The sequence below is a fragment of the Cupriavidus sp. TMH.W2 genome (assembly GCF_050847365.1).
Lineage (GTDB): Bacteria > Pseudomonadota > Gammaproteobacteria > Burkholderiales > Burkholderiaceae > Cupriavidus.
The window spans coordinates 169193-223826 of sequence record NZ_CP193792.1 but is presented as its reverse complement, the minus strand read 5'-3'; the positions used below and the strand labels follow the sequence as shown (position 1 = coordinate 223826).

The 54634-nt window shown below is 68.1% G+C and carries 56 protein-coding genes (2 of these 56 cut by a window edge); 13 read left to right on the top strand and 43 right to left on the bottom strand.

The window, feature by feature from the left end; genetic code table 11:
• On the bottom strand, nt 1-576 hold the 5' portion of the coding sequence (locus ACREYQ_RS01045) for a pyrimidine 5'-nucleotidase (RefSeq protein ID WP_432258971.1). Its footprint begins 375 nt before the window's first position; 576 of the gene's 951 nt are visible here — the first part of the coding sequence; its start codon is at nt 574-576; its stop codon lies beyond the left edge, outside the window.
• Nucleotides 577-648: 72 nt separating this feature from the next.
• Nucleotides 649-1566 carry an acetylglutamate kinase gene (gene argB, locus ACREYQ_RS01040; RefSeq protein ID WP_432258970.1) on the bottom strand — a complete coding sequence of 306 codons (918 nt, stop codon included), beginning with the start codon at nt 1564-1566 and terminating at the stop codon, nt 649-651.
• A gap of 364 nt (nt 1567-1930) precedes the next feature.
• Here argB and ACREYQ_RS01035 point away from each other — a divergent pair, with 364 nt between their 5' ends.
• Both ACREYQ_RS01035 and ACREYQ_RS01030 read left to right on the top strand, forming a co-directional pair.
• Nucleotides 1931-2161 carry a cysteine-rich CWC family protein gene (locus ACREYQ_RS01035; protein WP_432258969.1) on the top strand — a complete coding sequence of 77 codons (231 nt, stop codon included), beginning with the start codon at nt 1931-1933 and terminating at the stop codon, nt 2159-2161.
• Between the two features lie 135 nt (nt 2162-2296).
• Complete coding sequence (locus ACREYQ_RS01030) at nt 2297-3232, top strand: LysR family transcriptional regulator (RefSeq protein ID WP_432258968.1); 936 nt, start codon at nt 2297-2299, stop codon at nt 3230-3232.
• A 175-nt stretch (nt 3233-3407) separates the two neighbouring features.
• Here ACREYQ_RS01030 and ACREYQ_RS01025 read toward each other — a convergent pair whose 3' ends face one another.
• The gene (locus ACREYQ_RS01025; protein WP_432258967.1) at nt 3408-3890 is read right to left on the bottom strand and encodes a copper chaperone PCu(A)C; all 483 of its coding nucleotides are present in this window, start codon (nt 3888-3890) and stop codon (nt 3408-3410) included.
• Between the two features lie 175 nt (nt 3891-4065).
• On the opposite strand from ACREYQ_RS01025, the gene ACREYQ_RS01020 reads away from it, so the two are divergent.
• Both ACREYQ_RS01020 and ACREYQ_RS01015 read left to right on the top strand, forming a co-directional pair.
• Nucleotides 4066-5460 carry an ATP-binding protein gene (locus ACREYQ_RS01020; protein ID WP_432258966.1) on the top strand — a complete coding sequence of 465 codons (1395 nt, stop codon included), beginning with the start codon at nt 4066-4068 and terminating at the stop codon, nt 5458-5460.
• Nucleotides 5457-6068: a response regulator transcription factor gene (locus ACREYQ_RS01015; protein WP_432258965.1), complete on the top strand. Its 612-nt coding sequence runs from the start codon at nt 5457-5459 to the stop codon at nt 6066-6068. Before ACREYQ_RS01020 ends, ACREYQ_RS01015 begins: the two co-directional genes overlap by 4 nt.
• Before the next feature lie 24 nt (nt 6069-6092).
• Here the strand turns inward: ACREYQ_RS01015 and ACREYQ_RS01010 are convergent, their stop codons facing one another.
• The 5 genes from ACREYQ_RS01010 to ACREYQ_RS00990 form a co-directional block, all read right to left on the bottom strand.
• On the bottom strand, nt 6093-6386 hold the full coding sequence (locus ACREYQ_RS01010) for a hypothetical protein (protein WP_432258964.1): 294 nt from the start codon (nt 6384-6386) through the stop codon (nt 6093-6095).
• A 425-nt stretch (nt 6387-6811) separates the two neighbouring features.
• Entirely contained in the window at nt 6812-8143 is a 1332-nt protein-coding gene (gene hslU / locus ACREYQ_RS01005) for an ATP-dependent protease ATPase subunit HslU (RefSeq protein ID WP_432258963.1), read from the bottom strand.
• A 53-nt stretch (nt 8144-8196) separates the two neighbouring features.
• On the bottom strand, nt 8197-8733 hold the full coding sequence (gene hslV / locus ACREYQ_RS01000) for an ATP-dependent protease subunit HslV (protein WP_078194830.1): 537 nt from the start codon (nt 8731-8733) through the stop codon (nt 8197-8199).
• 229 nt (nt 8734-8962) lie between these two features.
• On the bottom strand, nt 8963-9949 hold the full coding sequence (locus ACREYQ_RS00995; protein WP_432258962.1) for a tripartite tricarboxylate transporter substrate-binding protein: 987 nt from the start codon (nt 9947-9949) through the stop codon (nt 8963-8965).
• Between the two features lie 289 nt (nt 9950-10238).
• Entirely contained in the window at nt 10239-11138 is a 900-nt protein-coding gene (locus tag ACREYQ_RS00990; RefSeq protein ID WP_432258961.1) for an alpha/beta fold hydrolase, read from the bottom strand.
• A gap of 109 nt (nt 11139-11247) precedes the next feature.
• Between ACREYQ_RS00990 and ACREYQ_RS00985 the strand changes: the two genes are divergently transcribed.
• The 6 genes from ACREYQ_RS00985 (at nt 11248) to ACREYQ_RS00960 (ending at nt 18264) form a co-directional block, all read left to right on the top strand.
• On the top strand, nt 11248-11784 hold the full coding sequence (locus ACREYQ_RS00985) for a Fur family transcriptional regulator (protein ID WP_432258960.1): 537 nt from the start codon (nt 11248-11250) through the stop codon (nt 11782-11784).
• Nucleotides 11785-11826: 42 nt separating this feature from the next.
• Nucleotides 11827-12900: a CobW family GTP-binding protein gene (locus ACREYQ_RS00980; protein ID WP_432258959.1), complete on the top strand. Its 1074-nt coding sequence runs from the start codon at nt 11827-11829 to the stop codon at nt 12898-12900.
• Nucleotides 12901-13560: 660 nt separating this feature from the next.
• Entirely contained in the window at nt 13561-13980 is a 420-nt protein-coding gene (gene dksA / locus ACREYQ_RS00975; RefSeq protein ID WP_432258958.1) for an RNA polymerase-binding protein DksA, read from the top strand.
• A gap of 249 nt (nt 13981-14229) precedes the next feature.
• Complete coding sequence (locus ACREYQ_RS00970) at nt 14230-15519, top strand: GTP-binding protein (protein ID WP_432258957.1); 1290 nt, start codon at nt 14230-14232, stop codon at nt 15517-15519.
• Entirely contained in the window at nt 15485-15910 is a 426-nt protein-coding gene (locus ACREYQ_RS00965) for a hypothetical protein (RefSeq protein ID WP_432258956.1), read from the top strand. The genes ACREYQ_RS00970 and ACREYQ_RS00965 overlap by 35 nt, the downstream gene beginning before the upstream one ends.
• Before the next feature lie 158 nt (nt 15911-16068).
• Nucleotides 16069-18264, top strand: coding sequence for a TonB-dependent receptor (locus ACREYQ_RS00960; protein ID WP_432258955.1), 2196 nt, complete (start codon nt 16069-16071; stop codon nt 18262-18264).
• Between the two features lie 202 nt (nt 18265-18466).
• Here ACREYQ_RS00960 and ACREYQ_RS00955 read toward each other — a convergent pair whose 3' ends face one another.
• The 26 genes from ACREYQ_RS00955 to ACREYQ_RS00830 form a co-directional block, all read right to left on the bottom strand.
• Nucleotides 18467-19396 (bottom strand): MBL fold metallo-hydrolase, encoded by a 930-nt coding sequence (locus ACREYQ_RS00955; protein WP_432258954.1) that lies wholly within the window; start codon nt 19394-19396, stop codon nt 18467-18469.
• A complete protein-coding gene (locus tag ACREYQ_RS00950) occupies nt 19393-19653 on the bottom strand; it encodes a DUF1289 domain-containing protein (RefSeq protein ID WP_010813277.1) in 261 nt (86 codons plus the stop codon). Before ACREYQ_RS00950 ends, ACREYQ_RS00955 begins: the two co-directional genes overlap by 4 nt.
• Nucleotides 19654-19663: 10 nt before the next feature.
• A complete protein-coding gene (locus ACREYQ_RS00945) occupies nt 19664-20092 on the bottom strand; it encodes a thioesterase family protein (protein WP_432258953.1) in 429 nt (142 codons plus the stop codon).
• Entirely contained in the window at nt 20089-20589 is a 501-nt protein-coding gene (locus ACREYQ_RS00940) for a YbaK/EbsC family protein (protein ID WP_432258952.1), read from the bottom strand. The genes ACREYQ_RS00945 and ACREYQ_RS00940 overlap by 4 nt, the downstream gene beginning before the upstream one ends.
• Nucleotides 20590-20630: 41 nt before the next feature.
• Nucleotides 20631-21566 carry a hydroxymethylglutaryl-CoA lyase gene (locus ACREYQ_RS00935; RefSeq protein WP_432258951.1) on the bottom strand — a complete coding sequence of 312 codons (936 nt, stop codon included), beginning with the start codon at nt 21564-21566 and terminating at the stop codon, nt 20631-20633.
• Nucleotides 21567-21603: 37 nt separating this feature from the next.
• Nucleotides 21604-22545, bottom strand: a complete 942-nt coding sequence (locus ACREYQ_RS00930; RefSeq protein WP_432258950.1) for a 2-hydroxyacid dehydrogenase — start codon at nt 22543-22545, stop codon at nt 21604-21606.
• 88 nt (nt 22546-22633) lie between these two features.
• Nucleotides 22634-24652 (bottom strand): acetyl/propionyl/methylcrotonyl-CoA carboxylase subunit alpha, encoded by a 2019-nt coding sequence (locus ACREYQ_RS00925; protein ID WP_432258949.1) that lies wholly within the window; start codon nt 24650-24652, stop codon nt 22634-22636.
• 72 nt (nt 24653-24724) lie between these two features.
• Entirely contained in the window at nt 24725-25747 is a 1023-nt protein-coding gene (gene bioB, locus ACREYQ_RS00920) for a biotin synthase BioB (protein ID WP_432258948.1), read from the bottom strand.
• Nucleotides 25748-25765: 18 nt separating this feature from the next.
• Nucleotides 25766-26503, bottom strand: coding sequence for a dethiobiotin synthase (gene bioD / locus ACREYQ_RS00915; RefSeq protein WP_432258947.1), 738 nt, complete (start codon nt 26501-26503; stop codon nt 25766-25768).
• The gene (gene bioF, locus ACREYQ_RS00910) at nt 26500-27714 is read right to left on the bottom strand and encodes an 8-amino-7-oxononanoate synthase (protein WP_432258946.1); all 1215 of its coding nucleotides are present in this window, start codon (nt 27712-27714) and stop codon (nt 26500-26502) included. Before bioF ends, bioD begins: the two co-directional genes overlap by 4 nt.
• On the bottom strand, nt 27704-29116 hold the full coding sequence (gene bioA, locus ACREYQ_RS00905) for an adenosylmethionine--8-amino-7-oxononanoate transaminase (RefSeq protein WP_432258945.1): 1413 nt from the start codon (nt 29114-29116) through the stop codon (nt 27704-27706). Before bioA ends, bioF begins: the two co-directional genes overlap by 11 nt.
• Before the next feature lie 411 nt (nt 29117-29527).
• A complete protein-coding gene (locus ACREYQ_RS00900) occupies nt 29528-30316 on the bottom strand; it encodes an enoyl-CoA hydratase/isomerase family protein (RefSeq protein WP_432258944.1) in 789 nt (262 codons plus the stop codon).
• A 47-nt stretch (nt 30317-30363) separates the two neighbouring features.
• Nucleotides 30364-31260: a dienelactone hydrolase family protein gene (locus ACREYQ_RS00895; RefSeq protein ID WP_432258943.1), complete on the bottom strand. Its 897-nt coding sequence runs from the start codon at nt 31258-31260 to the stop codon at nt 30364-30366.
• Nucleotides 31261-31291: 31 nt separating this feature from the next.
• Nucleotides 31292-32899, bottom strand: coding sequence for a carboxyl transferase domain-containing protein (locus ACREYQ_RS00890; RefSeq protein WP_432258942.1), 1608 nt, complete (start codon nt 32897-32899; stop codon nt 31292-31294).
• Between the two features lie 60 nt (nt 32900-32959).
• The gene (locus ACREYQ_RS00885) at nt 32960-33637 is read right to left on the bottom strand and encodes a glutathione S-transferase family protein (RefSeq protein ID WP_432258941.1); all 678 of its coding nucleotides are present in this window, start codon (nt 33635-33637) and stop codon (nt 32960-32962) included.
• The gene (locus tag ACREYQ_RS00880; RefSeq protein ID WP_432258940.1) at nt 33634-34071 is read right to left on the bottom strand and encodes a YchJ family protein; all 438 of its coding nucleotides are present in this window, start codon (nt 34069-34071) and stop codon (nt 33634-33636) included. The genes ACREYQ_RS00885 and ACREYQ_RS00880 overlap by 4 nt, the downstream gene beginning before the upstream one ends.
• Nucleotides 34068-34754, bottom strand: a complete 687-nt coding sequence (locus tag ACREYQ_RS00875; RefSeq protein WP_432258939.1) for an HAD family hydrolase — start codon at nt 34752-34754, stop codon at nt 34068-34070. Before ACREYQ_RS00875 ends, ACREYQ_RS00880 begins: the two co-directional genes overlap by 4 nt.
• Nucleotides 34751-35407: a 2-hydroxychromene-2-carboxylate isomerase gene (locus tag ACREYQ_RS00870; RefSeq protein WP_432258938.1), complete on the bottom strand. Its 657-nt coding sequence runs from the start codon at nt 35405-35407 to the stop codon at nt 34751-34753. The genes ACREYQ_RS00875 and ACREYQ_RS00870 overlap by 4 nt, the downstream gene beginning before the upstream one ends.
• A 110-nt stretch (nt 35408-35517) precedes the next feature.
• Nucleotides 35518-36648 carry an acyl-CoA dehydrogenase family protein gene (locus tag ACREYQ_RS00865; protein ID WP_432258937.1) on the bottom strand — a complete coding sequence of 377 codons (1131 nt, stop codon included), beginning with the start codon at nt 36646-36648 and terminating at the stop codon, nt 35518-35520.
• 32 nt (nt 36649-36680) lie between these two features.
• Nucleotides 36681-37361: an SDR family oxidoreductase gene (locus tag ACREYQ_RS00860; protein WP_432258936.1), complete on the bottom strand. Its 681-nt coding sequence runs from the start codon at nt 37359-37361 to the stop codon at nt 36681-36683.
• Between the two features lie 202 nt (nt 37362-37563).
• A complete protein-coding gene (locus tag ACREYQ_RS00855; RefSeq protein WP_432258935.1) occupies nt 37564-38742 on the bottom strand; it encodes an acetyl-CoA C-acetyltransferase in 1179 nt (392 codons plus the stop codon).
• Between the two features lie 162 nt (nt 38743-38904).
• Entirely contained in the window at nt 38905-39576 is a 672-nt protein-coding gene (gene can / locus ACREYQ_RS00850; RefSeq protein WP_432258934.1) for a carbonate dehydratase, read from the bottom strand.
• On the bottom strand, nt 39573-41396 hold the full coding sequence (aceK, locus tag ACREYQ_RS00845) for a bifunctional isocitrate dehydrogenase kinase/phosphatase (protein WP_432258933.1): 1824 nt from the start codon (nt 41394-41396) through the stop codon (nt 39573-39575). The genes can and aceK overlap by 4 nt, the downstream gene beginning before the upstream one ends.
• 195 nt (nt 41397-41591) lie before the next feature.
• Nucleotides 41592-42773, bottom strand: a complete 1182-nt coding sequence (locus ACREYQ_RS00840) for an isovaleryl-CoA dehydrogenase (RefSeq protein ID WP_432258932.1) — start codon at nt 42771-42773, stop codon at nt 41592-41594.
• Nucleotides 42774-42838: 65 nt separating this feature from the next.
• Nucleotides 42839-43315, bottom strand: coding sequence for a PaaI family thioesterase (locus ACREYQ_RS00835; RefSeq protein WP_432258931.1), 477 nt, complete (start codon nt 43313-43315; stop codon nt 42839-42841).
• A 128-nt stretch (nt 43316-43443) separates the two neighbouring features.
• Nucleotides 43444-43908: a MerR family transcriptional regulator gene (locus tag ACREYQ_RS00830; protein WP_432258930.1), complete on the bottom strand. Its 465-nt coding sequence runs from the start codon at nt 43906-43908 to the stop codon at nt 43444-43446.
• A gap of 206 nt (nt 43909-44114) precedes the next feature.
• On the opposite strand from ACREYQ_RS00830, the gene ACREYQ_RS00825 reads away from it, so the two are divergent.
• Nucleotides 44115-45191 carry an MBL fold metallo-hydrolase gene (locus ACREYQ_RS00825; protein WP_432258929.1) on the top strand — a complete coding sequence of 359 codons (1077 nt, stop codon included), beginning with the start codon at nt 44115-44117 and terminating at the stop codon, nt 45189-45191.
• A gap of 109 nt (nt 45192-45300) precedes the next feature.
• Here the strand turns inward: ACREYQ_RS00825 and ACREYQ_RS00820 are convergent, their stop codons facing one another.
• The 5 genes from ACREYQ_RS00820 to argS form a co-directional block, all read right to left on the bottom strand.
• A complete protein-coding gene (locus ACREYQ_RS00820) occupies nt 45301-46140 on the bottom strand; it encodes a helical backbone metal receptor (protein ID WP_432258928.1) in 840 nt (279 codons plus the stop codon).
• A gap of 2 nt (nt 46141-46142) precedes the next feature.
• The gene (locus ACREYQ_RS00815; protein ID WP_432258927.1) at nt 46143-46949 is read right to left on the bottom strand and encodes an SDR family oxidoreductase; all 807 of its coding nucleotides are present in this window, start codon (nt 46947-46949) and stop codon (nt 46143-46145) included.
• Nucleotides 46950-47192: 243 nt separating this feature from the next.
• Entirely contained in the window at nt 47193-47828 is a 636-nt protein-coding gene (locus ACREYQ_RS00810) for a thiol:disulfide interchange protein DsbA/DsbL (protein ID WP_432258926.1), read from the bottom strand.
• A 168-nt stretch (nt 47829-47996) separates the two neighbouring features.
• Complete coding sequence (locus tag ACREYQ_RS00805; protein WP_432258925.1) at nt 47997-48719, bottom strand: SPOR domain-containing protein; 723 nt, start codon at nt 48717-48719, stop codon at nt 47997-47999.
• Nucleotides 48720-48821: 102 nt separating this feature from the next.
• The gene (gene argS / locus ACREYQ_RS00800) at nt 48822-50618 is read right to left on the bottom strand and encodes an arginine--tRNA ligase (RefSeq protein WP_432258924.1); all 1797 of its coding nucleotides are present in this window, start codon (nt 50616-50618) and stop codon (nt 48822-48824) included.
• Between the two features lie 234 nt (nt 50619-50852).
• Between argS and ACREYQ_RS00795 the strand changes: the two genes are divergently transcribed.
• Nucleotides 50853-51176, top strand: coding sequence for a DUF1840 domain-containing protein (locus ACREYQ_RS00795; protein WP_432258923.1), 324 nt, complete (start codon nt 50853-50855; stop codon nt 51174-51176).
• Nucleotides 51177-51348: 172 nt separating this feature from the next.
• Here the strand turns inward: ACREYQ_RS00795 and ACREYQ_RS00790 are convergent, their stop codons facing one another.
• Nucleotides 51349-51777, bottom strand: a complete 429-nt coding sequence (locus tag ACREYQ_RS00790) for a DUF883 family protein (protein WP_432258922.1) — start codon at nt 51775-51777, stop codon at nt 51349-51351.
• Nucleotides 51778-51826: 49 nt separating this feature from the next.
• Nucleotides 51827-51994 carry a DUF1328 domain-containing protein gene (locus ACREYQ_RS00785; protein ID WP_010812883.1) on the bottom strand — a complete coding sequence of 56 codons (168 nt, stop codon included), beginning with the start codon at nt 51992-51994 and terminating at the stop codon, nt 51827-51829.
• 425 nt (nt 51995-52419) lie between these two features.
• On the opposite strand from ACREYQ_RS00785, the gene ACREYQ_RS00780 reads away from it, so the two are divergent.
• The gene (locus tag ACREYQ_RS00780; RefSeq protein ID WP_432258921.1) at nt 52420-53823 is read left to right on the top strand and encodes a sensor histidine kinase; all 1404 of its coding nucleotides are present in this window, start codon (nt 52420-52422) and stop codon (nt 53821-53823) included.
• A 15-nt stretch (nt 53824-53838) separates the two neighbouring features.
• Here the strand turns inward: ACREYQ_RS00780 and ACREYQ_RS00775 are convergent, their stop codons facing one another.
• Nucleotides 53839-54246: a response regulator gene (locus ACREYQ_RS00775; RefSeq protein WP_432258920.1), complete on the bottom strand. Its 408-nt coding sequence runs from the start codon at nt 54244-54246 to the stop codon at nt 53839-53841.
• A gap of 79 nt (nt 54247-54325) precedes the next feature.
• Nucleotides 54326-54634, bottom strand: the 3' end of a protein-coding gene (locus ACREYQ_RS00770) for a response regulator (protein WP_432258919.1). 324 nt of this gene lie beyond the right edge of the window; 309 of the gene's 633 nt are visible here — the last part of the coding sequence; its start codon lies beyond the right edge, outside the window — the gene reads right to left on this strand; the stop codon is at nt 54326-54328.

The window sequence follows — 54634 nt, the reverse complement described above, 5'->3', positions numbered from 1 at the left end:
CACCAGCACCGCGCGATGCGGCGCGACGCGCGCCTGCGCCAGCAGCCGGCGCAGCATGCGGCGGTCGGGCTTGGGCCGCAGGTGGCCATGCACCCACATCTGCTCGATCGCCACCACGCGCTCGAAGCAACGCCGGATGCCGGCGATCTCCAGCACCGCGCGCGCGTAGTCCTGCGGGGCGTTGGTGACCAGGATCTTGCGCCCGGGCAGGCGCCGCAGGTGCGCGGCAAGCCCGCGCCGCACCCGCACCATGTCGGCCAGCGCCGGGAATTCATGCGCGGCGCGCAGGAAGTCGGCCGGGTCCACGCCGTGGTGCCGGATCATGCCGAGCAGCGTGGCGCCATAGCGCTGCCAGTAGTCCACGCGCACGCGGCTGGCGCTGGCCTCGTCGCAGCCAAGCACGCGCGCCACGTAGGCGGTCATCAGCCGGTTGATCGCCGGGAAGATCGCGTGCGAGGCGTCGTGCAGCGTGTTGTCGAGATCGAACAGCCAGACGGTGCCGCCGGAGGTATTGCCAGCGGGGCGGCGGCAGAGGCGAGCGCGGACACGGCGCGGATGAGCAAGACTGGAAGGCACGCCGGGCAACTCGGAGAATGATGGGATGTGCCGGGGCGGCTGGCCTTGGCCGGCGCCGCCCCGGGGCTCCGCTCAGTGCGAGCGGATCATGGTGCCGAAGGCCTGCTCGGTCAGGATTTCCAGCAGCAGCGAATGCTCGATGCGGCCGTCGACGATGTGCACCGAATGCACGCCGCTCTTGGCCGCGTCCAGCGCCGACGAGATCTTCGGCAGCATGCCGCCCGAGATGGTGCCGTCGGCGAACAGCTCTTCGATCTCGCGCGCGGACAGGTCGGTGAGCAGGTTGCCCTTCTTGTCCATCACGCCCGGGATGTTGGTCATCATCACCAGCTTCTCGGCCTTCAGGATCTCGGCCATCTTGCCGGCGACCACGTCGGCGTTGATGTTGTAGGCCTGGCCGTCGTCGGAGAAGCCGATCGGCGAGATCACCGGGATGAAGGCGTCGTCCTGCAGCGCCTTGACCACCGCCGGGTTGATCGCCTCGATATCGCCGACGTAGCCGATATCGATAAAGGCGCCCGGGTTCTCGCGGTCGGGCATCTGCAGGCGCTTGGCGCGGATCAGGCCGCCGTCCTTGCCGGTCAGGCCCACGGCCTGGCCGCCGTACTGGTTGATCAGCATCACGATGTCCTGCTGGACTTCACCGCCCAGCACCCATTCGACCACTTCCATGGTCTCTTCGTCGGTGACGCGCATGCCCTGCACGAAGGTGCCGACCTTGCCGACTTTCTTCAGCGCCTCGTCGATCTGCGGGCCGCCGCCGTGCACCACCACCGGATTCATGCCGACCAGCTTCAGCAAGATCACGTCGCGCGCGAAGCCGTGCTTGAGCTTCTCTTCGGTCATGGCATTGCCGCCGTACTTGACCACGATGGTCTTGCCGTGGAACTTGCGGATATACGGCAGGGCCTCGGCGAGGATCTCGGCTTTCAGCGCGGGAGCAATGGCGGCCACCGTGGTTGCGGCAGGCCCGGGGTTGTCGGCGTTCATGGGGGACATCCGTGAGAATCAACAGGTATGATGGCTAATCGGCCGCGTAGCTGGCGGTAACCAACGGGGATCGCCCGAAAGTGCGCCATCCGGCCACGGCAGGCGCCGATTTTACAAGAAACCGCGCGGGGCGCGAGTCCGCCGGCCGAACCCGGCGCCGTGAATGGCCCGCGAGCGGCCTGCAAGCGCCCCACGGGGCACCAGGCAGCGGGCCGGCGTTCCGTCCGCGCAACAGCGCTGTCGCCTGAACCGTTTGGCTTGCACCCTGGCGCAGCAGTTCCCCAGTCCTGACCCTCATGCCTGACGCCAACCGCATGCCGCCGGCCCGAACCCCCGCCTTCCCGCCAGCACCCGGGAGCCGCCCATGAGCGACGCCTCGGCCGTGCTGACTGGCCAGGTGCGCCCGGTCGAGCATTGCAGCCACTGCGGCGCGGGCTTTGTCTGCGGCTACGTGGCAGGGCTGCCGGAATGCTGGTGCGCCAGCCAGCAGCTGCTGCCGGCGCGGCAGATCGTGCCGGGCCAGCACTGTCTGTGCCCCGCCTGCCTGGCGGCGCGCCGCCAAGCGGCTCAGGCCCCCGATGCCGCCGCTGGCTGAGGTGCCGCCGGCGCCGTCGCACTGCAGCTCGGTGCCTGACATAGCGCGTTCCATAGGGCAAGATGCGATGCCAACAGTTTGAAATATCGCAATGCGAATTTCCAATTCTGCTTTCGTACGTTTATTATTCGCCGAATGAATAGCCTACGCGGAATCGACCTCAACCTGCTGGTGGTGCTGGAAGCACTGCTGGCCGAGCGCCATATCTCCCGCGCCGCGCTGCGGCTGCACCTGAGCCAGCCGGCGGTCAGCCACGCGCTCGGGCGGCTGCGGCAGCTGCTCGACGATCCCATCCTGGTGCGGGGCAAGGGCGGCCTGGTGCTGAGCGCGCGTGCGCACGAGCTCTCCGGCCCGCTGGCCGAGGCGCTGGCGCAGGTGCGCATCCTGCTGGGGCCCGGCGGCTTCCAGCCGGCCACCGCGCGGCGCAGCTTCCGGCTGGCGATGTCCGACTACGGCGCGCTGGTGGTGCTGCCGCGGCTGCTGCGCGCGGTGCGCAAGGCCGCGCCCAATATCGACCTGGTGGTGTCGCAGGCCAGCCGCGAAGGCATGACCGCGCAGGTGGCCGACGGCGAGATCGACATGGCGCTGGGGGTGTTCACCCAACAGCCGGAAGACGTGAAGTCGGCCGAGCTGTTCCGCGAGGGCTATGCGTGCGCGGTGGATGCCGCCACCGTGCGCGACACCGGCCGGCTCGACCAGGTGGCCTACCTGGCGCGCTCGCACGTGCTGGTCGCCACGCACAGCGAGCGCATGGACGCGATCGACACCGCCGTGGCCAGGCTGGGGGGGCGGCGCAAGATCGCCTGCGTGGTGCCGCACTGGAGCGTGGCGCCGGCACTGATCGCGGGGACCAACCTGGTGCTGACCACGGCGCGGCGCAGCCTGGCCGCGCTGGCAGAAGATCCGCGCTACGCCGTGTTCGCGCCGCCGTTTGCGCTGGACGATTTCACCTTCAGCATGATCTGGCACGAGCGCACCGAGGCCGATCCCGCCCTCACCTGGCTGCGCGAGCGCGTGCTGGCCGCGGCGGCCAGTCAGGAATCGGAAGAACCGATCAGCTTGCGCGGCTGACGGCGCACCGCTGGTTTGGCCGGCGCCGGCGGCCGTGACTCACGCCGCGGCGCGGGGCTGGCAGGTGGCTTGCCGGCCCCCGCCTGGCCGCGAAAGACCAGCTTCTGCCGGGTACCGTGCTGCTTGTTGGCCATGATGTCGGATGGGATCCGCCCCGCGCTGGCGGCCAGACCGGTCAGTGCTTGTGGTCGCCGTGGCTGCCGCTGGCGGCAGCCGGCACCATGTCGCGCACTTCGGCCGTGACCTTCTGCTCGATCACCTTGCCGCCCTGCTCGATCTTCAGCGTGATGGGCACGGTGTCGCCCGCCTTGAGCTGCGACTTCAGGCCCATCAGCATCACGTGGTAGCCGCCCGGCTTCAGTTCGACGTCCTGCATCCCGGGCAGGTCCAGCGACTTGACCTGGCGCATGCGCATCACATTGCCTTCCATCTTCATCTCGTGCAGCTCGGCCGTGGCCACCGGCGACGACACGCCGACCAGCTTCGCGTTCTCGTGCGCATGCAGCACCATGAAGGCGCCGGAAGCGGTCTGGGTCGGCACCGTGCCGCGCACCCAGGCCTTGCTGACATCGACCTGGGCCAATGCGGCGCCGGATGCCAGCGCGGCGGCGAGGGCGATCGACGCGGCCAGCGTGGCCGAGCGGAATTTGGCTTGCATGAAAGGCTCTCCTGAAAGCAGACATTAGACCATGGCATGCCGGCCCGTGCATGCGCCTGGCATGGCTGCCGCGCAGCAGGCAGCCGACTAGTCTGGCAGGCCGAGCGGCGCCGCGCCAATGCGGCAAGGTGTCGCACGCACCGGTGCCCCGCGGCCGCATTGATACACTCGCGCCATGACCACCGCCGCCGCTGTGACCCGCTTGCCCGACCTCCCGTTCCTGTCGCCAATGCCGGCCGCCCCCTCCGCCCGCCATGGCCAGGTGACGCTGCGCCGGCTGTTCTGGCTGCGCTGGGCGCTGCTGGCCGGCCAGGCGCTGACGGTGCTGTGCTGCGAACCCATCGCCGGCATCCGCCTGCCTTACGGGCCGCTTCTGGTGGTGTTCGGGCTGCAGGCGCTGTTCAACCTGCTGACCGGCCTGCGCCTGCGCCAGCACACGCGGCGCAACAGCGCCCCCGCCGAGGCCGAACTGATGGGGCAGCTGCTGGTGGACCTGACGGCGCTCTCGGCCATCCTGTTCTACACCGGCGGCGCAACCAACCCGTTCGTCTCGTTCTACCTGCCGGGGCTCGCCATTGCCGCCGCCATCCTGCCGTGGCGCCAGGTGATTGCGCTGGCGCTGTATGCGCTGGCCTGCTACACGGTGCTGCTGATCGAATATGTGCCGCTGGACCTGCACAACCCGGACAACGCGGTGAACTACCACCTGGCCGGCATGTGGCTGAACTTTGTCGCCAGCGCGGTGATGATCGCGCTGTTCGTGGCGCGCCTGTCCGGCGTGCTGCGCCAGCGCGAGGCGCAGCTGAACCTGGCGCGCGAGCAGTTGTTGCGCGAAGCGCGCGTGGAAGACCTGAACGGCCAGGCGGCCGCGGTCGCGCATGAGATCGGCACGCCGCTGGCCACGCTGGCGGTCATCGCCGGCGAGCTGCGTGCCGATGCGTCCGAGCCAGGCCGCGGCGCCACCGCGATCCACGCCTACCTGCCCGACCTGCAGACCATGGAACAGCAGCTGGCGCTGTGCCGCTCAACGCTGGCGCGGCTGCGCGAAGACCCGGCCACGCTGGCGCCGCAGCGCATCGACGGCTGGCTGCCGGCCTTTGCCGAGCGCTGGCAGCTGCGCCACCCCAATGCCAGCCTGCAGGCCATCGCCACGCCGGGCGCCGGCGCGCAGGCGGTGGAAACCGCGCGCGTAGGCCAGATCCTGACCATCCTGCTGGACAACGCCGCGCGCAGCCAGCAGGCCGCCGGCCGCGGCACGCAGCCGCTGCAGCTGCAGATCGCCATGGCGCCGGGCAATGCCGCGCCGTGGCTGTCATTCCGCGTCGCCGATCTCGGCGACGGCATTCCCGAAGCGCTGCGCGGCCAGCTGGGCGAAACCCCGGTGGCCAGCCAGCACGGCGGCCAGGGCATCGGCCTGTACCTGGCGCAAAGCGCCGCCCGGCAGATGGGCGGCGAACTGGCCTGGCATGACCGCCCCGGCGGCGGCACCATCGCCGAGCTGCGCCTGCCCGCGCTCTCCACCTTTTCCGCATCCGCGGCCACCGCCGCCACCGCGCAATCCACCCCATGACCGACACCCATACCCCGGTACCCGAAGCCACCGCACCGGCTGGCACGCCCTTCCTGGTCATCGACGACGACGAAGTCTTTGCCGGCACGCTGGCGCGCGCGCTCACGCGCCGCGGCTATGCCGTGGAGGTGGCGCACGACTGCCGCAGCGCGCTCGCGCTGGCAGCGCGCACCGAGTTTGCCTACGTCACCCTGGACCTGCACCTGGAGCCGCCGCCGGAAGCCGGCAGCACCGCGCCCGCCGAATCGGGGCTGCAGCTGGTGTCGCCGCTGCGCCAGGCCCTGCCCGACGCGCGCATCCTGATCCTGACCGGCTATGCCAGCATTGCCACCGCGGTGGCGGCGGTCAAGCAAGGCGCGGACGAATACCTGGCCAAGCCGGCCAATGTCGATTCGATCCTGACCGCGCTGATGGCGGGCGTGTCTGAAGATGCGGCGCAGGCCGCGCTGGAAGAACCGGTGCCGCTGTCGGTGGCCCGGCTGGAATGGGAGCATATCCAGCGCGTGCTGGCCGAGCACGGCGGCAATATCTCGGCCACGGCGCGGGCGCTGAACATGCACCGGCGCACCTTGCAGCGCAAGCTGGGCAAGCGGCCGGTGTCGCGCTGAACCTTGCTGCCGGATGGCACCCGGTTACAGGCGCAGCTGCACGTAGTCCCAGTCCAGGCCCTCGGCACCGTCCGGCCCCGTGCCGTCTTCGGCGACGCGCATGGCATCGCCGGCATGGCGGTCCGCCAGCGTGACCAGCGCGCCCGAATCCAGCGCCAGCGCCGCCGCCGCGGCAGCAGCCGCGCCGATGGTGCCCGATTGCGCCGCTTCGGCGGCCGGGATGGCCGGGCGGATGCACAGGAACGCAGTCGCCGCGGCCAGCGCGGCCAGCAGGCCGCCCGTGGTGAGCACAACCCGGCGGGTCTTGTAGATGACCATCTGATTTCTCCTGCCAGTGAGTTGATGGGGATGCGGTGGCTCCCGCACCGGTCAATCGACCGTCAAGGTGCGCAAGGGTCGCATCGCCCGGCAGGGCTGCGCCAGCGCGCTTACCAATGCTTACGAGGGTTACCGGGGTGTGGCAGGTGGAAACGCACTGACATGAAAAAGGCGCACCGTGGTGCGCCCTCCTTCTGCATGCTGCTGGTTTGCGCCCCGCGTGCGGGAGAGGGGCCGGGGGTGAGGGCGGGCATGTGCCGAAGCCGCCGTGCTGGAAAAAACCGTTGGCCCCGCTTCTTGTGGTTCCTAGCTAAACCACCCCTCACCCCGGCCCTCTCCCCATGAGGGAAGAGGGAGAACACCTTGCTTAGGCTAGGTCGGGCGGCTTGGGTCCACCCAAAACCGCTCTGCTCTTCGCGCTGGCTTTACAACACGTAGCGCGACAGGTCCTCATTGCCGGCGAGGTCGCCCAGACGCTCGTCGACATACGCCGCATCGATCGTCACGGTCTCGCCCGACGATCGGGTGGCGTGGAAGGACAGGTCCTCCAGCAGCCGCTCCATCACCGTGTACAGGCGGCGCGCGCCGATGTTCTCGACCTTCTCGTTGACCGAGAAGGCGATCTCGGCCAGCCGGCGGATGCCGTCCGGCGCGAACACCAGGTTGACCGCTTCGGTGCTCAGCAGCGCCTGGTACTGCTTGGTCAGGCTGGCATCGGTCTGCGTCAGGATGGCCTCGAAGTCCTGCACGGACAGCGAATCCAGTTCAACCCGGATCGGGAAGCGGCCCTGCAGCTCGGGAATCAGGTCGCTCGGCTTGGACAGGTGGAACGCGCCCGAGGCAATGAACAGGATGTGGTCGGTCTTGATCATGCCGTACTTGGTGCTCACCGTGGTGCCTTCCACCAGCGGCAGCAGGTCGCGCTGCACGCCCTGGCGCGAGACCTCGCCGCCGCCGATTTCGCTGCGGCTGGCGATCTTGTCGATCTCGTCCAGGAACACGATGCCGTTCTGCTCGACATTGGCGATGGCCTTGTGCTTGAGCTCCTCGTCGTTGACGAGCTTGGCGGCCTCTTCGTCGATCAGCAGCTTGAAGGCTTCCCTGACCTTCATCTTGCGGCGCGCCTTCTTGCCCTGGCCCAGCCCGGCAAACATGGTGCGGATCTGCTCGGTCATGTCTTCCATGCCCGGCGGGCCCATGATGTCCATGCTCGGCATGCCGGCGGAGAGTTCCAGCTCGATGTCCTTGTCGTCGAGCTGGCCTTCGCGCAGCTTCTTGCGGAACACCTGGCGGGTATTGGAATCCTTCTCTTCCGGCTGCGAGAATCCGATATCGCGCGGCGGCGGCAGCAGCACGTCGAGCAGGCGGTCCTCGGCCGCGTCTTCGGCCTTGGTGCGCACCTTCTTCATCTCGGATTCGCGCGTCTGCTTGATCGCCATCTCGGCCAGGTCGCGCACGATGGTGTCGACGTCGCGGCCGACGTAGCCCACCTCGGTGAACTTGGTGGCTTCGATCTTGATGAAGGGCGCGTCGGCCAGCTTGGCCAGGCGGCGCGCGATCTCGGTCTTGCCGACGCCGGTCGGGCCGATCATCAGGATGTTCTTGGGGGTGATTTCCTGGCGCAGGGGCTCGGCCACCTGCTGGCGGCGCCAGCGGTTGCGCAGCGCCACCGCCACGGCTTTCTTGGCCTTGTTCTGGCCGATGATGTGCTTGTCGAGCTCGGAAACGATTTCCGACGGGGTCATGGTGTGCGACATGGTATCCGTTCAGTGGGGGCGGCAGGCTTGCAGGCCGGAGGGCCGGCCTTCGCCTATTCCAGCGTCTCGATGACGAAGTTGGTGTTGGTGTAGATGCAGAGCTCGCCGGCGATGCCCAGCGACTTCTCGACCACGTCCCTGGGCGCCAGGTCGGTGTTCTCGATCAGCGCCTTGGCGGCCGACTGCGCGTATGCGCCGCCCGAGCCAATCGCGGCGATGCCGCCCTCGGGGTCGAGCACGTCGCCGTTGCCGGTGAGGACCAGCGTGGTGTCGCGGTCGGCGATGATCAGCATGGCCTCCAGCCGGCGCAGCGCGCGGTCCGAACGCCAGTCCTTGGCGAGGTCCACCGCGGCGCGGGTGAGATTGCCCTGGTGCTTTTCCAGCTTGGCTTCGAAGCGGTCCAGCAGCGAGAAGGCGTCGGCCGTGCTGCCGGCAAACCCTACCAGCACCTTGCCGTTGTAGATGCGGCGCACCTTGCGCGCGGTGCCCTTCATCACGATATTGCCGAGCGTGACCTGGCCATCACCGCCCAGTGCGACCTGGTTGCCGCGGCGGACGCTGACGATGGTAGTGCCGTGATACTGTTCCATGGTGGCTTCCGTGAATATGTCAGGACCGTAGTTGGCGACGCCCCCGGCCGGTTTCAAGGCCTCTCGCGTGCACCGCGAAGCGCCGCCCGGTCTGACCCAATATAGGACGCCTGCCGGCAGGCTGCCGGACGCCCCGCCGGAAAACAAGAAGGGCCATGCGCTGCCGCATGGCCCTTGTCCGCAACGCGCGGGCCTGCGGCCTGCGCGCCTCATGCATCACCCCAATGGATCAGTCGGCGTACACGCCGGCCTTCTTGATCACCGGGGTCCACTTGTTGATCTCGGCGCTCAGGTAGGTGCGCAGCGAATCCGGCGTGGCGCGCTGCGCCGGCACGGCCTCGGCGCCCAGCTCGGCCATCTTGGCGCGGAAGGTCGGGTCGGCGACGGCCTTCTGCAGCGCGGCGGACAGCTTGTCGATCACCGGCTTGGGCGTGCCCTTGGGCGCGTACATGGCGTGCCAGACCTTGACTTCCACGCCCGGCATGCCCTGCTCAGCCGCGGTCGGGACATCCTTGAACGCTTCCACGCGGCGCGCCTGCATGGCCGCGTACGACTTGACCGAGCTGGCCTTGAGATGGCCGGCGAGGTTGGTGGTCTGGTCACACAACAGGTTGACCTGCCCGCCCAGGATATCGGTCAGTGCCGGCGCGGCACCCTTGTACGGCACGGTGGTCAGCTCGGTCTGGATCGCGCTCTGGAACAGCAGGCCGCACAGGTGCGAGGCCGAGCCGATGCCGGCATTGGCCAGGGACAGCTTGCTGGCGTTGGCCTTGATGTACGGCAGCAGGTCCTTGAAGTTGTTCGGCGGCAGCTGCTTGTTGCCGACCAGGATCATCGGCACGTCGGCGATTTCGCCGACCATCTCGAAGTCCTTGAGCGGATCGAAGCCCAGGTTGCGGTACAGCGCCGGCGCCGTGGCCATGCCGATATGGTGGATCAGGATGGTGTAGCCGTCATTCTTGGACTGAGCCACCTTCTTGGCGCCGATGGTGCCGCCGGCGCCGCCCAGGTTTTCGATCACGATGGTCGTGCCCAGATGCTTGGACATGATCGCGGTCAGTTCGCGCGCGACCTTGTCGGTGGGGCCGCCCGCCGCGAACGGCACCACGGCCGAGACCGGCTTGCCGCCCGGATAGTCCTGGGCATACGCGCCCGCCGCCACGGCCATCGCGCTGACTGCCAGCGCGGCCGCAACCATCTTTGCCACTCGTTTCATGCTTTCTTCTCCTGGTTCCCTGTGATACCCGTCTGCAATGCGTTGCCGCCGGCCCGGCCCCCGCTGGTGCGGGGGCGCTTCTGGCGCGGTCTTTCTGGCCGCGCTCCCGGACCATGCCGGCCGGCTCCGCTTCCCCTGCCGTAAACGGCAAGGAAGGGGGTTGATGTTAGCAATACCAGACAATATGCAGGTATAGGGGCTAACCCGCCTGCAATCAGCCGCATAGGGCGGGAAAGCGTGGAGATATGGCAGAGATCGGCTACAAAGGGATGCGTTTGTGAGCCGCGGCTTAGCGGAAGAAACCGAGCATTTCCTCGAGCAGCGCTTCGGCGGCCTCTTCCGGAATGTAGTGCCCGCAGGGCAGCGCGCGGCCGCTGACCTCGGCGGCCACCTCCTGCCACAGCACCAGCGGCTCGAAGCAGCGCGCCACCACGCCGTGCTCGCCCCACAGCACGCGCAGCGGCAGCGCCAGCCTGCGCCCGGCCTCGCGGTCGGCGCGGTCGTGCTCCAGGTCGATGGTGGCGGCGGCGCGGTAGTCCTCGCACATGGCGTGCACGCGGGCCGGGTCGCGCATCGCCGCCGTGTAGGCCGCCATGGCGTCCGGGGCGAACGGTGTCAGGCCCGCGTGGCGCAGGCCCATCAGTTTCTGAATGTAGAAATCGGGCTCGGCATTGATCAGCGTCTCGGGAAACGGCGCCGGCTGGATCAGGAAGAACCAGTGCCAGTAGGCGGCGGCAAAGGCCATGCTGGTGCGCTCGTACATCGCCAGCGTGGGCGCGATGTCCAGCAGCATGGCGCGGCTGACCGCCTCCGGATGGTCCATGCACAGCCGGTGCGAGACGCGTGCGCCGCGGTCGTGCCCGCACAGCGCGAACTGCTTGAAGCCGAAGGCCGCCATCAGCGCCACCTGGTCCTGTGCCATGGCGCGCTTGCTGTAGTGCTCATGACCGGCATTGCCGGGCGGCGCCGAACTGCTGCCGTAGCCGCGCAGGTCGGTGGCGATCACAGTGAAGTGGTCGGCCAGCACCGGCGCCACCCGGTGCCAGATCAGGTGGCTCTGCGGGTGGCCGTGCAACAGCAGCAGCGGCGGCCCCGAACCGCCGCGCACGCCGGCGATCTCGACCTCGCCGACGTGCTGCCGGAAGGGCTCGAAATTCGGGAACAGCAGCGCGCTGGCGTCGTTCAGCATGGGTAGTCTCCGCTTTTGGGGTGGTCCTGTGCCGATCATAGGCGCAAACTGCCGCCCCGGCTGACGCAACTGAATTGCATCAACCGTAGGCCTATGGTTAAATCCGGCCATGACCCGTCCCAGTCCGGACCGGCCGGCCACGGCGCCGGAACCGGCAATCCCGACCCCGGCGGCCCTGGCGGCCGCCCATGAACGCCTGCGCCATTTGGGCGCGCGCGTGACCCAGCCGCGGCTGTGCATCCTGGCCTGCCTGATCGGCAGCGACGAGGCCCTGACCCACCAGGCCGTGATCGACCGCCTGCCCGAAGCGGGCGAGACCATCGACCGCGTCACCGTCTACCGCGTGCTGGACTGGCTGGTGGACCAGGGCGTGGCGCAGAAGCGCGCCGGCAACGACCGCGTATTCCGCTTCAGCCTGGTCGAGCATGAGGCCGCGCGCGCGCAGGAGCACCGCCAGCACAGCCATTTCCACTGCACGCGCTGCGACCGCACCTTCTGCCTGGACGACGCCAGCGCCCCGGTGCAGCCGGCCGCGCCGCGCGTGCCCAGCGGCTTTGCCATCGAACATGTCGAACTGACCGTGAACGGCGTCTGCGCCGAGTGCGGCCAGCGTACGCCCGCCGCGCCCGGCGGCGCTTCGCACTGAACGGCTCACTGATCAGCTTTCTCTCATACCCGGAGAACAACAATGTCCAAACTGATTCCGGTCACGATCCTGACCGGCTTCCTCGGCAGCGGCAAGACCACCCTGCTCAAGCGCATCCTGAACGAGCAGCACGGCATGAAGATCGCCGTCATCGAAAACGAGTTCGGCGAAGAGAACATCGACAACGAGATCCTGGTGCAGGACGGCCGCGAGCAGATCGTGCAGATGAGCAACGGCTGCATCTGCTGCACCATCCGCGGCGACCTGGTGCAGGCCCTGTCCACGCTGCTGACGCGCCGCGACGCCGGCGAGATCGGTTTTGACCGCGTGGTGATCGAGACCACCGGCGTGGCCAACCCGGGCCCGGTGGCGCAGACCTTCTTCATGGACGAGGAAATCGCCTCGCGCTACCTGCTCGACGCGGTAATCACGCTGGTCGATGCCAAGCACGCGCACCTGCAACTGGACCAGCAGGAAGAGGCGCAGCGCCAGGTGGGCTTTGCCGACGCCATCTTCATCACGAAGTCCGACCTGGTGACCGAAGCCGACGTGGCCGAGTTGCGCCACCGGCTGCTGCACATGAACCCGCGCGCGCCGATCCGCCTGGTCAACTTCGGCGAGGCGCCGATCGACACCATCTTCGACCTGCGCGGCTTCAACCTGAACGCCAAGCTGGAGATCGACCCGGAATTCCTGCGCGTCGACGAGCATGAGCACGATCATGACCATGAGCACGGCGAGCACTGCGGCGATGACTGCGGCCATGACCATGACCACGGCCATGGCCACGCGCACGACCATCACCATCACCACAACCATACCGACCGCATCGCGTCGTTCGTCTTCCGCAGCGACAAGCCCTTCCACTACGGCAAGCTGGAGGAATTCCTGTCCGGCATCCTGGCCGTGTATGGGGAAAAACTGTTGCGCTACAAGGGCGTACTATATATGGAGGGTGTGGACCGCAAAGTGGTGTTCCAGGGGGTCCACCAGCTGATGGGCAGCGATATCGGCGCCAAGTGGGATGACGAGACCCCGGGCACGCGCATGGTGTTCATCGGCGTGGACCTGCCCCGCGACGCCATCCTCAAGGGCCTGGAAAACTGCCTGGCCTGAGTGCGCCAGCCGCCCCATGGGCGGCGCCCCTCCAGACACCGCCTTGCGGCCGTCCCCCGTTCGGGGTACCGGGGAAATACCGAAGCGCCAGCCGGTTTTCCCCATATCTCGGAAAAATTTGTTCAAGTACAATAGGCCGGATTTGATACCGGTGGCGCACCTTTTTCCCGCTGCCAGTATCGCGTCCACTGAGCCAGATGGAATACGCACCCGCTGTGCTGTGCCTCGGGCGCGATTCACCTGGTTCAGTGGACTTGCAGGGCGGCGGTCGTCGTCAGCATGAGGCAGGCCGCCGGCAGGTGCGGTCGCAGTGCTTCGTGCGGAGACCGCCTGTTCCGCTTGGGGTGCCCCGACGCGCGCCGTCAATGACTGACGCGAGAGAGAGGTGTCCCCATGACAGCCGCAACGAAGACGAAAGAAAGCCGCAGCAAGACAGGTAGTGCCGCGGCAGAGACGCTCAAGGCGCAGCCTGTGAAGGCCGCGCCCGCTCCCCGCGGCAGTACGGCGAACGCCGAAGCGGGCGCAGCGAAGGGAGGCCCGCGAAGCAGCAAGACTGCAGCCAGCCAGAGTGAAACAACCGAGGCGCGCAAGCGCGCGGACAGCGCACCCGAGCGGACCCAGACGCCGCCGGCCGCATCAACAAGAGAATCAGCAGCAACCATGAGCAGCAACAAACTTCTGACTGAAGCTGAAATCCTGAAGATGAGCGACAAGGATTACATGAACGAAGCGCAGCTCGCCTTCTTCAAGCTCCGCCTTGAGCAGCTGCGCGACGATATCCTTAAGAACGCTGACCAGACCACGGAACACCTGCGCGAAACGGTCATCGTGCCGGATCCGGCCGACCGCGCCACCATCGAGGAAGAGCATGCGCTGGAACTGCGCACGCGCGACCGCGAGCGCAAGCTGCTGAAGAAGGTGGAGCAGTCGCTGCAGCGCATCGAGTCCGGCGACTACGGCTGGTGCGAGGAAACCGGCGAGCCGATCGGCGTGCCGCGCCTGCTGGCCCGTCCCACGGCCACGCTGTCGCTGGAAGCCCAGCAACGCCGCGAACTGCGCCAGAAGCTGTTCGGCGACTGAAGCGCCGGCGCGGCAGGCGTGACGTGACGGCCCGGGTACCCGGGCCGTTTGCTTTTGTGGGCGGGCGCGCCGCAGCAGGCCGCGCACGCTTTGTCGTGCCGCTGCCACGGCCTACCATTGAGACTCGTCCGGTTGTTGCCGACCCGGCCTTTCTGGTAAATTCGCAACTTTGTTGCAACAACGGGCCGCTGCCCCAGGGCGCGCCGTGCTGTGACCCCCTTAGCGTCTTAACCTTCCTGCTTTCCTGCCATGGCTGATCGCCTGCCCGTCACCGTGTTGTCCGGCTTCCCCGGCGCCGGCAAGACCACGCTGCTGAACCACCTGCTCGCGCATGGCGCCGGCGGCCGTGTCGGCGTGCTGGTCTGCGGCGCGCAGGATGGACAAACGCTGGCGCCGCTGCCGCCCGGCTGCGAGGCCACGGTGCTGCCGTCGGCCGAGGCGCTGCTCGCCGAAACCGCCCGGCTTGCCGCCGAAGGCCGCTTCGACGCCCTGCTGGTGGAAGCCGACGGCCTGGACGAGCCGCTGGCCATTGCCGAAGCTTTCCTGTTCGAGGCCGAGCACGGCGCCGGGCCCGAGGCGGCAGCGCAGGCAGACACACTGGTGACGGTGATCGATGCCGCCACCTTCCTGCACGACCTCAACGAGGCCGAGTTCCTGGCCGACCGCGGCCTGGCGCAGGGCCCGGACGATGACCGCACCGTGGCCGAAGTGCTGGTGGCGCAGGTCGAATGCTGCGACGTGATCGTGCTGAACAAGGCCGACCTCGCCAGCGCCGCCGACCTGGCGCGCCTGCGCGCCGTGCTGCAGGCGCTGAACCCGCGCGCCGATATCGTCGAGGCCAGCTTCGGCAAGGTGCCGCCCGAGCGCGTGCAGGGCACCGGCCGTTTCGACTTTGAAGCCGCTGCTGACGCGCCGGGCTGGCTTGCCGCGTTGCGCGGCGAAGTGCCGGCCGTGAGCGCCGACAGCGCCAGCGGCGTCTCCATGCTGGTCTACCGCCGCCGCCGCCCGTTCCACCCGCAGCGCTTCGCCGACCTGATCCATACCGAATGGCTGCGCGAGCATGGCAGCGTGCTGCGCTCCAGGGGCCTGTTCTGGCTGGCCAGCCGCATGGACACCGCGGGCGACTGGAACCAGTCGGGCGGCGTGTGCCGCCATGGCGGCGCCGGCGCGTGGTGGGCCGCGCTGGATCCGGCCGAATGGCCGGCCGACACCGCCGAGCGCGCCGAAGTGGAAGCCGATATGCAGATCGGCGGTGCCCCCGCGCCCTTCGGCGACCGCCGCCAGGAACTGGTGCTGACCGGCCTGGACCTGAACCAGGCAGCGCTGCAGGCCCGGCTCGACGCCTGCCTGCTGACCGATGCCGAGATGTCCGCGGGCGCGGCAGCCTGGGCCACCTATGCGGACCCCTTCCCCGGCTGGGTCGACGAATTCGACGACGACCACGATCATGCCCATGGCCACGACCATGGCGATGACTGTGGCTGCGGCGACCCCGGGCACGATCATGGCAACCACGGCCGCCATCCGCATGCGCACTGACTGGTTCGCCCGCCTGCGCGCGCACGGCCCGGGCCTCTGGTCCGCGCTGTGGCTGGCGCTGTGCCTGCTGCTGGCGCAGCATGCCGGGCTGACCCACCGCATCGTGCACGGCGGCCTGCTCGCGCCGGTAGCCTCCATGACAACGGCCGACGCCGCCTCGGCCAGCGACACCGACCCGCACCCGCTGGCGCAAAAGCTCAGCGGCCACTCGTGCGTGCTGTTCGACGGCGCCACCATTGCCGACACCCTGTGCGGCAAGCTGCCGTTGCCGCAGCTTGCCTTCGGCAAACCGGTCAAGCCGGCCAACCTGGCCTGGCGCTGGCCCGACCTGCCCGCTACCCACCCCTTCCAGTCGCGCGCGCCGCCGGCGCCGGCCATCGCCCTCGCCTGATCCGGGACGCGGCCCTCGCCGCGCCCCCGGCCTTACCAATTCCGAGCTGAACGCCTGCCCATTCCGGCTGCGCGGCCACGCCCATCGCGGGTGGCCGGCGCCGTGCCAGGCAGTGCCGTGCCAGCCGGGCCGATTGCGATTGCCTCGCTCCGCGCGCCATGTCGAAGAACCAGAAACACCGTTACACCGCACCCACCAGCGCACCGCGCCTGACCCCGCTGGCGGCCCTTGCCGCTTCCCTCACCGCCGCCATGGCGACAGCCTTGGTGGCGCCCGCCGCGCTGGCACAGACCGCCACGGCGCCTGCCACCGATACCGCACCCGCCGCGGCCACCGCCACACCGCCAGCCCCCGCCACGCTGCGCGAAGTCGTCGTCACCGCCAACCCGCTGGGCAGCGATCTCAATGACATGGTGGCGCCGGTATCCACCCTGGGCGGCGACGCCCTGGCCGTGCGCCAGGGCAGCACGCTGGGCGACACGCTCGACAAGCTGCCCGGAGTCTCGTCCAGCTATTTCGGCCCCAATGCCAACCGGCCGGTGATCCGCGGCCTGGACGGCGACCGCATCAAGGTGCTGCAGAACGGCGGCACCACGGTCGACGCCTCCACGCTGTCCTATGACCACGCCGTGCCGGTGGACCCGCTGGTGGCCGAGCGCATCGAGGTGGTGCGCGGCCCGGCGGCGCTGATGTACGGCGGCAACGCCATTGGCGGCGTGGTCAATGTGATCGACAACCGCATTCCCAAGGAGCCGATCGAAGGCATCGGCGGCGCAGTCGATGCCAGCGCCACCGCGGGCGGCGACCAGGCGCGCAACGCCAGCGCGCTGATCGAGGCCGGCAATGGCAGGTTCGCCGTGCATGCCGACGCCTTCGCGCGCAAGACCAGCGACCTGCGCATCCCCGGCTTTGCGCGCAGCGACCGCCTGCGCGCGGCCGAGCCGCTGCCCGCGGGCGAGAGCGAGGCCTATGGCCGCCTGCCCAACACCAGCGCACAGCAGGAAGGCGGCTCGATGGGTGGCTCCTACACCTGGGCCGACGGCTTTGTCGGCGCCAACTACAGCGCCTACCGCAACGAGTACGGCACGCCCGCCGAGGACGACGTGCGGCTGAAGATGCGCCAGGACCGCTTTGCCCTGGAAGGCGAAGCGCGCAACCTCGCCGGCACCACCGGCGGCTGGTTTGAATCGGTCAAGGGCAAGTTCAGCTACACCGACTACGAGCACCGGGAGATCGCGGACGGCGAGACCGGCACGGTCTTCAAGAACCGGGGCTGGGATGCGCGCGTCGAAGCCAGGCACGCGAAGATCGGCAACATGACCGGCGTGATCGGCACGCAGTTCGGCCATACCGACTTCTCGGCGCTGGGCGACGAAGCATTCGTGCCCAGCACCAACACCGACAATGCCGCGCTGTTCGTGTTCGAGGAACTGCCGCTGACGGCCTCGGGCGACCTCAAGCTGAACCTGGGCGGGCGCCTGGACCACAGCAGCGTCAAGGCCAGCGCCAACGGCAACGACCGTTTCACCGACGCCAGCCGCAGCTTCAACGCCACCAGCGCCTCGGCGGGCCTGCTCTACAAGGTCAACCCGCTGTGGTCGCTGACCAGCAACCTGTCGTACACCGAACGCGCGCCGACCTTCTACGAGCTGTATGCCAACGGCCCCCACGTGGCCACCGGCGCCTGGGAGCTGGGCGACCCCAACGCCAACAAGGAACGGGCCACCTCGATCGACCTGGGCATGCGCTTCAAGTCCGGTGCGCACAGCGCCGGCGTGTCGGGCTACTACAGCCGCTTTGCCAATTACCTGGCGCTGAACGCGACCGGCCGCGCGCGCGACGACGCGGGCGACGTGGTCGCCGCGGGCAGCCCGGGTGCGCTGCCGGAATTCCAGTACCTGGGCGTGCCGGCCACGCTGTACGGCTTCGAGGCGGAAGGCAAGACGCGGCTGCTGCAGAAAATGCTGACCACCAGCGACACGCTTGACTTCGAGGCGCGCGCCGATTACGTGCGCGGCGAGAACCGCAATACCGGCGAACCGCTGCCGCGCCTCGCGCCGCTGCGGCTGGGCGGCGCCCTGGTGTATGGTGCCGGCCCGTGGGGCGCGCGCGTCGACGTGACCTACGCCGCGAAACAGACCCGCGTGCCAAGCAACGACACGCCGACCGACGCCTATACGCTGCTGAGCCTGGCGCTGACCTACAAGTTCAAGGTGGCGGGCACGCAGACGCTGGTGTACCTGCGCGGCGACAACCTGACCAACCAGGATGCACGCAATGCAGCGTCGATCCTGCGGGATATCGCGCCGCTGGCCGGACGCAGCGTGAAGGTGGGGTTCAGGACGTCGTTCTGAGGGATACAAAGCGGCAACGCATGATGACCTCTGGCGTCATTTGCCGCCAACTGGGTGCCCCCTCTCCCGCTTGCGGGAGAGGGTTGGGGTGAGGGCGGGCGCGTCGACGAAGTCAGGCTTGTCGGTATGCCACCCCCTGCCCTCACCCCCTGCCCCTCTCCCGCACGCGGGAGAGGGGAGCAAACCGGCGGGGCACTAGCACTCAATCCCGGTTCACCACCCACTCCCCCTCCACCGCCAGCGCCTTCACTCCCGCCAGCGCGCGCACGGTCTGCGCGCAGATCTCGGCCATCGCCTGCCCCGGCATGAAGCGCTCGCGCATGCGCACCATCAGCGGCGCGGCCTCCATCCATGCCACCAGCGCCTCCTGCGTCATGCGCTGCTGTTCCAGCAGCTTGAATTTCACCAGCACCTTGACCGCATGGCTGGCATTGCGTGCGGGATCGGCGCTCAGGTAGCCCAGGCGCCCTCGCGCGCGTTCGAGCGCCGCCGCCACGTCGGTGAACATCCGGCCGTGGCCGGGAATCACCAGCCGCACGTCCAGTTGCGCGATGCGCTCCAGCACCGCCGCCTGCTCGGCAAAGCCGCTTTCGCCGTCGAGCTCGGGGAAGATCACGCCAAAGCCGTTCTCCCACAGCGCGTCGCCGGAAATCAGGATGCGCCCGGCCGGGGCGAACAGCATCACCGCGTGCGGGTCATGGCCGGGGGCGGCCACCACTTGCCAGTCCATGCCGCCCAGGCGCAGCGTGTCGCCGTCGTTCAGCACGCTGTCGAAGGTGAAACGGTCGCACTCCTGGCCGGTGGCCTTGTAGCTGAGCGCCTCCGTATCCCACGCGGCAACGGCTGCGGCCTCGGCCGCGGGGATCGCGGTGCGCGGCTGCCAGCGCGCCTGCAGCGCGGCGTTGCCGCCGCAGTGGTCGGAGTGCAGATGGGTATTGATCACGCGCGCGAGCGGCCGGCCCTGCAGGGCCGCCGCCACCAGCGTTACCGTCTGCGGCGCGTGGGTGACGTAGCCGGTGTCGACCAGCGCCGTATCGTCGCCATCGGCAAACAGGATATTGTTGGCCGACAGCCAGCCGCGCTCGAACACGCGCATGGTGGCCGGCAACCGCGGGACCGGTGGTTCGCTCAAGGGGATGCCTCCTCGCCCGCGAGCCAAGCGGCGCGCTGCGGCAGTTGCGCCCACACGTGGCGCTTGTCTTCGTCGCTGGCCGAGGACCAGCCGGCGATTTCGTCGATCGTGCGCAGGCAACCTGCGCAGTAGCCGCTGAACGGGTCCATGTGGCAAATGTTGCGGCACGGCGAAGGCACAGGCGACGCGCGCAGCGCGAGGTCGGCTTGCGCCGCCAGTTCAGCCGCGGAAGGGACGGGCGTGGGCATGGTGGCCATCGGACAGCGCTCAGCCTGCCGCGCGCGCGGCCTTGGCCGCCACCTTCTCATTGAAGCGGCCGGCGTCGATCAGGTGGCGCTCGTGCACGCCCTCGGAGATCTTGTCCTCGCCGTCCCATGCGCTCAGCTGGAAGCGCAGGCGGCGCCCGTCCACCTCGACCAGTTCGCCCCTGACCGTCACCGTCATGCCCGGCGGCGTCGGCGCGAGGTGCGAAAAGCTGACCAGCGTGCCAAGCGACTGCTCGCGCGGCCAGTCCAGGTGTTCGCGCAGCATCTGCAGGCAGGCGCACTCCATGATGCCGACCAGATAGCCGGTGGCCAGCACGTCGGGCATCTCGGGGCAGCCCGGGATATCGTCGTACAGGCGCGGCACCGTGGCCTTGGGCGGCACCGTGTACTGCCAGCTGAAGGTCAGGCCGGGGCGCAGGTCCGGGCTCATGCTGCCGATCCTGCCGCGACGTCGGCCACTTCCGCGCCGGTCATCTGCTGCAGCTGGTGCGGCGTCAGGTTGAACACGGCATGCGGATGGCCGGCGGCAGCCCACAGGCTCTCGTACTGGAACAGGTCCTGGTCCAGCAGCATCACCGGCGCCACCGCATGGCCGATCGGGCACACGCCGCCGATGGCATAGCCGGTCTTCTCGCGCACGAAGCGCGCATCGGCCTTGCCCAACGCGCCCACGCGCGCGGCCACCTTGGACTCGTCTACACGGTTGCTGCCGCTGGCGATCACCAGCACCGGCGCATCGTCGGCCACGCGCCGGAAGATAATGGACTTGGCGATCTCCGCCACGCTGCAGCCCAGCCCCGCCGCGGCCTCGGCCGAGGTCTTGCCGGTGGCCGGCAGCATCACCACGGGCCGGTCGTGGCCGAGTCCGGCCAGCAGGTCCGCCACGCGCTGCGCGGATTCGGGCAGCGCTTCGTCCTTCACCGTCATGCGTTTTTCTCCTTGTTCCGTGGCCCGCGCCTGGTACGCACTCACGCACAGGCAGGCGCCGCATCGCTGGCGGCCGCCCATTTGGTCAGCAGGGCCTTGCCCACGCGCGAGCTGTTGGCACGGCCAAGCGCCTGCGAGATGTAGTCGCCGGTGCGCACCACCGCCTCCAGGTCGATCCCGGTGTGGATGCCCATGCCGTGCAGCATGTACAGCACGTCTTCGGTCGCCACGTTGCCGGTCGCGCCCTTGGCGTACGGGCAACCGCCCAGCCCCGCCACCGACGCATGGAAGATCGAGACGCCCACTTCCAGGCTGGCCAGGATATTGGACAGCGCCTGCCCGTAGGTATCGTGGAAATGGCCCGACAGGCGGTCCAGCGCAAATTCCGCCGCCGCGGCGCGCATCACTTCCTGCACACGCACGGGGGTGCCCACGCCGATGGTGTCGGCGATATCGATCTCGTCGCAACCCAGCTCGCGCATGCGCCGTACCACGTCGACCACCGCATGCACCGGCACCTCGCCCTGGTACGGGCAGCCCAGCGCGCACGAGATGCTGCCGCGCAGGCGCACACCCTTTTCCCTGGCGGCGGCGGCCACCGGCGCAAAGCGCGCGATCGATTCGGCGATCGAGCAATTGATGTTCTTCTGCGAAAACGCCTCGCTGGCCGCGCCGAAGATCACCACCTCGTCGGCACCAGCGTCGATCGCGCCTTCGAATCCCTTCATGTTCGGCGTCAGCGCCGAGTACAGCGTACCCGCGCGGCGCTGGATGCGCGCCATCACCTCGGCGCCATCGGCCATCTGCGGCACCCACTTGGGCGACACGAACGACGCGGCCTCGATATTGACGAAACCGGCATCGGTGAGCTGGTTGATCAGCGCCACCTTGACCTCGGTCGGCACCATCGCCTTCTCGTTCTGCAGGCCGTCGCGCGGGCCGACTTCAACGATCTTCACGTAGTTCGGCATGGTCATGGCTGTCTCCTGTGTTGGTTCGTTCCGGTCGGGGCGCTCAGTAGCCCCGCTGCACATCGACCACGCCCGCGATCGGCTGGCCCGCGCGCAACGCACGGATCTTGCCGGCGATCTGCGTGATGCTGTCCTCGCGCAGCGTGAGCGCCGAGATATGCGGCGTGATGGTGATGCGCGGCTCCTGCCAGAACGGGTGTTCGGCGGGCAACGGCTCAGTGCGGAATACGTCGAGCGTGGCGCCGCCGACCTGCCCCGACTGCACCGCGGCAAGCAGGTCTTCCTCGACCAGGTGCTGCCCGCGCGCGACATTGATCACATACGCGCCCCGCGCCAGCCGCGCGAACAGCCCGGCGTTGAGGATGTTCTCGGTCTGCGGCGTCAGCGGCAGCACATTGACCAGCACGCGCAGGCCGTCGAGGAACGGCGCCTGCCCGGCATCGCCATAAAAGCCGCTCACGCCCTCGATCACCCGCGCGGTGCGGCTCCAGCCACGCACCGGGAAGCCAAAGCCCGCCAGCGTGCGGGCGATATGCGTGCCGAGCGTGCCCACCCCCATCACGCCGACGGTGAAGTCGGCGCGGCGATGCGGCTTGAGGAACTTCCAGTTGCCCGCGCGCTGCTGGGCCTCGTAGGCATCGAGCTTGCGGAAATAGCGCAGCACCGCATGGGCGACGTACTCCGCCATCTGCGCGGCCATGCCGGCATCGTCCAGCCGCACGATCGGCACGCCTGCAGGCAAGGCATCCGGCGCCTCATCGCGCAGGCGCAGGATGCCGTCGACCCCGGCGCCCAGGTTGAAGACCGCCTTCAGGTCGGACCGGCCACGCAGCATCTCCACGGGCGGGCGCCAGACCACGGCGTAATCGGCCGGTTCGCCACGGCTGTCCTCCCACGTCGCGCACCGGGCTTCGGGCAGTGCCTCGGCGAAGCCTGCGATCCAGGGATCGTAGCGGCCATCGGGGACGTACAACTGCAACTTCATTTTGTCTCCAGGGGAATTCTGGTGGGGTGAAAAGGGTATTTTGGCAGAGCCGCACACCGACCGCATGGCGACAAGCCAAAACCCGCCCCTACTTCCCCTCGAACGCCAGAAGCTGCGCCCCCTCCGCCACCTGCTCCCCAACCCCGAAAAGCACCTCACTCACCACACCATCCACCGGCGCACTGATGGTGTGCTCCATCTTCATCGCCTCCATCACCAGCAACGGCGTCCCGCGCGTGACCGCGCAGCCAGCCTCGACCATCACCGCAATCACCTTCCCGGGCATTGGCGCAGTCAGCTTGCCGCCCTCGCTTTCGGCCTCGCCGGCATGCGCGAGCGGATCGAGCCACGCCAGGCTCACATGCCGCCCGGCATAGAAGACGTGAAAGCTTTCGCCATCCGCATGCACCTGCCCATGCGCGCGCCGCGTGCCGAGGTTGATACGGATATCGTCGGCCTGGCAGGTACAGGCAAAAGGCGTGGCCTGGTCCGCATAGATCAGCGTGCTGCCGCGTTCGTTGGTGTTCAACGTCACGTCGAGCACGTGATCGCCATAGCCGAACCGCAGCGTACGCGACACGCCGCCATTCAGCCGCCACGCCCCGCCATGGGTCCACGGCGAATGCTGGTCGGCGGCGTCGATGCGGCGCTCGCGCGTCTCGCGGTCCAGCAGCGCCGCCACCGCCAGCGCGATGATCTCCATGCCGACCGGCGCCGGCGGCGGGAACAGGACCTTCTCGTTGCGCTCGATCAGGCCGGTGTCAAGATCCGCCGTGCGGAAGGCTTCAGACGACACCAGTCGCTGCAGGAAGGCCACGTTGGTCGACAGCCCAACCACGTGGTAGGCCGCCAATGCCTGACGCATGCGCGCGAGCGCCTCGTCGCGATCCTTGCCCCACACGATCAGCTTGGCGATCATCGGGTCGTAGAACGGGCTGATGGTGTCGCCCTCGCGCACGCCGGCGTCGATGCGGATGCCGGCGGGGCCATGCGCATCGCCGCCACGCATGAACTGCACCGCCGGGGGCGTGCGCAGGAAGCGCAGCGTGCCGGTGGACGGCAGGAACTGCTTGTCGGGGTTCTCGGCGTAGATACGCGCTTCCAGCGCATGGCCGTCGATGCGCAATTGCTCCTGCGCGAGCGGCAGCGCTTCACCGGCGGCGACGCGCAGCTGCCATTCGACCAGGTCCTGCCCGGTGATCATCTCTGTGACCGGATGCTCAACCTGCAGGCGCGTGTTCATCTCCATGAAATAGAACGAACCGTCCTGGTTGGCGATGAACTCGACCGTGCCTGCACCGACATAGCCCACCGCCTTGGCGGCGGCGACGGCCGCTTCGCCCATGGCGCGGCGGCGCTCGTCCGTCATGCCCGGCGCCGGGGCTTCTTCCAGCACCTTCTGGTGGCGCCGCTGCACCGAGCAGTCGCGCTCGAACAGGTAGACGCAGTTGCCGTGGGTATCGGCGAACACCTGGATCTCGATATGGCGCGGGCGCGTCAGGTACTTCTCCACCAGCACCTTGTCGTCGCCGAAGCTGGCCGACGCCTCGCGCTTGACCGAGGCCAGCGCGGCCTCGAAGCCATCGCCCGACTCGACCACGCGCATGCCCTTGCCGCCGCCGCCCGCGCTGGCCTTGAGCAGCACCGGATAGCCAATGCGGTCGGCCTCGCGGCGCAGCAGCGCCGGATCCTGGTCCTCGCCGTGGTAGCCCGGCACCAGCGGCACCGCGGCCTTCTCCATCAACTGCTTGGCCGCGCTCTTGCTGCCCATCGCGTGGATGGCCGACGCGGGCGGGCCGATGAAGACCAGCCCCGCCGCGGCGCAGGCCTCGGCAAAGGCTTCGTTCTCGGACAGGAAGCCGTAGCCCGGGTGGATGGCCTGGGCGCCGGTCTCCTTCGCCATCTCGATGATGTGGTCGGCGCGCAGGTAGCTGTCGCGCGCGGCCGCGCCGCCGATATGCACGGCCTCGTCGCAGAAGGCGACGTGCCGCGCCTCGGCGTCGGCATCCGAATACACCCCGACGGTGCGGATGCCGAGCCGGCGGCAGGTGGCGGCCACGCGGCAGGCGATCTCGCCACGGTTTGCGATCAGGATCTTGCTGAACATCGCTCCCTCCTTGTTATCCCTGTTATCGGGATCTTACGGCGGCGAGCTGTCCAACGGGTCATTTCCGCATCGTTATCCCGCGTAACCCTCTGCGCGGATGTCGAGACGGGCCAGCAGGGCGCGATCGCGGTCGGCCTGCGGGTTGCCGGTGGTCAGCAGCTTTTCGCCGTAGAAAATGGAATTGGCGCCAGCCATGAAGCACAGCGCCTGCAACGCTTCGTCCATGGCCTCGCGGCCGGCGGACAGGCGCACCATGGCGCGCGGCATGGTGATGCGTGCCACGGCGATGGTGCGGACGAACTCGAACGGGTCCAGCGCCTCGGTGCCCGCCAGCGGCGTGCCCTCGACCTGCACCAGGTTGTTGATGGGCACCGACTCCGGATACGGGTCCATATTGGCGAGCTGCGCGATCAGGCCGGCGCGCGCTTCGCGCGATTCGCCCATGCCCACGATGCCGCCGCAACAGACGTTGATGCCGGCGTCGCGCACATGGCCGATGGTGTCCAGCCGGTCCTGGTAGGTGCGCGTGGTGATGATCTTGCCGTAGAACTCGGGCGAGGTATCCAGGTTGTGGTTGTAGTAGTCCAGCCCGGCATCCTTCAACTGTTGCGCCTGCTCGGCCTTGAGCATGCCCAGCGTGACGCAGGTCTCCAGGCCCATGGCCTTCACTTCGCGCACCATGTCCATCACCGGCTCCAGGTGGCGGTCCTTGGGGCTGCGCCAGGCGGCGCCCATGCAGAAGCGCGTGGCGCCGTTGGCCTTGGCCGCGCGCGCGGCGTCCAGCACTTCGTCCAGCGCCATCAGCTTCTCGGCTTTCACGCCGGCGTCGTGGTGCGCGCTCTGCGGGCAGTAGCCGCAATCCTCTTCGCAGCCGCCGGTCTTGATCGACAGCAGCGTGGACAGCTGCACGGTGTTGGCGTCGAAGTTCTCGCGGTGCACCTGCTGCGCGCGGAACAGCAGGTCGTTGAACGGCAGCGCGAACAGCGCGGCGACGTCATCGACGCGCCAGGCGGCATCCTCGGGCAGGGCATGCTGGCGCGCGGTCTGGCGCAGCGATTCGGCGGAGATGGTGGTAACGGTGTGAGCTTGGGTCATGATCAGTGGGATTCTGGTTCAGGCAGCAAGGCCGGCGGCCTCGGCCTGGTATTGGGTGGTGGCGGCGAACAGCGGCGCCAGGTCGAGCCGGTCCGCGGCGGCGGCAGGCGCCAGTTGCCAGGGCAATTCGCCCAGGCAAGGCGCGTCCAGCGACGCGTGCAGCGTGGCGATGTTCTCGTCGGCCAGCAGCATGTCCGGGTCGACCCGGTTGGCGATCCAGCCGGCCAGCGGCAGGCCGCGCGCGCGGATGGCTTCGGCGGTCAGCACGGCGTGGTTCAGGCAGCCAAGCCGGATGCCGACCACCATCACCACCGGCACCGCCAGCATCACCGCGAGGTCGGCGGTGTTCCAGCGCACGGCGCCGGCGTCCAGCGGCACGTTGAAGCCGCCCACGCCCTCCACCACCACGGCATCGGCCTGGCGGCGCAGCGCGTCGAAGGCCATGCGGATCGGCGCGCGCGTGATGCGCACGCCCTCGTGCGCGGCGGCCAGGTGCGGCGAGCACGGCGTGCGCAGCAGGAACGGGCAGGTCTGCCCCAGCGGCACCGCCACCGAGCTGGCGGCGCGCAGCTGCGCCACGTCGTCGTTGTGCCAGTGGCCGTCGCGCCACTCACTGCCGCTGGCCACGGGCTTCATGCCCGCGGTGCGGCAGCCGGCGGCATGGAGCGCGTGCAGCAGCGTGGCGCTGGCGTGGGTCTTGCCGATGCCGGTATCGGTGCCGGTGACAAAGCAGGCGAAAGGCTGGCGCGTGCTCATGCGGCCTCCTGCTGCGCCACCGCGGCGCTCAGTGCATCCAGCAGGCGCCGCACATCCGCCTCGGTGTGCGACGCCGACAGCGTGATGCGCAGCCGCGCGGTGCCCTCGGGCACGGTCGGCGGCCGGATCGCGCCGACGCGGATGCCATCCGCCTCCAGCGCGGCCGACAGCGCCAGCGACGCGCCGTTGTCGCCGACGATCAGCGGCTGGATCGCGGTCTCGCTGTCGCCCAGCGTCCAGCCCGCCGTCGTGGCGAGCCGGGCCAGCCCCTTGCGCAGCATGGCGATGCAGCGCGCCAGTTGCGCGCGGCGCTGCCGGCCCTCCTCGCCTTCGATGATGGCCAGGCTGGCCAGCAGCGCATGCGCGACCGCCGGCGGCGCGGCCGTGGTGTAGATATAGGGCCGCGCAGTGTTGACCAGGTGTTCGATGATGGTCTCGTGCGCGGCAACGAAGGCGCCCGCCACACCCGCGGCCTTGCCGAGCGTGCCGATATAGATGAAGCGCTCGGACGACAGGCCCAGCGCCTCGAGCGCGCCGTGGCCCTGCTCGCCCAGCACGCCGAAGCCGTGCGCATCATCGACGATGATCCACGCGTCATGGCGCTCGGCCAGTTCCAGCAGCTTGCGCAGCGGCGCGACATCGCCGTCCATGCTGAACACGCTGTCGGTCACGATCAGCTTGCGTTCGCTGGTGCTGGACGCCAGCAGCGCTTCCAGCGCGGCGGCATCGCAATGCGGGTAGCGCTGCACGTCGGCGCGCGCCAGCCGGGCGCCATCGATCAGCGAGGCATGGTTGAGCGATTCGCAGAACAGCGTCGCGCCCGCCGTGCCCAGCGCGGTCAGCACCGCCATGTTGGCCATGTAGCCGGTGCAGAAATACAGCGTGCGCGCCTGCGGGATATGGGGCGCGAGCCAGCGCGCCAGCTCGGTCTCCAGCTGCGCGTGCGCGAGCGAATGGCCGCTGACGAGGTGCGAGGCACCGCTGCCCGCGCCGTAGCGCTGCGCGCCTTCCACCAGCGCGGCGATCACGTCCGGGTGGCTGGCCAGCCCCATGTAGTCGTTGCTGCAGAAGGTCAGGAGCGATTCCGGCCCGGACCCGTCCTCGCCGACGGCCTGGTGTGGCGCGCAGGCGGTGTGCGCGATGCGGCGGCGGCGCGTCAGGGCCAGCGCGTGGCGCTGTTCGGCGGCCTGCTTCAGTTGTTCAAGCAGCATGGCGTACCTCCCCGCTCGTGTTCATATCGGTAGTCACATCGTCGAGCGTGGCCAGCAATTGCTCGCCCAGCCAGCGCGCCTGTGCGGCATCGAAGATATAGGGCGGCATCACATACAGCGTATTGCCGATCGGGCGCACCAGCAGCTCGCGCTCGCGCGCGGCGTGGTGGAAGCGCGCGGCAAAGTCGGCGCCGGCAACGTCATCGCGCACATCCGCGGCCCAGATCAGCCCGCGCTGGCGCACCTGCCCCAGGCGCGCGTCAGCGGCCAGCGCTGCCATGCCGTCGGCGAGCCAGTGCGCGCGCTCGCGGTTGCGCGCGAGCACGTCGTCCTGCGCGAACAGGTCCAGCGTGGCCAGCGCGGCGCGGCAGGCCAGCGGGTTGCCGGTGTACGAATGCGAATGCAGGAAGCTGCGCGCCAGTTCGTCGGCGACGAAGGCGCCCTGGATTTCCGGGCGCGACAGCACCAGCGACAGCGGCAGGTAGCCGCCGCTGATGCCCTTGGACAGGCACAGGAAGTCGGGCCACAGGTGCGCAGGCAACGGGGCTTCGTCGCCGCGCGACTGCTCCCACGCGAAGAAGGTGCCGGTGCGCCCGCAACCGACCGCGATCTCGTCGGCGATCAGGTGGACGCGGTAGCGGTCGCACAGTGCGCGCGCGCCGTCGAGATACGACGGGTCATGCATCGCCATGCCGGCGGCGCCCTGCACCAGCGGCTCGACGATCAGCGCGGCGATCTGGCCGGCGCGCTCGCGCAGCAGCGTTTCCAGCTCGGCCAGGGCGCGGGCAGCCACGTCCGCAGCGGATTCGCCGGGCGCGGCCTGGCGTGCGTCCGGCGACATCACCACATGCGCGCGGCGGATCAGCGGATCGTAGGCATCGCGGAAGACTTCCACATCGGTCACCGCCAGCGCGCCCACGGTCTCGCCGTGGTAGCCGTGGCGCAGGCAGACGAACTCGCGCTTGGCCGGCAGGCCGGTGTTGCGCCAGTAATGGAAGCTCATCTTCAGCGCGATCTCGACCGCCGAGGCGCCGTCCGAGGCGTAGAAGACATTGCCGAGCGCGCCGCCGGTCAGCGCCGACAGGCGCTCGGCCAGCTCCACCGCCGGGGCGTGGGTGCAGCCGGCGAGCATCACGTGCTCAAGCGTCTCCAGCTGCTTTGCCAGCGCGGCGTTGATGCGCGGATTGGCATGGCCGAACAGGTTGACCCACCACGAGCTGGTGGCGTCGAAATAGCGGCGGCCGCCGGCATCGTGCAGCCACGGGCCAACGCCTCGCACAATCGCCAGCGGCACCGCATCGTCGTCGGGACGCAGGCGCGTGCAGGGGTGCCAGACGGCGTTGCGGCTGCGTTGGCCAAGTGCCGGCGCGCCGCTGCCTGGGGAAAGGGACAGGTGATCCAAGATAGCCCTCCTTTGTTGACCGTCCGCGCGGGCGCCGCTGCCGGCGAGGCCGGGCAGTGCGATGGTGGCGGACAGGTTTGGGAGGGTCATGTTAGGAAGGTATCTTCCAGGATGGCAATGACGGTGGGATTTCCAGGTTACCGGCGTATTAGCGTAACTTGGCGGACGTTATCGGGATGAAGCCTTGTTCTTGTCGCTAGCGTGCTGCGATCTCCACGCAAAGTCTTTTTTCCGTGCGGTGTGCTGCCCCATGCTGCTGCGGAGCTCCCTCTCCCGCGTGCGGGAGAGGGCTGGGGTGAGGGCCGGAGCATCAACGAAGTGAAGCGTGTCAGTCTGCCAGTGCCTGCCCTCACCCCCGGCCCCTCTCCCGCGCGCGGGAGAGGGGAGAAAACCAGCGGCGAGCCAGAGACATCAAGCCGGCCGCCACGACGGCGAGCGCTTCTCCAGGAACGACTTCACCCCTTCACGCCCCTCGTCCGACGCCCGGATCTTCGCAATCCGGTCCGCGGTATCGGCCAGCAGATCGTTGTCGATCACGCGCCCCGAGATGTCCTGCACCAACCGCTTGCTCTCTCGCACGGCATTCGGGCTGTTGGCCACCAGCGCGGTCGCCAGTTCGGCGACCTTGGCGTCCAGGGCTTCGGCCGGCACCACCGTGTGCACAAAGCCCAGCCGCAGCGCCTCGGCCGCGTCGAAGCGTTCGGCGGTGATGAAGTAGCGGCGCGCGGCCTGCTCGCCCATCGCGCGGATCACATACGGGCTGATGGTGGCGGGCAGCAGGCCCAGGCGCGCTTCCGACAGGCAGAAGTGCGCGTGCTCGGCGGCCACCGCGATATCGCAGGCGGCCACCAGGCCCATGCCGCCGGCGTAGGTGTCGCCCTGGATGCGCGCAATCACCGGGCGCGGGCACGACCAGATGGTGTGCAGCATCTGCGCCAGCGTCAGCGCATCGGCGCGGTTCTGGTCGTCGGAGTAGCCGGCCATCTTCTTCATCCAGTTCAGGTCGGCGCCGGCGCAGAAGGCCGGGCCGTTGCCGGCCAGCACGATGGCGCGCACCTCGTCCATGTCGCCGAGCGCGCGGAAGGCGCCGGTCAGCTCGGCAATCACGGTCTCGTTGAAGGCGTTGCGCACATCGGGCCGGTTCAGCGTGACGGTGGCAACGTGGCTGGCGATATTGACGGTCAGGGCAGTGAAATCCATGGTTCGCTCCGTTGGCGGATAGTTGTGTGGTGCGGTTCAGGTGTCGCTCAGGTGCCAGTGTCGAATGGAAGCCCCAGCGCGCGGAAGAAATTGCCGACCTCCGGCAGCCACACCGGGATGCCTTCGCGCGCGCTGAACAGGCGGTGCGAGTCCGCGCCGAACTCGCCCACGTCGATCAGCCTGGCTTTGGCGGCGGGGCCGGTGGCGCGCGCCTTGAAGGCGTTGAACATGCGGCCCGGCAACGGCACCGGCCAGTAGCTGTCGTTGTCGCCGTAGACCCACAGCGACGGGTAGCGCGCCAGGCTGCCGTAGTTGCCGAAGGCATCGACCAGGCGCTCTTCCCAGTCCGGGCAGTTCAGGTTGCGCAGCCCGCCGGCAAAGTTAACCACGCCCCGTACCCCCGGATAGCCGATGGTGCTGAAGGCCATCGTGGTCAGCCCGCCATGCGACTGGCCGATCACGACAATGCGCTCCATGTCCACATAGGGCAGCGTGGCCATGAAGTCGAGCGTGGCGACGACATCGTCGGCCTGCATCATGCCGTTGGTCTCGATGTCGCAACTGCCGCCCACGTAGGCGCCGCCCGAGCGCGCAAAGCCCTGCCGCATCGGCAGCACCACCACGTAGCCGCGGCGCAGGAATTCCACGCTCTGCGCCGGAAAGCGCGCGCGCCCCTGCATGCCGGGCCGGCCCGGGGCCTTGCCGTGGTTGATCACCACCAGCGGAAACGGCCCTTCGCCGGCCGGCTTGAATACGGTGGCCTCCAGGTCGATGCGCGACGGGATCGCCGCCTTGGGCAGCATCACCACCTGCTCCTGGAAGCGCAAGCGCGGCGCCGCGTGGCCGTTGCCGTTCGCCGTCTGCGCATGCCCGCACAGCGGCGCCAGCATGGCTAGCGCCGTGACCAGGGCGAGGCTGCGAAGCAGGCGGGCGGCGCTGCGCATGGGGTGGAAGGCAGTAATGGCGTGGCCGGGATTACATGCGGAACACGCCGAACTTCATGTCGTCGATCGGCGCATTGAGGCTGGCCGACAAGCCCAGCCCCAGCACCGTGCGCGTCTGGGCCGGGTCGATCACGCCGTCGTCCCACAAGCGCGCGCTGGCGTAGTACGGATGCCCCTGGTGCTCATACTGGTCGCGGATCGGCTGCTTGAAGGCTTCTTCCTCCTCCGCACTCCACTTGCCGCCCTTGCCCTCGATACCATCCCGGCGCACCGTGGCCAGCACGCTCGCGGCCTGCTCGCCGCCCATCACCGAGATGCGCGCGTTCGGCCACATCCACAGAAAGCGCGGCGAATACGCGCGCCCGCACATGCCGTAGTTGCCCGCGCCGAACGAGCCGCCGATGATCACCGTGAACTTGGGCACCTGCGCCGTGGCCACCGCGGTCACCATCTTGGCGCCGTTGCGGGCGATGCCTTCGTTCTCGTACTTGCGGCCCACCATGAAGCCGGTGATGTTCTGCAGGAACACCAGCGGGATCTTGCGCTGGCAGCACAGCTCGATGAAGTGCGCGCCCTTGAGCGCGGACTCCGAGAACAGGATGCCGTTGTTGGCAATGATGCCGACCGGGTAGCCCCAGATGCGCGCGAAGCCGCACACCAGCGTGGTGCCGTAGCGCGCCTTGAACTCGTCGAACTCGGAGCCGTCGACGATGCGCGCGATCACCTCGCGCACGTCGTAGGGCTTGCGCGTGTCGGTGGGGATCACGCCGTACAGCTCCTGCACCGGGTACAGCGGTTCCACCGGCTCGTGCAGGCGGATCTGGTCCGGCTTGCGGCGGTTCAGGTGCTGCACGATATTGCGCGCCAGGCTCAGCGCATGGTGGTCGTTCTGCGCGAAGTAGTCGGCCACGCCGGACAGGCGGGTATGCACGTCGGCGCCGCCCAGGTCCTCGGCGCTGACTTCCTCGCCGGTAGCGGCCTTCACCAGCGGCGGGCCGCCCAGGAAGATGGTGCCCTGGTTCTTGACGATGATGGACTCGTCGCTCATCGCCGGCACATAGGCGCCGCCCGCGGTGCAGGAGCCCATCACCACCGCGATCTGCGGGATGCCCTGCCTGGACAGGTTGGCCTGGTTGTAGAAGATGCGGCCGAAGTGGTCGCGGTCGGGGAACACGTCGTCCTGGTTGGGCAGGTTGGCGCCGCCGGAATCCACCAGGTAGATGCACGGCAGGTTGTTCTGCTCGGCGATCTCCTGCGCGCGCACATGCTTCTTCACCGTCAGCGGGTAGTAGGTGCCGCCCTTGACGGTGGCGTCGTTGCAGACGATCACGCATTCCTGGCCGGCCACGCGGCCGATGCCGGTGATGATGCCGGCGCCGGGCGCGGCATTGTCGTACATGTCGTACGCGGCCAGCTGCGACAGCTCCAGGAACGGCGTGCCCGGATCGAGCAGTTGCTGCACGCGCTCGCGCGGCAGCAGCTTGCCGCGCGACAGGTGCTTGTTGCGCGCGTCTTCGCCGCCGCCTTCGGCCAGCTTCGCGATCCTGGCCTTGAGGTCGGTCACCAGGGCCTGCATCGCCTCGGCGTTGGCCTTGAAGGATTCCGAGCGGGCATTGAGTTTGGTTTCCAGCGTAGGCATCTCGGTCTTCCTGCTAGATTTTGTTGGTGCCGCCTTATGCCGTCCCGCCTGCGGCAGAGCTCAGCCTGCTGCCTTCGGCAACGGATGCCCGGGCATCAGGTCATAGGGATGCTTCCATCCCGGCAATGCGCGCATACGCTCGGTCCAGGCGTGGATATGCGGATACTCCTTGCGCCAGTGCACGCCGATCTCGTCATCGAAAAAGACGTAGCCCGCCAGCGAGAAGTCCGCGATGGTGGTGCGCTCGCCCAGCAGGAAGCCGCGCCCGGCCAGGTGCGTATTGAGCACGTTCCACGCGCCTTCGCAGCGCGCGCGGAAGAACTCCAGCACGGCCGGGTCCGGCGCCTTGGCAAAGTTGCGCATGAAGCGGTAGGTGGCGGTGTACGAGGTGAACTTGTGGTTGTCGAACAGCAGCCAGCGCAGCACCTCGGCGCGCTCGGCCTCGTCGCGCGCGCCGTAGGCATCGAGGCGCGTGGCCAGGGTTTCCAGGATGGCGCCGGACTGCGACAGGCGCTGGCCGGCGAATTCCAGCACCGGCACCTCGCCCATCACATTGATGGCGCGGTACTCGGGCGTGCGGGTCTCGCCGTTGAAGAAATCGACAAAGCGCGGCTGCCACAACTGCTGGCCGCGCTGCACGCCGACGGTTTCCAGCAGCAGCGCCACCTTGTAGGCATTGCCGGACTGGGCAAAGCAATACAGCAGGTATTCAGGCAATTTCCGCTTCTCGACGCTCATGGTGCCTCCCCGATCATGTCACCATCCACATAAAGCCAGCGCGGCGCCTCACCGGGCGCTCGCGCTTCGCAGACAAAGCGGCTGCGCTCATGCAGACGCCAGGCACGCCCGCCCACCTTGTAGCGCGCCACGAATTCCACTTCGGCATGCGTGTCGTCCTGCTGCGCATGCGCCTTGACCGTCAGCCCCAGCCAGCGCGTGGCGGTGTCGGGCACCAGGTCGGCCGGGCAGGTGGACGCATGCCAGGTCTGCCGCAGCCATTCCATGTCGTTCAGCACATAGGCGCTGTAGCGCGAGCGCATCAGCGCCTCGGCGTTGGGCGGCAGCGCCTCGCCGCGGTGAAAGCGGCCGCAGCAGGCAGCATAGTCCGCATTGCCGCAGGGGCACGGCACGGGACCGGCCTTGGGCAGGCGGCGTGCCGCCTTCGCCGTCATCTCACCAGCTCCGGCAGGTCGCGCATATCGGTGAAGATGGTGTGCGCACCGGCCTCGCGCAGCAGCGCGGCATCGTTGCGCTCGGCGTAGCCGAACACGGTCATGCCGGCGGCCACGCCCGCGGTCACGCCGGTCGGGCTGTCCTCCACCACGGCGCAGCGCGCGGGCTCGACGCCCATGGTGCGCGCGGCCAGCAGGTACACATCGGGCGCGGGCTTGCTGCGCGCCACTTCGGTGGCCGAGAAGATATGCTCGCGCTCATCCTGCTGGAACAGTTCCACCAGCCCGGTCTTGGTCAGCTGCAGCTTGACCTTGATACGGTCCGCGCCCGAAGCCACGCACACCGGCATGCCGGTCGCGGCGACCGCGCGGATCGCCTCGCGCACGTGCGCCACCGCCGCGACTTCCTCTTCCAGCACCGCGTTGCGGCGTGCCAGCCAGGTCGACAGCCAGTTCTCGGGCAGCGGCGCGCCGCGCATGCGCGCGATCATGTCCAGCTCCTCGCGCACGGCGCGTCCCAGGAACAGGCGCGTGGAGTCTTCCAGAGAGATCTCGATGCCGAGCTCGTTCAGCATCTGGTTGAGCACGCGGTTGACGATGGGCTCGCTGTCGACGAGCACGCCGTCGCAGTCAAAGATCACGCAATCGAATCGGCCGGAATGGCCACGGGTTACTGCAGTCATGCGGGTTTCTTTTCCTTGGTGTCCGGGTTGGGCACGGCCCGGAGTTCAGTCTGGCGGCGGCCCTTCAGGTGGGCCTCGACCTGGTCGAAGCGGTCGAAGCCCCAGAACGGCTCGCCGTCGACGATGACAAAGGGCGAGCCGAACACGCCCTTGGCCATCGCCACGTCGATCTCGGCCTTGAGCTGGTCCTTGATCTGGTAGCTGGTGGCGCCGGCATCCAGCGCCTGCACGTCGACGCCCAGCGGCTCGGCCAGCTTGATGATCTCGGCCGGCTCGGCAATATTGATGTCGTCGACGAACAGTGCGCGGTACACCGACCTGGCAAAGGCCGCGGCAATGTCGTCGCCATGATGGTTCTGCAGCCACAGCATGGCGCGCGCGGCGTGCGTGGTGGGCAGCGGGAAATGCGTGGGGCGCTTGTATTCGATGCCGTGGAAGCGCGCGGTGCGCTCGAAGTCGCGCCACGAGTAGTCGCCCTTGAGCGGCAGCTGCGGCAGCGGCGAGGCGCCGGTGGTCTTGAACACCACGCCCAGCAGGATGGGATGCCAGGCAACGATGCGCCCGTACTTCTGCGCCAGGTCGTCGATGCGGGTGCTGGCAAAGTAGCCGTACGGCGAAGAGAAATCAAAGTAGAAGTCGATCGCTGCGGTCATGTCGGGGCCCTATTCTTGTGGTTGCAGGTCCGGTTTCAGGAAGGCGTGACGCCTGCGCGGCACGCCCCTCATCGTACGCGTGAATGGCGCTTCCAGGCCAGTAGGCTGACCTAGGCCAGCGCGCGCGCAATCAGGATCTTCTGGATGTCGCTGGTGCCCTCGTAGATCTGGCAGACGCGCACGTCGCGGTAGATGCGCTCCACCGGGAAGTCCCTGACGTAGCCGTAGCCGCCGAACACCTGGATCGCGTCCGAGCACACCCGCTCGGCCATCTCGCTGGCAAAGAGCTTGGCCATCGCCGCTTCCTTCAGGCACGGGCGGCCGGCGTCGCGCAGCGCGGCGGCGTGCCACACCATCTGGCGCGCCACGTCGATGCGGGTGGCCATCTCGGCCAGGCGGAACTGCACCGCCTGGTGCTGGAACAGCGGCTGACCGAAACTCTCGCGTTCCCTGGCATACGCCAGCGCCGCCTCGAACGCGGCGCGCGCCATGCCGATGCTCTGCGAGGCAATGCCGATGCGCCCGCCTTCCAGCCCCGACAGCGCCATCTTGTAGCCGCCGCCCTCGTCGCCCAGCAGGTTGGCCGCCGGCACGCGGCAGTCCTCGAACAGGATCTGCGCGGTGTCCGACGAGTGCTGGCCGAGCTTGTCCTCCAGCCGCGCCACCACGTAGCCGGGGGTCGAGGTCGGCACGATGAAGGCGCTGATGCCGCGCTTGCCGGCGGCCTTGTCGGTCACCGCCAGCACGATCGCCACGTCGGCGTTCTGGCCGCTGGTGATGAACTGCTTGACCCCGTTCAGCACATAGTGGTCGCCGTCGCGTACCGCGCTGGTGCGCAGCGCCGACGCGTCCGAGCCCACGTGCGGCTCGGTCAGGCAGAACGCGCCCAGCATCTCGCCGCGCGCCAGCGGCACCAGCCACTGCTGCTTCTGCGCCTCGCTGGCGAACGACATCAGCATGCTGCACACCGGGCAGTTGTTGACGCTGATGACGGTGGAGGTGCCGCCATCGCCGGCCGCGATCTCTTCCAGGATCAGCGCCAGCGACAGGTAGTCGAGACCTGCGCCGCCGTATTCCTCTGGCACCGCCACGCCATAGGCGCCCAGCCCGGCCAGTTCGCGGTGCACGTCCTTGGGGAAGGTCTTGTCGCGGTCCCACTGCGCAGCCTGCGGCGCGATCACTTCCTGCGCGAACTGGCGCACGGCGTCGCGGATCATTTCCTGTTCGGGAGTCAGCAGCATGTCGGTTCGGTGATGAGGTGTGCGGGCGTGCCCTACCAGGGGATGGGCGTGCCGTCGTAGTTGTGGAAGGTGCCGTTGTCGCGCCGCTTGACGCTGGCCAGCACCTGGCGCATGCCCTTGACGCTCTGCTGCACGGTCAGGTCGGCCTCCTGGCCACCCATGTCGGTCTTGACCCAGCCCGGGTGCAGCGCGATGCAGGTGGCGTGGCGCGCGTCGAGCGAGACCGCGCGCAGCGCCGCGTTGGCGCCGGCCTTGCTGACGCGGTACAGCCAGCTGGCGTTGTGCTCCATCGCGGTGATGCTGCCCATGCGCGAGGACAGCACCGCCAGCACGCCGCCGTGGCCGGACTGGCCGGCTTCGACGTAGGGCAGCAGCAGCGGCAGCGCCATCATCGGGCCCAGCACGTTGACATGCATCACCTGGTCGAACTCCTGCGGCGTGACCGGCTGCGCGCCTTCGGTGCGGGGGCCGAGCACGCCGGCGTTGTAGATCGCCACATCGAGGGCTTCGCCATCGAGCTTCCAGCCCAGGCCCGCGACCGCGCCGGCATCGGACAGGTCGGCCTGGTGGGCTTCCGCGCCCAGTGCCTGCAGCGCGCCCACGCCTTCGGGCGTGCGCGCCGCCGCGATGACGCGCCAGCCGTCGGCACGGTACTGGCGCACGAATTCAAGGCCGATGCCGCGCGAGGCACCGAGGATCAGGACGGTTGGCAAGGCTGTGCTCCTTTGTCTGGCTGGCCGGCGCACGAAACGGCTCGCCCGGCCACGGGTTCAGCAAACTGCCTCTGTCTTGCTCCCTCTCCCGCTTGCGGGAGAGGGTGGGGGTGAGGGTGGGCGTTGGCTCAGAGTGCGGCTTGCGGTATGCCACGGCCTGCCCTCACCCCCTGCCCCTCTCCCGCAAGCGGGAGAGAAGGTCTTACAGGATCTCGATCCCCACCGCAGTCGCCTCGCCACCGCCAATGCACAGGCTGGCCACGCCACGCTTGCCGCCGGTCTTGCGCAGCGCGCCGATCAGCGTGGTCATGATGCGCGCGCCCGAGGCGCCGATCGGGTGGCCCAGCGCGCAGGCGCCGCCGTGGATGTTGACCTTGCCGCGCGGGATCTTGAGGTCGTGCATGGCCGCCATCGGCACCACGGCGAAGGCCTCGTTGATCTCGAACAGGTCGACGCTGTCGGTGGTCCAGTCCAGCTTGCGGTAAAGCTTGGCGATGGCCTCGACCGGCGCGGTGGTGAACCAGCCCGGCGCCTGCGCGTGGGTGGTGTGGCCCAGCATGCGCGCGATCGGCTGCAGGCCCAGCTGCTTTGCGGTAGAGGCGCGCATCATCACCAGCGCCGAGGCGCCATCGTTGATCGACGACGACGAGGCGGCGGTGATGGTGCCGTCCTTGGCGAAGGCGGGCTTGAGCGACGGGATCTTGTCGAGCTTGATGCGGCGCGGGCCTTCGTCCGTGTCGATCACGGTGTCGCCACCCTTGCCGGACACGGTCACCGGCGCGATTTCCCAGCGGAAGTCGCCGTTCTCGGTGGCCTGCTGGGCGCGGCGCACGCTTTCCATCGCGAATGCGTCCTGCTGCTCGCGGGTGAAGCCGTACTTGGCGGCGCAGTCCTCGCCGAAGGTGCCCATGGCGCGGCCCTTGTCATACGCGTCTTCCAGGCCGTCCAGCATCATGTGGTCGTAGACCATGCCGTGGCCGATGCGGTAGCCGCCGCGGCCCTTCGGGATCAGGTACGGCGCGTTGGTCATGCTTTCCATGCCGCCGGCGATAGCGATATCGAACGAGCCTGCGATCAGACCGTCATAAACGGTCATGGCCGCGCGCATGCCCGAGCCGCACATCTTGTTGACGGTGGTGCAGCCCACGCCCAGCGGCAGGCCCGCGCCCAGCGCGGCCTGGCGCGCCGGGGCCTGGCCCTGGCCGGCGGGCAGCACGCAGCCGAACACCACTTCTTCCACCTGCTCGGGCTTCAGGCCGGCGCGCTCGACGGCGGCGCGGATGGCCACTGCGCCCAGCTGCGGCGCGGTGACGCTGGCAAATTCGCCCTGGAACGCAGCCATCGGCGTGCGGGCGGCTGAAACGATGACGATCTCTTCCATGTCGGGTCTCCTGGATCGGTGTATGTGCGATACAGCTTTTTCGCTTCTCGAATCTCTGGTCAATCACAATCCACTACGTCATTCCCGCGAAGGCGGGAATCCAGCGTCTTTTAAGCCGCCGGGTCCCCGCTTTCGCAGGGACGACGAAGCTTTAGCGCCATCTCAGCGGATCGACGCCTGCGGCGGATCGCCGTACTGGCGGTAGGCCGCGGCCAGCTGTTCGTGCAGTTCGTCGTTGTTGCTGGCGGCCATGCCCAGGTCGCGCAGCAGGCCGTCGGACACGCCGTAGATCCAGCCATGCACGGTGACGGCCTGGCCGCGCGACCACGCGTCCTGGAGCACGGTGGTCTGGCAGACATTGCTGACCTGCTCGATCACATTGAGCTCGCACAGCCGGGTATGGGCGTCCTCCTCGCGCAGGATGGTGCCGAGATAGGCCTCATGCTTGTCGGCCACATCGCGCACATGGCGCAGCCAGTTGTCGGCCAGGCCGATACGCTCGCGCTTGAGCGCCACCTTGACGCCGCCGCAGCCGTAGTGGCCCACCACGGTGATATGGCGCACCTTGAGCACCTCCACCGCGAACTGGATCACCGACAGCGCGTTCAGGTCGCTGTGCGCGATCACGTTGGCGATATTGCGGTGGACAAACACCTCGCCCGGCGCCAGCCCCAGGATCTGGTTGGCCGGCACGCGCGAATCGGAGCAGCCGATCCACAGGTACTCCGGCGCCTGCTGGTTGGCCAGGCGGGTGAAGAAGGCGGGATCTTCCGCGTTGACGCGATCCACCCAGTCGCGGTTGTTGCGGAACAGTTGGGCAATGGCGTCATTCATGCGACTCTCCTTGCAGGGCCGGTGTCAGGCAGCTCGGCGGCAGGGCCGTAGCGGTTGATGAATCGCTCTGTAGGGTGATAGGCAAAGAAGTCATGGACATGTCCGGCCAGCAGCCGGTCCTTGTGGCTCTGCCACATGGCAGGGTCGAAAAAATCTGCATGGTGGCGCAGGAACGCCGCGCGCACGCGCGGGTCGCCCAGCAGGAAGGTGCGGTAGGTTTCGGGAAAGATATCGTGCGGACGCACCGTGTACCAGACCTCGCCCGACATCTCCTCTTGCTCGTTGCGCGGCTGCGGCACGTGGCGGATATTGCAGTCGGTCAGGTACTCGATCTCGTCGTAGTCGTAGAACACCACGCGCCCGTGGCGCGTGACGCCGAAGTTCTTGTACAGCATGTCGCCCGGGAAGATGTTCGCGGCAATCAGTTCCTTGATTGCGTTGCCGTATTCCATCACGCCGTGCTCGACCTGCGCGTCGGAGCCCTCGGTCAGGTAGATGTTCAGCGGCGTCATGCGGCGCTCGATATAGACATGGCGCACCACGATCTCTTCGCCGCCATCTTTGCCGCGCTGATATTCGATCATCGATGGCGCGTGCTGCTCGAACTCGCGCACCAGCGCCTCGTCGAAGCGCGACAGCGGGAAGGCCACGTCGGAATACTCCAGCGTATCGGCCATGCGGCCCACGCGGTCGTGCTGCTTGACCAGCTGGTACTTGGACTTGACCAGCTCGCGGGTGGTTTCCTTGGGCGCCGGGAAAACATCGCGGATGACCTTGAACACGTACGGGTACGACGGCAGCGTGAACACCAGCATCACCAGCCCGCGGATGCCGGGCGCGACAATGAACTTGTCCGACGAATGCTGCAGGTGGTGCAGGAAATCGCGGTAGAACAGGTTCTTGCCCTGCTTCTGCAAACCCAGCGAGGTATAGATCTCCGCGCGCGGCTTGCGCGGCATGATGTCGCGCAGGAAAGTCACGTAGGCCGACGGGATCTCCATGTCGACCATGAAGTAGGAGTGCGTGAACGAGAACAGGATCAGCAGCTGTTCCTTCTTCAGCAGCACCGTGTCCAGCGCCAGCTTGCCGCCGGGGCCGTGCAGGATCGGGATGGCCAGCGGGAAGGTGCGGTCGCCGTTCACGATGCGGCCGATGATGAAGGCCGCCTTGTTGCGGAAGAACAGCGACGACAGCGTATGGATCTGGAAATTCGGCGCGATGCGCAGGTCGCCGAAATGCTCGCTGACCGCGCGCACCACATAGCCGATGTCGCGCGGCAGGTCCTCGAACGGGCGCTCCAGCTGGAAGTTGTGCACGATGCGCTCGAAGCACGCTGCCATGCCCTCGCGGCTGCCCGGGTAGTAGGCGCGGAAGGTCGGGCGCGTGGGCGACTCCTCGTTCTCGATGTATTCGGTCGAGATCGCCGGGCGCACGAAGATGAAATCGTTGTTGAAGTACGAGCGGTGCAGGATGCGCGTGCAGACCGAGTTGAAGAAGGTCTCGGCCAGCTCGGGCTGGTGGTGGTTGGTCAGCAGGCCGATGTAATGCAGCTTGATCTGCTGCCAGATCTCGTCCTCGATGTTCTCGGCGTCGTACTCGTCTTCCAGGATCACGCTCGATTCACGCACGCGCTCGTTGTAGAACGCAATGCGGTCGCGCTGGATCTGCTGCAGCCCGTGCCAGTCGCCGGCCTCGAACTTCAGCTTGGCCTGGTGGCTGACCTCGCGGAACAGGCGGTAGTGCTTGTCGAACCCGTCGAGCATCGTTCTCGCCACATCGAAGGCAATCTGCGAGGAGAGCAGTTTGGGGAAGTGGGACATGGGTCGACGGGGGCCGGGGGCAGTGCGAAAGGTTTTGCGACAGGTATTGAGATTGTAATGGGGTTCGGAGGCGCGCTACGGCTGAAGATCCCATCGTCATTCCCGCGAAGGCGGGAATCCAGCGTCTTTGAAGTCGCTGGGTCCCCGCTTTCGCGGGGACGACGGTCTTTTTCGCGACACCCTCCTGCGTGCGGATTACATGGTTTCTGCGAACAGTTCGCGGCCGATCAGCATGCGGCGGATCTCCGAGGTGCCGGCGCCGATTTCATACAGCTTGGCGTCGCGCCACAGGCGGCCGGCCGGGTATTCGTTGATATAGCCGTTGCCGCCCAGGATCTGCACGGTCTCGCCCGCCATCCAGGTGGCCTTCTCGGCGGTGTACAGGATCACTGCGGCGCAGTCCTTGCGCACCTGGCGCACGTGGTCGCTGCCGAGCGCGTCCAGGTTCTTGCCGACCGTGTACAGGTAGCTGCGCGCGGCCTGCAGCGTGGTGTACATATCGGCCACCTTGCCCTGGATCAGCTGGAATTCGCCGATGCTCTGGCCGAACTGCTTGCGGTCGTGGATATACGGGGTGACCACGTCCATGCACGCCTGCATGATGCCGACCGGGCCGCCGGACAGCACCGCGCGCTCATAGTCCAGCCCGCTCATCAGCACCCTGGCGCCGCCGCTCTCGGCGCCCAGGATGTTCTCGGCCGGCACTTCCACGTCCTGGAACACCAGCTCGCCGGTGTGCGAGCCGCGCATGCCCAGCTTGTCCAGCTTCTGCGCCACCGAGAAGCCCTTCATGCCCTTCTCGACGATAAAGGCGGTCATGCCGCGCGCGCCCAGTTCCGGCTCGGTCTTGGCGTAGACCACCAGCACGTCGCAGTCCGGGCCGTTGGTGATCCACATCTTGGTGCCATTGAGCACGTAGCGGTCGCCCTTGAACTCGGCGCGCAGCTTCATGCTGACCACGTCCGAGCCGGCATTGGGCTCGCTCATCGCCAGCGCGCCGATCCATTCGCCCGAGACCAGCTTGGGCAGGTATTTAGCCTTCTGCGCGGCGGTGCCGTTGCGGTGGATCTGGTTCACGCACAGGTTGGAGTGGGCGCCGTAGGACAGGCCGACCGACGCCGACGCGCGGCTGATTTCCTCCATCGCGATCATGTGCGCGAGGTAGCCCATGTTGGCGCCGCCGTATTCCTCGGCCACCGTGATGCCGAGCACGCCCAGGTCGCCCATCTTCTTCCAGGCGTCCATCGGGAACTGGTCGGTGCGGTCGATCTCGCCGGCGCGCGGGGCCAGTTCGGCCTGGGCCCAGTCGCGCACGGCGCCGCGCAGCATCTCGATGTCTTCGCCCAGATCGAATTTCAGGCCTGGCAGTTCGGTCATGATGGTCTCCTGTAGAAATCGGTGTGTGTGTCGGGTTTCCGGACGGATTGCCCGGATCAATCGGTTCAGACGTGGCCCAGAGTCTTGACCACGCACAGCGTCATCAGCATGGTGGCCACCTGCTTGCGGCGGCCGTCCTGCTCGACATAGACATCGCCCTGCGCCACGATCAGCGTGCGCCCGGGCTTGAGCACCCGCCCCACCGCCACCAGGCGTTCGCCCTGGGCGGGCGACAGCAGGTTGATCTTGTACTCGGCGGTCAGGCCCGCCTCATCCTCGCCCACCAGCGTCAGCGCGGCATAGCCGCAGGCGCTGTCGGCCAGCGCGCCCACCACGCCGCCGTGGAAGAAGCCGTGCTGCTGGGTCACGCCCTCGGACCACGGCATCGCCAGTTCGACCTCGCCGCGGTCCACCCGCCGCAGGGTCGCGCCGAAGGTGGTCATCAGCCCCTGGCGCGAGAAACTGGCGGCGATGGCGTCGGCGCGCGCGGCGGACAGCGATTCCGGTTCAGCGGGTACGGCACTGGCGCTGGATGAAGTCATGGCAGGATTCCGGATGAAGTGCTTGGATTACCGGGCAGCGCACAAGCGTGGTGGGCTGTCCGGCTATTCTATTTACGTTTACGTAAACGTCAATCCCGGGCGGCACGGATGCCAGTGGAAGTGGCGCTTCAGGCGGCGGTTGTCCGGGCCGGCGCATCGCCGCCTTCCGAGTCCGCTGGCGGCTTGCCGGTCTGCGCCGCCAGCAGGGCCTTGCACTGGCGCTCATGCTGGTCGATCTCGGCCAGTTGCGCCTGCAGGTCTTCCATTTGCCGTTCGAGCGCGCTCCGGTGCGCCGCCAGCGAGTGCAGGAAGCGCTCCAGTTGCGGGGCGGTGTCGCGCGGCGACTCATAGAGGTCAAGGATCTCGCGGATCTCATTGAGAGTAAGCCCCAACCTCTTGCCGCGCAGCGTCAGCTTCAGGCGGGTCCGCTCGCGGCCGTTGTAGACGCGCTTGCGCCCGCCCGGCCCTTCACGCTCCGGCGACAGCAGGCCCTGGTCCTCATAGAAGCGGATGGCCCGCGGCGTGACGTCGAATTCACGCGCAAGGTCGGTGATGGTGTAAGTGGCGGAAGCCGCCGCTGGCGTCGCTGACATAGCCTGCCCAAAGAAAGTGAACGGTCGTTCGTTGCGAAGTCAAGTTTTCGCTTAAGATGGAAACGAGCCGTATGATTGACGTTTACGTTAGCGTCAACCACGACGGCTGGCAACCGGTGCTTTCACGCTCCTGCTCTTGCAGACCGGCGTGGCGGCAGAATGAGAAAGCCCGCGCTCCGCGCCAGGCTTCGACCACGAGACTCCTCATGAACGCACTCGAACACCAGCTCCAATACCCGTTCGGCGATACCATGCCCGAGCCCGGCGCAAAGCAGGAAGTCGCCCCCGGCGTCTACTGGCTGCGCATGCCGCTGCCGTTCGCGCTCGACCATATCAACCTGTGGCTGCTGCGCGACCGCCTGGACGGCCGCGACGGCTGGACCATCATCGACTGCGGCATCACCAACGATGTCATCAAGGGCCACTGGGAAACCATCTTCGCCAATGAGCTGGAAGGCCTGCCGGTGCTGCGCGTGCTGGTCACGCACAGTCACCCCGACCACGTCGGCCTGGCGCACTGGCTGTGCAAGCGCTTCGGCGTGCGGCTGTGGATGAGCCTGGGCGACTATATGAGCGCGCGCGTGATGGGCAGCGGCACCGGCGCCGGCTCCAGCGCGGGCGGCGAAGCCGCCGCCGCGCACTTCGCGCTGCATGGGCTGACCGATGCCGACAGCCAGGAAAAGCTGCGCGCGCGCAAGACCTATTACCCGTCGCTGGTGCCGGACCTGCCGGCGCAGTATCGCCGCATGATGGAGGGCGACACGGTGCGCATCGGCACCGATGCGGCCACTTCCGGCTGGCGCGTGATCACCGGCTTCGGCCATTCGCCCGAGCACGTGGCGCTGTACAACGAAGCCACCAACGTGCTGATCTCCGGGGACATGGTGCTGCCGCGCATCTCGACCAATGTCAGCGTGTTCGACATGGAGCCCGAGGGCAATTCGCTGCAGCTTTACCTGGATTCGCTTGGCAAGTACGAGCCGCTGCCGCAGGACGTGCTGATCCTGCCCTCGCACGGCCGCCCCTTCCGCAACCTGCATACCCGCATCATGCAGCTGCGCGAGCACCATGTCGACCGCCTCGCCGAAACGCTCGAAGCCTGCCGCGAGAAGGCCTGCAGCGCGCACGACATCGTCAGCGTGATCTTCAGGCGCCAGTTCGACATCCACCAGATGACCTTCGCCATGGGCGAGTCGCTGGCCCACCTGCACTGCCTGTGGCACCGCGGCGAGCTGGTGCGCGAAACCGGCGACGACGGCGTGATCCGCTTCCGCGCGGCCTGAGTGCCAACGTCATTCCCGCGTAGGCGGGAATCCAGCGTCTTTAAAGCCACTGGGTCCCCGCCTACGCGGGGACGACGGTTAGCCAGCGCCGTCGTGAATTTTGCAAACGTCAATAGTGGTGCGCGGCCGCCAGCGCCGCCAGGTAGCGCACCCCGTCGACGGCGCGGCTGCCGTACCACGACAGCATCTCGCCGTCGACCAGCAGCACCGGCTTGCCGAGCTGGCGCTCGAGCGCATCGGCGTGGTCCTCGGTGAAGCGGTAGGGCTCGGTCGACAGCAGCACCAGGTCGAGCTCGCGCACCAGCGCATCGCTCCAGCGGAAGCTGGGATAGCGCTCGCCTGGCGCGTTCCGGCGGCTGCAATCGCCACCTGCGCAGGCCTGCAATGCAGTGCTTCCGTCGGGCCAGGTCTGCCAGTTGGCCAGCGCCAGCATGCGGCTGATATAGGTGTCGCGCGACACCGTCATCCACGGGTCCTGCCAGATCGCATACAGCACGCGGCGTGCCGGCCAGGGCCGCATGCGGATCGCGTCCAGCTGCACCTGCACCGCCGTGCACAGCGCCTCGGCCTCGGCATGGCAGCCGAAGATCCCGCCCAGCAACCGGTACAGCCCGAAATTGTCTTCCGGCGTGCACGGATGGGTGACGATCACATTGGGCACGAAGGCGCGGATTTCCTCCACGGTCTCGCGCCGGTTCTCGTCGATATTGACCACCACGTGCGTGGGCGCGAGTTCGCGCAGCCGCGCCACGTTCACGTCCTTGGTGCCACCCACCTTGGGCAGCGCGCGCACGGCCGGTTCCGGGTGGATGCAGAAGCCGGTGCGCGCGACCATCTGCCGGGCCAGCCCGAGCGCGAACAGCAACTCGGTCACCGACGGCACCAGCGACGCGATCCGCACCACGCCGGTGGCGGCGGCATGCTGCTGGCCGATGGCGTCGCGCCACATGTTCAGTCCCCCTGCGGCGGATCGGCGCGCCGCGGCTTGCGCGGCGCGCCCGCGGCCAGCGCGTCGTACAGCCAGTGCGGCATCACGTGCAGCAGCGCCGCCACCACGCCCATCGGCCACGGGATCACACGGAAGCGCCGGCCGGCCGCGATCACGCGCACGGCCCTGCGCGCGAACACGTCGGCATCGGTCAGGAACGGCATGCGGTACGGGTTGCGGGCGGTCATCGGCGTGCGGATATAGCCCGGCGCGATCGTGACCACGCGGATGCCGTGCCCGCGCTGCTCCAGCCGCAGGCTTTCCAGCAGCTTGATCACCGCCGACTTGGACGCGCTGTAGGCGCCCGCGCCCGGCAGGCCGCGCACGCCGGCGACGCTGGCAATGCCGACCAGCGTGCCGCGGCGCCCGAAGTGGCCGGGCTCGCGCGCCTGCATCGCGTGCATGAAGGGCTGGAACGTGGTCAGCACGCCGAACCAGTTGGTATCCATCACCCGGCGGAAGGCGTCGAGGTCCTCGCGCTCGCTGGCGACGGTGCCGACCGAGACTCCGGCATTGGCGATCACCACGTCCGGGCAGCCGAAATGGCCAAGGAAGTCTTCGGCGGCGCGCGCCATGGCGTCGGCGTCGCGCACATCGGCGCCGTAGACGCGCACCGCGCCCGGGTTGGGCAGCGTGGCAACGAACTCGCGCAGCGCGTCCTCGCGGCGCGCCACCAGGCCGAGGATGGCGCCCTGCGCGGCGTATTCGCGCGCGAGGGCCTGGCCCAGACCGCTGGAGGCGCCGGTGAGGAAGACTTTGAGGGGACGCATGGGGGCTGGGACCTCTGAAAATGAAAAAGGCCGGTACATCGTACCAGCCTCTTGGCTACCCACTGACCTCTGACAATCCCGCCTGGGTGCTCCCTCTCCCGCGTGCGGGAGAGGGTTGGGGTGAGGGCCGGCTTGTCCACGAAGTCATGCTTGCGGTATGCCAGTGCCTACCCTCACCCCCTGCCCATCTCCCGCAAGCGGGAGATGGGAGCAAACCGTCGGCTTGCGAAGGCCCTCAGCAGGTTACATCTTCTTCGCCTTCACCTGCTCAACCAGGTAATCCATGGTCAGGATCGCGCCCTGCTTGTTGCCGGCAATCGACGGCGAGGTCACGTACTTGCCCTGCACCACCACGGTCGGCACGCCGTCGACCTTGTAGGCGTCGGCGATCTTGTTGGCGCGCTGCGAGTTGGTGGTCACGGTAAACGAGTTGTAGGCATCCAGGAAGGCCTTGCGGTCCACGCCGTTCTTGGCCATGAAGTCGGCGATCTCGTTGGGGTCCGTCATGCGCTTGCGGTCCACGTGGATGGCGTTGAAGACCTTGGTGTGCATGGCGTCGAGCTTGCCGATGGCTTCCAGCGCATAGAAGATCTTGGTGTGCGGCAGCAGGTCTTCGCGGAATGCAACCGGCACGCGCTTGAACACGATGTTGCTGCCCTCCTTCTTGACCCAGGCTTCCAGCTCCGGCTCGAAATCGAAGCAGTGCGGGCAGCCGTACCAGAAGAATTCAGTGACCTCGATCTTGCCCGCCGCGACCGGCTGGGGCGTCTTCAGCACCTGGTATTCCTTGCCCTCGGCGGGCGCCGCCTGGGACGGGGCGGACATCAGCAGGCCGCCCACGGCGGCGAACATGGCGAACAGTGCGGCGAGTTTTTTCATCTTGGAACGGCCTTGCGGTTTGGACGATGAGCGTATGACAGCGGCAGCGGCGTCCGGTTCAGCGGAACGCCGGCCCCGTCTGGTGACAACGTGTTGCGGCGGTTACCGGGCATTGATCGGTGCGGCCCGCCCGGGATAAGCGGATAACGCCCGAACCCGCGGTCCGGCTTACTGCTTGGTAAAGCGGATCACCGAGGACTCGAAGCCCGACGACTGCAGCCGGTCGCGCGCCTTGGTCATGTCGTCGATGCGGTTGTACGGACCCAGGCGCACCCGGTACATCTTGACGCCGTTCACGTCGCGCTCGGTGATCTTGGCCTCGAAGCCCTGCATCGCCAGATTGGCCTTCTGGCGGTCGGCGTCGTCCGACGAGCGGAACGCCCCCACCTGCAGCAGGTAGCCCACCTTGTGGGCGTCGGCCTGGGCGATCTCGGCGATCGGGTCGGTCACCGGCTTCTCGGCGGGCTTCTCGGCCGGCTTGCTGGCGACAGGCTTGTCAGCCGGCTTCTCCACGGGCCTTTCCACCGGCTTCTCGGCCGGGCGGGCCACTGCCACCGGGGGCTGGGGCTCGCCGTTCTGCTTCGGTTCCGGCTCCGGCGGCTGCCCCACCGGCTTGGCCGGGGTCTTGCTCCAGAGCGGCTTGTTGGGGTCGCTCGGGCCCTCCTCGGCGCGCTGGGCCGGGGGCGGCAACTGGCTGGCGACGTGGCCCGCCTCGCTCGGGCGCGGGGCATTCTTCTGCTGGAACGGGGTCGGCGACTTGGTGATGTACAGGGCGACCACCACGGCGATGGCCAGCCCGACGATCAGCCCTAGCACCAGGCCCAGGAACGTACCGCCGCGCTGCTGGTTGCGGCGGACCTTGCGCGACTCGCGCTTGCGTTGCTGTTGCATGAAGTCCTCTTCGGTGATGCCGGGATTATAGGGCCAGTGCCGCCAACCGCCGCACTGGCCCCTTGCGCCCCGCGCGTCCTGTGCCGGACGCCGGACGCCTGCTTACATGCGGCGCGGGGCGGACACGCCGATCACCGCCAGGCCGTTGCGCAGCACCTGGCGCGTGGCGGCCAGCAGCGCCAGCCGGGCGCGCTTGACGGCCTCGTCGTCCACCAGCACGCGGTCGGCGTTGTAGAAGGCGTGGAAGTCGCCGGCCAGGTCGCGCAGGTAGAAGGCCACCGCGTGCGGCGCCAGCTCGGCCGCGGCGCCCGACAGCATGTCCGGGAACTCGGCCAGGCGCTGTCCCAGCGCCTGCGCCTGGGCGCTGGCTTCGGGGCCGGTCACGGCGCACAGGTCGGCGCCGGCCAGTTCGGCCAGGCGGGCTTCCCAGTCCGCGCCGCCCCACGACTCGAAGATCGAGCAGATGCGCGCGTGGGCGTACTGCACGTAGTACACCGGGTTCTCGTCGTTCTGCTTGAGCGCCAGGTCGACATCGAACACAAACTCGGTATCGGCCTTGCGCGACAGCAGGAAGAAGCGCACCGCGTCGCGGCCGCGGGTGAAGTGCGCGGGCCAGTCGGCCACGCCGGCGTCCAGGCAGCCGCGGATGGTCTCGCAGGTGTCATCCTGGCCATTGGACCATTCGATCAGGTCGCGCACGGTGACATAGGAGCCGGCGCGCTTGGAGATCTTGACCTCCTCGCCGTTCCTCATCACGGTGACCATCTTGTGCAGCACGTAGTCGGGGTAGCCCTGCGGGATGCCCATGTCCAGGCCCTGCAGGCCGGCGCGCACGCGGGCGATGGTGCCGTGGTGGTCGCTGCCCTGCACGTTGATGACCTTGGTGAAGCCGCGCTCCCACTTGGTGGTGTGGTAGGCCACGTCCGGCACGAAGTACGTATAGGTGCCGTCGCTCTTCTTCATCACGCGGTCCTTGTCGTCGCCGTCGTCGGTGGTGCGCAGCCACAGCGCCCCCTCGCTCTCGTAGGTCTTGCCCTTGCCGATCAGCGACTGCACCGCGGCTTCGACGCGGCCGTCGCTGTACAGCGACGATTCCAGGTAGTAGCGGTCGAACTTGACGCCGAAGGCCTGCAGGTCGATGTCCTGCTCGTTGCGCAGGTAGGTGACGGCAAACTTGCGGATCGAGTCAATGTCTTCGACGTTGCCCGACGCGGTCACGGGCTCGCCGTCCGAGGCGCTGACGGTCTTGCCGGCCAGGAAGTCGGCGGCGATGTCGGCGATGTAGTCGCCGTTGTAGGCGGCCTCGGGCCAGCTGGCGTCGCCCGGCTTCAGGCCGCGCGCGCGCGCCTGCACCGACAGCGCCAGGGTCTGGATCTGCACGCCGGCGTCGTTGTAGTAGAACTCGCGGTGCACGTGCCAGCCCTGCCACGACAGCAGGTTGGCCAGCGCATCGCCCAGCGCCGCCTGGCGGCCGTGGCCGACGTGCAGCGGGCCGGTCGGGTTGGCCGAGACGAATTCCACCAGCACCTGGCCCTGCACGCCGCGCTCGCGCGCGCCATAGTGGTCGCCCTCGGCCAGCACCGCGCGCAGCACGTCGGCCTTGGCGGCCGGGGTCAGGCGCAGGTTGATGAAGCCGGGGCCGGCAATCTCCATGGCCTGGACCAGGCCTTGCGCGCGTGCGTCGGCCTGCACGGCATCGACGATGCGCTGGGCCAGCTCGCGCGGATTGCTCTTGAGCGCGCGCGCGACCTGCATGGCGACATTGCAGGCAAGATCGCCGTGGGCGGCCGCCTTGGGCCGCTCGAAGGTGACGGCGGGCAGGGTGGCATCGGCCGGGGCGAGCGCGCGCACCGCATCAGTGAACGCGGCGGCAAGATTGGAGGTCTGAACAGGCAGCATGGATGTCGGAAGCCCTGTGGGCAAGGTATTCAGGCGCAGCCCCTGGGGCCGCGCCGGCGCCCGGAATACGGCAAGTGACGGCAAATCAACGCCGCGCCGCGTGACAGGCATGGGAATCGGGAACGCGGAATTTTATCAGGTGCTATGCTGACATCATGCGCGAGGATGGCCGCGGACCACAATCCGGGCCGCAAATCCTGGCCAGACCGGCCATCCGTGAAAGGAAAAACCATCATGCTGATCACCTTCAAATCCCACGCTGCGCAGGACCTGATCATGATGAAGGATCTGGCTGTGACGCTGCTGGGCATCATCGGCAAGCGTCTTGGGGAGCGGGGGGTGATCACGGTCGAAGAACTGCCGCACGCGATCCACAAGCTGGAAGCGGCCGTCGCCGATGCCCGGCGCGCCCATCCCGCCGACACCGCGGTCGAAACGCAGCCCGCCACCGACGAGGAAGAAGAGGAACCGCTGCACCTGGGCCAGCGCGCCTACCCGTTCCTGGACATGCTGCGCGCCTCCCAGCGCGAAGGTGCCAACGTCCTCTGGGGTGTCTGACCGGCGCTGACGCCACCTTCCCTCCGCGTGCCGCGCGCAAAAAAACGCCCGGCACCGCAGTAGGCTGCCGGGCTTCCGGACGAGGATTCCGGAAAGGGGAAATCCCTGCGGAACCGGCCTGGCATGCCAGGCGGATCCCGGTATGCGTCTTAACCTCTTCTAGCCAGACTGACTACTCCTCCTCTGTGTGATTCCGGCCATTGGCCAGCAGCAGCCCGATCAGCGCACCCACGGCCGCGGCAAGCGCCACCGCCTTCAGCGGCGACTCCGCCACACGGTGCTGGGCGTGCTCTACCGCACCATCCATGCGCTCCCGGGCGCGCATCATGCTGTCGGTGGTCTGGGCGCGCAGGCGCTGCGCCATCTCGCCGGCGCGTTCGCGCAGGCGGTGACCCGCCTGCAGGCTCTCGGCGGAGCCCTCGCGTGCCAGCACCTGAATGGTGTGCTCGAGCTGGGCGATCAGTGCCTTGACCTCGCTGGATACCGGCGCCGCCGCATCGCGCGTGTCGCGCGCGGCATGCCTGATATGACGGATGGCACTGTCTGCACTATCGGACAGGTGATTCAGTTCCTTCCGGACTTTCGGGTTCTGCGTCAGCATACGGTCTCCTCAGGTTCGGTCGGTGCGAGGCGATGCCGGCTCGCGCCGGCTATCGTCCCCTGCGCACCAGACCCATGACCGCGGCGACCAGCGCCACGACCAGGAAGATGAAGAACAGGATCTTGGCGATTTCCACGGCGCCGGCGGCAATGCCGCCGAAGCCGAAGATTGCGGCGATCAGCGCGATGACAAAAAATACGAGTGCATATTGCAGCATGGCAAGGCTCCCGAAGACTTCGGACGAGGCCAGGCGCACTGGCGGGGCCCATGTGAGGGCTTGCGCCGAGGGGTGCAAGCTCATAGCCTCATCGTAGAAAGCCAGGCCGCGCGCCAATACTGACAGCGAGCCGATTCCGCTGTCAGTCAAGTCCTACAAACGCCCCGCGACGCCTCGCACGGGCGCCGTTGCAAGGTTGACCCATGGCAATCGATGTGCTTCCATGGGCGCTCCCTGGCGCTGCGGCGGGCGAGCGGCGCGCCTTAGGACCCGTTTCATCATGAAACAGGGGACGCGTTCAAGCCAGGCGCGGCGCAGGCTAGGCGCGGGTCGCCGGCCTTGGTCATTCCAAGGTCAAGGCCCGCAACGACGCATGCGCCGCGCCCCTGTTTCATGATGAAACGGGTCCTTACAGGAATTGCCCCATGTTCAAGCAGTCCTTTCTCCCCCACACGCTGCTGCTGGCGGGCGGCATCCTGCTGACCCTGGCGGTGCTGGTGGCGTCGGAAACCGGCAATATCCGCCTGCGCGAAAGCTATACCGATGTGATCCGCTCGCAGCGCCTGCAGACCGAGCTGACCGCGCTCAACGGCGAGCTGGTCAATGCCGAGGCCGGCCAGCGCGGCTTCCTGCTGACCGGCAAGGAAAACTACCTGGAGCCATACTACAAGGCACTCCCCCGTATCGCCGAGCTGATGGCGCAGATCCGCGCGGCCTACGCCGATGACCCCGAGGGCCTGAAGCAGTTCGGCGACACCTCCAAGCTGGTCAACAGCAAGCTCAACGAGATGGCACTGACGCTGGTGTATGGCAAGCGCGACCTGGAAGTGGCGCTGGACCTGATCCGCACCGACTACGGCAAGGAGACCATGGACAACGCGCGCCGCGGGCTGGACCAGCTGCAGGCGCGCGAGGCCGGCGCGGTCTCGCACCGGCTGGAGGGCGCCGACAACGATGTGCAATTGTCGCGCTATGGGATCGCCCTGCTCACCGCCATCAACATCATCCTGATGATGGCGGTGGGATTCGGCCACGCCAAGCGCCTGTCCATGGCCGAGGCGGTGCGCACCCAGCTGGAAGAGGAAGGCGTGCGGCTGGACCGCAAGGTGCGGGCGCGCACGCGCCAGCTGTCGGCGCTGGCGGCCCACCTGCAGCGCGTGACCGAGGACGAAAAGACACGCCTGGCGCGCGAGCTGCACGATGAACTGGGCGCCATCCTCACCGCGATCAAGCTGGACCTGCACTGGGTGCGCCGCAAGGTGCAAGACACCCATCCGGTGGCGGCCGAGCGCCTGACGCGCGTGATGCTGCACGTGGACCAGGGCATCCAGATCAAGCGCCGCCTGATCGAAGACCTGCGCCCCACGGTGCTGCTGAACCTGGGCCTGCGCGCGGCGGTCTGCCAGCTGGTCGAGGAAGTGGGCGCGCGCAATGACTGGGAAACCGAGGTCAGCGTGCCTGAGGACCTGCCGCCGCTGCGCGACGAGGCCGCGATCGCGCTGTACCGGATCGTGCAGGAATCGCTGACCAATGCCAGCAAATACTCTGAAGCCAAGCACATCGATGTCAGCCTGGCCTGCCAGGACAACCTGCTGACGCTGACCGTGCGCGACAACGGCAAGGGGCTGCCGCCCGACTTCGACGCAGGCAGCACCGCCGGCCACCACGGACTGCTGGGCATGGAGCAGCGCGTGACCGCGCTGGGCGGCAGCATGCGGATCGATTCCTCGGCGCAGGCAGGCGTGCGCATCCGCATCGAGGTGCCGCTGACGGACGCGGTGCTGGCGCCGGCAGAGGTGCCGGAAAACCAGGAGCCGGCAGGCGCCTGACGCGCACCGGCCGGCTCAGGGCGCCGGCGCCGCGTGCTCCTCGATCACGCGGAATACCTGCTCGAGCTCGAGCGATTTGTCGAAAAAGTAGTCCGCGCCGGCTTCGGTGCACTGCCTGCGGTACATGCTGACCTGGGCGTGGTTGGTGTAGACGATGCGCACGGCGCCGGTCTTGTTGCGCTGCATCGCGCGCAGCACATTGATGCCGTTGCCCTGGCGCAACTGGATGTCGACGATCACCACATCGTACTTGCCGGCGGCGAGCTGCCGCAGGGCCATGGCTTCGGTGTCGGCCCAGTCCACGTTCTCGATGAACGGGAAATCCTTCAGGTATTCGAGCAACATGCCTCGCAGGACCGCCGAGTCTTCAATCAGCAGTATGCTCAGTGCGCGGTAGGAAGTGTTCGAAGCCTGCTCCGACATATTCAGTATTGCTGGTTCTCGTCCGGTGCGGGCCAACGTGGTCCGTGATGCAGTTCGGTCCCAGTCCGTTTGCGGCCCCTTATTCGACCAGGCCGTTCTTGATCGCGTAGTAGGTCAGGTCAGCGTTGGTCTTCATGCCCATTTTCTCCAGGATCCGGGATCGATAGGTGCTGACGGTCTTGACGCTGAGAAACAGTTCGTCGGCAATCACCGACACCGACTGCCCGCGCGACAGCTTGCAGAAGATCTGGAATTCGCGCTCGGACAGCATCTGGTGCACCGGCTGCTCGGTCGGCTTGTCGAGCCCGCCGATCAGCAGGTCGGCCACCGTGGCGCTCACGTAGCGGCGGCCCTGCGCCACCGTGCGGATCGCCTTGACCAGGTCCTC

Excerpts from the sequence above, each read along its gene's own strand:
- ACREYQ_RS00775 (WP_432258920.1), bottom strand. The coding sequence starts at position 54,246 with ATGTCGGAGCAGGCTTCGAACACTTCCTACCGCGCACTGAGCATACTG.
- ACREYQ_RS00940 (WP_432258952.1), bottom strand. The coding sequence starts at position 20,589 with ATGACGGTGAAGGACGAAGCGCTGCCCGAATCCGCGCAGCGCGTGGCG.
- ACREYQ_RS00970 (WP_432258957.1), top strand. The coding sequence starts at position 14,230 with ATGGCTGATCGCCTGCCCGTCACCGTGTTGTCCGGCTTCCCCGGCGCC.
- ACREYQ_RS00880 (WP_432258940.1), bottom strand. The coding sequence starts at position 34,071 with ATGACGGCGAAGGCGGCACGCCGCCTGCCCAAGGCCGGTCCCGTGCCG.
- ACREYQ_RS00990 (WP_432258961.1), bottom strand. The coding sequence starts at position 11,138 with ATGCTGAACGACGCCAGCGCGCTGCTGTTCCCGAATTTCGAGCCCTTC.
- ACREYQ_RS00815 (WP_432258927.1), bottom strand. The coding sequence starts at position 46,949 with ATGCGTCCCCTCAAAGTCTTCCTCACCGGCGCCTCCAGCGGTCTGGGC.
- ACREYQ_RS00805 (WP_432258925.1), bottom strand. The coding sequence starts at position 48,719 with ATGCAACAGCAACGCAAGCGCGAGTCGCGCAAGGTCCGCCGCAACCAG.
- ACREYQ_RS01030 (WP_432258968.1), top strand. The coding sequence starts at position 2,297 with ATGAATAGCCTACGCGGAATCGACCTCAACCTGCTGGTGGTGCTGGAA.
- ACREYQ_RS00795 (WP_432258923.1), top strand. The coding sequence starts at position 50,853 with ATGCTGATCACCTTCAAATCCCACGCTGCGCAGGACCTGATCATGATG.
- bioB (WP_432258948.1), bottom strand. The coding sequence starts at position 25,747 with ATGACCCAAGCTCACACCGTTACCACCATCTCCGCCGAATCGCTGCGC.
- hslV (WP_078194830.1), bottom strand. The coding sequence starts at position 8,733 with ATGGAACAGTATCACGGCACTACCATCGTCAGCGTCCGCCGCGGCAAC.
- ACREYQ_RS00945 (WP_432258953.1), bottom strand. The coding sequence starts at position 20,092 with ATGAGCCCGGACCTGCGCCCCGGCCTGACCTTCAGCTGGCAGTACACG.
- ACREYQ_RS00930 (WP_432258950.1), bottom strand. The coding sequence starts at position 22,545 with ATGAAGTTGCAGTTGTACGTCCCCGATGGCCGCTACGATCCCTGGATC.
- ACREYQ_RS00895 (WP_432258943.1), bottom strand. The coding sequence starts at position 31,260 with ATGCGCAGCGCCGCCCGCCTGCTTCGCAGCCTCGCCCTGGTCACGGCG.
- can (WP_432258934.1), bottom strand. The coding sequence starts at position 39,576 with ATGAATGACGCCATTGCCCAACTGTTCCGCAACAACCGCGACTGGGTG.
- ACREYQ_RS00830 (WP_432258930.1), bottom strand. The coding sequence starts at position 43,908 with ATGTCAGCGACGCCAGCGGCGGCTTCCGCCACTTACACCATCACCGAC.
- ACREYQ_RS00965 (WP_432258956.1), top strand. The coding sequence starts at position 15,485 with ATGGCAACCACGGCCGCCATCCGCATGCGCACTGACTGGTTCGCCCGC.
- ACREYQ_RS00790 (WP_432258922.1), bottom strand. The coding sequence starts at position 51,777 with ATGCTGACGCAGAACCCGAAAGTCCGGAAGGAACTGAATCACCTGTCC.
- aceK (WP_432258933.1), bottom strand. The coding sequence starts at position 41,396 with ATGTCCCACTTCCCCAAACTGCTCTCCTCGCAGATTGCCTTCGATGTG.
- ACREYQ_RS00835 (WP_432258931.1), bottom strand. The coding sequence starts at position 43,315 with ATGACTTCATCCAGCGCCAGTGCCGTACCCGCTGAACCGGAATCGCTG.
- ACREYQ_RS00960 (WP_432258955.1), top strand. The coding sequence starts at position 16,069 with ATGTCGAAGAACCAGAAACACCGTTACACCGCACCCACCAGCGCACCG.
- argS (WP_432258924.1), bottom strand. The coding sequence starts at position 50,618 with ATGCTGCCTGTTCAGACCTCCAATCTTGCCGCCGCGTTCACTGATGCG.
- ACREYQ_RS00785 (WP_010812883.1), bottom strand. The coding sequence starts at position 51,994 with ATGCTGCAATATGCACTCGTATTTTTTGTCATCGCGCTGATCGCCGCA.
- ACREYQ_RS00810 (WP_432258926.1), bottom strand. The coding sequence starts at position 47,828 with ATGAAAAAACTCGCCGCACTGTTCGCCATGTTCGCCGCCGTGGGCGGC.
- ACREYQ_RS00995 (WP_432258962.1), bottom strand. The coding sequence starts at position 9,949 with ATGAAACGAGTGGCAAAGATGGTTGCGGCCGCGCTGGCAGTCAGCGCG.
- ACREYQ_RS00985 (WP_432258960.1), top strand. The coding sequence starts at position 11,248 with ATGACCCGTCCCAGTCCGGACCGGCCGGCCACGGCGCCGGAACCGGCA.
- bioF (WP_432258946.1), bottom strand. The coding sequence starts at position 27,714 with ATGCTGCTTGAACAACTGAAGCAGGCCGCCGAACAGCGCCACGCGCTG.
- ACREYQ_RS00925 (WP_432258949.1), bottom strand. The coding sequence starts at position 24,652 with ATGTTCAGCAAGATCCTGATCGCAAACCGTGGCGAGATCGCCTGCCGC.
- ACREYQ_RS01015 (WP_432258965.1), top strand. The coding sequence starts at position 5,457 with ATGACCGACACCCATACCCCGGTACCCGAAGCCACCGCACCGGCTGGC.
- ACREYQ_RS00855 (WP_432258935.1), bottom strand. The coding sequence starts at position 38,742 with ATGGAAGAGATCGTCATCGTTTCAGCCGCCCGCACGCCGATGGCTGCG.
- ACREYQ_RS00870 (WP_432258938.1), bottom strand. The coding sequence starts at position 35,407 with ATGACCGCAGCGATCGACTTCTACTTTGATTTCTCTTCGCCGTACGGC.
- hslU (WP_432258963.1), bottom strand. The coding sequence starts at position 8,143 with ATGTCGCACACCATGACCCCGTCGGAAATCGTTTCCGAGCTCGACAAG.
- dksA (WP_432258958.1), top strand. The coding sequence starts at position 13,561 with ATGAGCAGCAACAAACTTCTGACTGAAGCTGAAATCCTGAAGATGAGC.
- ACREYQ_RS00875 (WP_432258939.1), bottom strand. The coding sequence starts at position 34,754 with ATGACTGCAGTAACCCGTGGCCATTCCGGCCGATTCGATTGCGTGATC.
- ACREYQ_RS00780 (WP_432258921.1), top strand. The coding sequence starts at position 52,420 with ATGTTCAAGCAGTCCTTTCTCCCCCACACGCTGCTGCTGGCGGGCGGC.
- ACREYQ_RS00885 (WP_432258941.1), bottom strand. The coding sequence starts at position 33,637 with ATGAGCGTCGAGAAGCGGAAATTGCCTGAATACCTGCTGTATTGCTTT.
- ACREYQ_RS00950 (WP_010813277.1), bottom strand. The coding sequence starts at position 19,653 with ATGGCCACCATGCCCACGCCCGTCCCTTCCGCGGCTGAACTGGCGGCG.
- ACREYQ_RS00900 (WP_432258944.1), bottom strand. The coding sequence starts at position 30,316 with ATGGATTTCACTGCCCTGACCGTCAATATCGCCAGCCACGTTGCCACC.
- ACREYQ_RS00820 (WP_432258928.1), bottom strand. The coding sequence starts at position 46,140 with ATGTGGCGCGACGCCATCGGCCAGCAGCATGCCGCCGCCACCGGCGTG.
- ACREYQ_RS01035 (WP_432258969.1), top strand. The coding sequence starts at position 1,931 with ATGAGCGACGCCTCGGCCGTGCTGACTGGCCAGGTGCGCCCGGTCGAG.
- ACREYQ_RS00865 (WP_432258937.1), bottom strand. The coding sequence starts at position 36,648 with ATGCTGCTGACTCCCGAACAGGAAATGATCCGCGACGCCGTGCGCCAG.
- ACREYQ_RS00890 (WP_432258942.1), bottom strand. The coding sequence starts at position 32,899 with ATGCCTACGCTGGAAACCAAACTCAATGCCCGCTCGGAATCCTTCAAG.
- ACREYQ_RS01025 (WP_432258967.1), bottom strand. The coding sequence starts at position 3,890 with ATGCAAGCCAAATTCCGCTCGGCCACGCTGGCCGCGTCGATCGCCCTC.
- bioD (WP_432258947.1), bottom strand. The coding sequence starts at position 26,503 with ATGAGCACGCGCCAGCCTTTCGCCTGCTTTGTCACCGGCACCGATACC.
- ACREYQ_RS00840 (WP_432258932.1), bottom strand. The coding sequence starts at position 42,773 with ATGACCGAACTGCCAGGCCTGAAATTCGATCTGGGCGAAGACATCGAG.
- ACREYQ_RS01010 (WP_432258964.1), bottom strand. The coding sequence starts at position 6,386 with ATGGTCATCTACAAGACCCGCCGGGTTGTGCTCACCACGGGCGGCCTG.
- ACREYQ_RS01020 (WP_432258966.1), top strand. The coding sequence starts at position 4,066 with ATGACCACCGCCGCCGCTGTGACCCGCTTGCCCGACCTCCCGTTCCTG.
- argB (WP_432258970.1), bottom strand. The coding sequence starts at position 1,566 with ATGAACGCCGACAACCCCGGGCCTGCCGCAACCACGGTGGCCGCCATT.
- ACREYQ_RS00980 (WP_432258959.1), top strand. The coding sequence starts at position 11,827 with ATGTCCAAACTGATTCCGGTCACGATCCTGACCGGCTTCCTCGGCAGC.
- ACREYQ_RS00935 (WP_432258951.1), bottom strand. The coding sequence starts at position 21,566 with ATGACCATGCCGAACTACGTGAAGATCGTTGAAGTCGGCCCGCGCGAC.
- ACREYQ_RS00825 (WP_432258929.1), top strand. The coding sequence starts at position 44,115 with ATGAACGCACTCGAACACCAGCTCCAATACCCGTTCGGCGATACCATG.